Origin of the sequence: Desulforamulus putei DSM 12395, assembly GCF_900129195.1 — a bacterium.
Lineage (GTDB): Bacteria > Bacillota > Desulfotomaculia > Desulfotomaculales > Desulfotomaculaceae > Desulfotomaculum > Desulfotomaculum putei.
In genome coordinates, this window is the sequence record NZ_FQUY01000013.1 from 1 (window position 1) to 57,671 (window position 57,671).

At 42.7% G+C, this 57,671-nt stretch carries 54 protein-coding genes and 1 pseudogene (1 of these 55 running past the window's edge); 2 read left to right on the forward strand and 53 right to left on the reverse strand.

The window, feature by feature from the left end; all coding sequences use genetic code 11:
- The 16 genes from BUB67_RS09410 to BUB67_RS09480 form a co-directional block, all read right to left on the reverse strand.
- Positions 1–241, reverse strand: a 241-nt coding sequence (locus BUB67_RS09410; protein WP_073239256.1) for a MerR family DNA-binding transcriptional regulator, incomplete at its 3' end; no start/stop codon positions are given.
- A gap of 200 nt (positions 242–441) precedes the next feature.
- Complete coding sequence (locus BUB67_RS09415; RefSeq protein ID WP_073239161.1) at positions 442–1,257, reverse strand: hypothetical protein; 816 nt, start codon at positions 1,255–1,257, stop codon at positions 442–444.
- Between the two features lie 327 nt (positions 1,258–1,584).
- Positions 1,585–2,298 carry a hypothetical protein gene (locus BUB67_RS09420; RefSeq protein WP_073239163.1) on the reverse strand — a complete coding sequence of 238 codons (714 nt, stop codon included), beginning with the start codon at positions 2,296–2,298 and terminating at the stop codon, positions 1,585–1,587.
- Positions 2,285–2,821: a hypothetical protein gene (locus BUB67_RS09425; RefSeq protein WP_143157035.1), complete on the reverse strand. Its 537-nt coding sequence runs from the start codon at positions 2,819–2,821 to the stop codon at positions 2,285–2,287. The genes BUB67_RS09420 and BUB67_RS09425 overlap by 14 nt, the downstream gene beginning before the upstream one ends.
- A gap of 262 nt (positions 2,822–3,083) precedes the next feature.
- Positions 3,084–3,971, reverse strand: a complete 888-nt coding sequence (locus BUB67_RS09430) for a thermonuclease family protein (protein WP_073239167.1) — start codon at positions 3,969–3,971, stop codon at positions 3,084–3,086.
- Positions 3,972–4,004: 33 nt separating this feature from the next.
- Complete coding sequence (locus BUB67_RS09435) at positions 4,005–6,995, reverse strand: type I restriction endonuclease subunit R (protein ID WP_073239169.1); 2,991 nt, start codon at positions 6,993–6,995, stop codon at positions 4,005–4,007.
- A 1-nt stretch (position 6,996) separates the two neighbouring features.
- On the reverse strand, positions 6,997–8,349 hold the full coding sequence (locus tag BUB67_RS09440; RefSeq protein ID WP_200798159.1) for a restriction endonuclease subunit S: 1,353 nt from the start codon (positions 8,347–8,349) through the stop codon (positions 6,997–6,999).
- The gene (locus tag BUB67_RS09445; protein ID WP_073239171.1) at positions 8,339–10,363 is read right to left on the reverse strand and encodes a type I restriction-modification system subunit M; all 2,025 of its coding nucleotides are present in this window, start codon (positions 10,361–10,363) and stop codon (positions 8,339–8,341) included. Before BUB67_RS09445 ends, BUB67_RS09440 begins: the two co-directional genes overlap by 11 nt.
- Before the next feature lie 128 nt (positions 10,364–10,491).
- Positions 10,492–10,929: a topoisomerase DNA-binding C4 zinc finger domain-containing protein gene (locus BUB67_RS09450; protein ID WP_073239173.1), complete on the reverse strand. Its 438-nt coding sequence runs from the start codon at positions 10,927–10,929 to the stop codon at positions 10,492–10,494.
- Positions 10,930–10,962: 33 nt separating this feature from the next.
- Entirely contained in the window at positions 10,963–11,874 is a 912-nt protein-coding gene (locus tag BUB67_RS09455) for a 3'-5' exoribonuclease YhaM family protein (protein ID WP_073239175.1), read from the reverse strand.
- 40 nt (positions 11,875–11,914) lie between these two features.
- A complete protein-coding gene (locus BUB67_RS09460; protein ID WP_073239177.1) occupies positions 11,915–12,793 on the reverse strand; it encodes a tyrosine-type recombinase/integrase in 879 nt (292 codons plus the stop codon).
- A gap of 383 nt (positions 12,794–13,176) precedes the next feature.
- A complete protein-coding gene (gene recD2, locus BUB67_RS09465; RefSeq protein WP_238457009.1) occupies positions 13,177–15,318 on the reverse strand; it encodes an SF1B family DNA helicase RecD2 in 2,142 nt (713 codons plus the stop codon).
- A gap of 24 nt (positions 15,319–15,342) precedes the next feature.
- Positions 15,343–15,696, reverse strand: coding sequence for a DUF1016 domain-containing protein (locus BUB67_RS16635; RefSeq protein ID WP_143157036.1), 354 nt, complete (start codon positions 15,694–15,696; stop codon positions 15,343–15,345).
- A complete protein-coding gene (locus tag BUB67_RS09470) occupies positions 15,644–16,036 on the reverse strand; it encodes an RRXRR domain-containing protein (protein ID WP_073239179.1) in 393 nt (130 codons plus the stop codon). Before BUB67_RS09470 ends, BUB67_RS16635 begins: the two co-directional genes overlap by 53 nt.
- 195 nt (positions 16,037–16,231) lie before the next feature.
- Positions 16,232–16,483: a helix-turn-helix domain-containing protein gene (locus BUB67_RS09475; protein ID WP_073239181.1), complete on the reverse strand. Its 252-nt coding sequence runs from the start codon at positions 16,481–16,483 to the stop codon at positions 16,232–16,234.
- Between the two features lie 36 nt (positions 16,484–16,519).
- Positions 16,520–17,458, reverse strand: a complete 939-nt coding sequence (locus BUB67_RS09480; RefSeq protein WP_143157037.1) for a hypothetical protein — start codon at positions 17,456–17,458, stop codon at positions 16,520–16,522.
- Positions 17,459–17,836: 378 nt separating this feature from the next.
- Here BUB67_RS09480 and BUB67_RS09485 point away from each other — a divergent pair, with 378 nt between their 5' ends.
- Both BUB67_RS09485 and BUB67_RS09490 read left to right on the forward strand, forming a co-directional pair.
- Entirely contained in the window at positions 17,837–18,160 is a 324-nt protein-coding gene (locus tag BUB67_RS09485) for a helix-turn-helix domain-containing protein (RefSeq protein WP_073239186.1), read from the forward strand.
- 15 nt (positions 18,161–18,175) lie between these two features.
- Positions 18,176–18,718: an ImmA/IrrE family metallo-endopeptidase gene (locus tag BUB67_RS09490; protein ID WP_073239188.1), complete on the forward strand. Its 543-nt coding sequence runs from the start codon at positions 18,176–18,178 to the stop codon at positions 18,716–18,718.
- A 115-nt stretch (positions 18,719–18,833) separates the two neighbouring features.
- Here BUB67_RS09490 and BUB67_RS09495 read toward each other — a convergent pair whose 3' ends face one another.
- From BUB67_RS09495 to BUB67_RS09675, 37 genes and pseudogenes are all read right to left on the reverse strand, one after another.
- The gene (locus BUB67_RS09495; protein ID WP_238457010.1) at positions 18,834–19,238 is read right to left on the reverse strand and encodes an RNA-guided endonuclease InsQ/TnpB family protein; all 405 of its coding nucleotides are present in this window, start codon (positions 19,236–19,238) and stop codon (positions 18,834–18,836) included.
- A gap of 386 nt (positions 19,239–19,624) precedes the next feature.
- Positions 19,625–20,683, reverse strand: coding sequence for a DNA polymerase III subunit beta (gene dnaN / locus BUB67_RS09500; RefSeq protein ID WP_143157038.1), 1,059 nt, complete (start codon positions 20,681–20,683; stop codon positions 19,625–19,627).
- Between the two features lie 93 nt (positions 20,684–20,776).
- Positions 20,777–21,658 carry a hypothetical protein gene (locus BUB67_RS09505; RefSeq protein WP_073239192.1) on the reverse strand — a complete coding sequence of 294 codons (882 nt, stop codon included), beginning with the start codon at positions 21,656–21,658 and terminating at the stop codon, positions 20,777–20,779.
- Complete coding sequence (locus BUB67_RS09510) at positions 21,655–21,990, reverse strand: hypothetical protein (protein WP_073239194.1); 336 nt, start codon at positions 21,988–21,990, stop codon at positions 21,655–21,657. Before BUB67_RS09510 ends, BUB67_RS09505 begins: the two co-directional genes overlap by 4 nt.
- A gap of 135 nt (positions 21,991–22,125) precedes the next feature.
- The gene (locus BUB67_RS09515) at positions 22,126–22,437 is read right to left on the reverse strand and encodes a hypothetical protein (RefSeq protein WP_073239196.1); all 312 of its coding nucleotides are present in this window, start codon (positions 22,435–22,437) and stop codon (positions 22,126–22,128) included.
- 101 nt (positions 22,438–22,538) lie between these two features.
- On the reverse strand, positions 22,539–23,417 hold the full coding sequence (locus BUB67_RS09520; protein WP_073239198.1) for a hypothetical protein: 879 nt from the start codon (positions 23,415–23,417) through the stop codon (positions 22,539–22,541).
- Between the two features lie 88 nt (positions 23,418–23,505).
- Positions 23,506–23,793, reverse strand: a complete 288-nt coding sequence (locus BUB67_RS09525) for a hypothetical protein (RefSeq protein WP_073239201.1) — start codon at positions 23,791–23,793, stop codon at positions 23,506–23,508.
- A gap of 37 nt (positions 23,794–23,830) precedes the next feature.
- Positions 23,831–26,890, reverse strand: a complete 3,060-nt coding sequence (locus tag BUB67_RS09530) for a DEAD/DEAH box helicase (RefSeq protein ID WP_073239203.1) — start codon at positions 26,888–26,890, stop codon at positions 23,831–23,833.
- A 52-nt stretch (positions 26,891–26,942) separates the two neighbouring features.
- Positions 26,943–27,989 (reverse strand): DUF6094 domain-containing protein, encoded by a 1,047-nt coding sequence (locus tag BUB67_RS09535; protein WP_073239205.1) that lies wholly within the window; start codon positions 27,987–27,989, stop codon positions 26,943–26,945.
- On the reverse strand, positions 27,970–28,230 hold the full coding sequence (locus tag BUB67_RS09540) for a hypothetical protein (RefSeq protein WP_073239206.1): 261 nt from the start codon (positions 28,228–28,230) through the stop codon (positions 27,970–27,972). Before BUB67_RS09540 ends, BUB67_RS09535 begins: the two co-directional genes overlap by 20 nt.
- Before the next feature lie 438 nt (positions 28,231–28,668).
- Positions 28,669–29,745, reverse strand: coding sequence for a CHC2 zinc finger domain-containing protein (locus BUB67_RS09545; protein WP_073239207.1), 1,077 nt, complete (start codon positions 29,743–29,745; stop codon positions 28,669–28,671).
- 91 nt (positions 29,746–29,836) lie between these two features.
- Positions 29,837–30,922 carry a PD-(D/E)XK nuclease family protein gene (locus BUB67_RS15995; protein WP_159431827.1) on the reverse strand — a complete coding sequence of 362 codons (1,086 nt, stop codon included), beginning with the start codon at positions 30,920–30,922 and terminating at the stop codon, positions 29,837–29,839.
- A gap of 14 nt (positions 30,923–30,936) precedes the next feature.
- Entirely contained in the window at positions 30,937–33,306 is a 2,370-nt protein-coding gene (locus tag BUB67_RS09560) for a cobaltochelatase CobT-related protein (RefSeq protein WP_084127692.1), read from the reverse strand.
- A 61-nt stretch (positions 33,307–33,367) separates the two neighbouring features.
- The gene (locus BUB67_RS09565) at positions 33,368–34,255 is read right to left on the reverse strand and encodes a DHH family phosphoesterase (protein WP_073239209.1); all 888 of its coding nucleotides are present in this window, start codon (positions 34,253–34,255) and stop codon (positions 33,368–33,370) included.
- 16 nt (positions 34,256–34,271) lie between these two features.
- Complete coding sequence (locus BUB67_RS09570; RefSeq protein ID WP_073239210.1) at positions 34,272–34,472, reverse strand: hypothetical protein; 201 nt, start codon at positions 34,470–34,472, stop codon at positions 34,272–34,274.
- Positions 34,473–36,292: 1,820 nt separating this feature from the next.
- Positions 36,293–36,649: a hypothetical protein gene (locus BUB67_RS16185; RefSeq protein ID WP_143157039.1), complete on the reverse strand. Its 357-nt coding sequence runs from the start codon at positions 36,647–36,649 to the stop codon at positions 36,293–36,295.
- Positions 36,650–36,661: 12 nt separating this feature from the next.
- Positions 36,662–37,081, reverse strand: coding sequence for a hypothetical protein (locus tag BUB67_RS09580; protein WP_073239212.1), 420 nt, complete (start codon positions 37,079–37,081; stop codon positions 36,662–36,664).
- Between the two features lie 39 nt (positions 37,082–37,120).
- A complete protein-coding gene (locus BUB67_RS09585; protein WP_073239213.1) occupies positions 37,121–38,524 on the reverse strand; it encodes an AAA family ATPase in 1,404 nt (467 codons plus the stop codon).
- 63 nt (positions 38,525–38,587) lie between these two features.
- Positions 38,588–40,222 (reverse strand): AAA family ATPase, encoded by a 1,635-nt coding sequence (locus tag BUB67_RS09590; protein WP_073239214.1) that lies wholly within the window; start codon positions 40,220–40,222, stop codon positions 38,588–38,590.
- A 78-nt stretch (positions 40,223–40,300) separates the two neighbouring features.
- On the reverse strand, positions 40,301–41,173 hold the full coding sequence (locus BUB67_RS09595) for a single-stranded DNA-binding protein (RefSeq protein ID WP_073239215.1): 873 nt from the start codon (positions 41,171–41,173) through the stop codon (positions 40,301–40,303).
- Between the two features lie 374 nt (positions 41,174–41,547).
- Positions 41,548–42,153 (reverse strand): hypothetical protein, encoded by a 606-nt coding sequence (locus BUB67_RS09600; protein ID WP_073239216.1) that lies wholly within the window; start codon positions 42,151–42,153, stop codon positions 41,548–41,550.
- Between the two features lie 258 nt (positions 42,154–42,411).
- On the reverse strand, positions 42,412–43,269 hold the full coding sequence (locus tag BUB67_RS09605; RefSeq protein WP_073239217.1) for a S1 RNA-binding domain-containing protein: 858 nt from the start codon (positions 43,267–43,269) through the stop codon (positions 42,412–42,414).
- Positions 43,270–43,386: 117 nt separating this feature from the next.
- Positions 43,387–43,575, reverse strand: a complete 189-nt coding sequence (locus BUB67_RS16425) for a hypothetical protein (RefSeq protein ID WP_073239218.1) — start codon at positions 43,573–43,575, stop codon at positions 43,387–43,389.
- A complete protein-coding gene (locus tag BUB67_RS17410) occupies positions 43,572–43,736 on the reverse strand; it encodes a zinc ribbon domain-containing protein (protein ID WP_084127695.1) in 165 nt (54 codons plus the stop codon). The genes BUB67_RS16425 and BUB67_RS17410 overlap by 4 nt, the downstream gene beginning before the upstream one ends.
- Positions 43,737–43,927: 191 nt before the next feature.
- Positions 43,928–45,940 (reverse strand): VirD4-like conjugal transfer protein, CD1115 family, encoded by a 2,013-nt coding sequence (locus BUB67_RS09620; RefSeq protein ID WP_073239219.1) that lies wholly within the window; start codon positions 45,938–45,940, stop codon positions 43,928–43,930.
- A gap of 13 nt (positions 45,941–45,953) precedes the next feature.
- Positions 45,954–46,823, reverse strand: a complete 870-nt coding sequence (locus BUB67_RS09625) for a hypothetical protein (protein WP_073239220.1) — start codon at positions 46,821–46,823, stop codon at positions 45,954–45,956.
- Positions 46,824–47,182: 359 nt separating this feature from the next.
- A complete protein-coding gene (locus BUB67_RS09630; protein ID WP_073239221.1) occupies positions 47,183–47,779 on the reverse strand; it encodes a hypothetical protein in 597 nt (198 codons plus the stop codon).
- A 23-nt stretch (positions 47,780–47,802) separates the two neighbouring features.
- Positions 47,803–48,180, reverse strand: coding sequence for a hypothetical protein (locus tag BUB67_RS09635; protein ID WP_073239222.1), 378 nt, complete (start codon positions 48,178–48,180; stop codon positions 47,803–47,805).
- 139 nt (positions 48,181–48,319) lie between these two features.
- The gene (locus BUB67_RS09640) at positions 48,320–48,868 is read right to left on the reverse strand and encodes a replicative helicase loader/inhibitor (RefSeq protein WP_073239223.1); all 549 of its coding nucleotides are present in this window, start codon (positions 48,866–48,868) and stop codon (positions 48,320–48,322) included.
- Positions 48,846–49,628: a hypothetical protein gene (locus BUB67_RS16915; RefSeq protein ID WP_238457011.1), complete on the reverse strand. Its 783-nt coding sequence runs from the start codon at positions 49,626–49,628 to the stop codon at positions 48,846–48,848. The genes BUB67_RS09640 and BUB67_RS16915 overlap by 23 nt, the downstream gene beginning before the upstream one ends.
- Before the next feature lie 348 nt (positions 49,629–49,976).
- Positions 49,977–50,204: pseudogene (locus BUB67_RS17415) on the reverse strand (helix-turn-helix domain-containing protein); the annotation flags it as partial.
- Positions 50,205–50,218: 14 nt separating this feature from the next.
- Positions 50,219–50,629: a helix-turn-helix domain-containing protein gene (locus BUB67_RS09650; RefSeq protein WP_073239225.1), complete on the reverse strand. Its 411-nt coding sequence runs from the start codon at positions 50,627–50,629 to the stop codon at positions 50,219–50,221.
- Between the two features lie 71 nt (positions 50,630–50,700).
- Complete coding sequence (locus BUB67_RS09655; protein ID WP_003542018.1) at positions 50,701–50,973, reverse strand: hypothetical protein; 273 nt, start codon at positions 50,971–50,973, stop codon at positions 50,701–50,703.
- Between the two features lie 146 nt (positions 50,974–51,119).
- Positions 51,120–52,112, reverse strand: coding sequence for a ParM/StbA family protein (locus BUB67_RS09660; RefSeq protein ID WP_073239226.1), 993 nt, complete (start codon positions 52,110–52,112; stop codon positions 51,120–51,122).
- A complete protein-coding gene (locus tag BUB67_RS09665; RefSeq protein WP_238457012.1) occupies positions 52,103–52,684 on the reverse strand; it encodes an HD-GYP domain-containing protein in 582 nt (193 codons plus the stop codon). Before BUB67_RS09665 ends, BUB67_RS09660 begins: the two co-directional genes overlap by 10 nt.
- A gap of 73 nt (positions 52,685–52,757) precedes the next feature.
- Positions 52,758–54,047 (reverse strand): hypothetical protein, encoded by a 1,290-nt coding sequence (locus BUB67_RS09670; RefSeq protein ID WP_073239227.1) that lies wholly within the window; start codon positions 54,045–54,047, stop codon positions 52,758–52,760.
- 62 nt (positions 54,048–54,109) lie between these two features.
- On the reverse strand, positions 54,110–57,671 hold the 3' portion of the coding sequence (locus tag BUB67_RS09675; protein ID WP_073239228.1) for a PKD domain-containing protein. Its footprint extends 107 nt past the window's final position; the window shows 3,562 of its 3,669 coding nt (coding positions 108–3,669); its start codon lies beyond the right edge, outside the window; the stop codon is at positions 54,110–54,112.

The window sequence follows — 57,671 nt, forward strand, 5'->3', positions numbered from 1 at the left end:
TGTTTAAGTTGCCGGCATCCGCCTGCTTTTTGGTGGACACCCGGGCGTACAGGACGACGCCTTCCTGCCCGGCGTCCAGTTGGCCGGATTGCAAAAGCCTGTTTAGTTCGTCCATGGAATACCGACGCTGACCGCCAGGTAAACGGACAGGCTTGATCAAACCTTGCTTCTCCCAGTTGCGCAGGCTGTTCGGATGTACACCTAATTTCTTTGCCGCTTTGCTTATGGTTAATAGTTCCATAAGTTTATTGTATTATATTTGTTATGTTTTATCAAGTATTGTCGGAAATAAGGTAGCTGTTACGAACCTCCTCAATTCACTGCGTTGGCATCTGCCAACTGATAACGACGCCCAGGGCCTCGTTGTTTCATTTTCTAAAGGTTGTTATTTTATCAAAATTATAGAATTAACATCAACTGTTTATCTGTTTATAATAGATATCACCTTAATTCAAAAAGGGACTGTTCACTTCTGTTATAAAAATCAATTCCATTATTGGTCAATAAATGACAGTCTACAAAGTTTATTTCTGTTTCCAAACTATTTCTTAAAATAAATCTAATTACGTTTGTGGCATTACCGATTTTAATACCCAAGCCAGTAAAGGAATTATTTACGCTGATCATTGTATTAACTGGGGCCTGTCTATCTAAACTCTGACCGGTACCTTCATACTCATGTTGCTGCCTTTCCGTTGAGCAGTTGAATGCATCCAAATCATAAATTGTATAAATTTCAGTACCGAGTTGTACCTGCTGACCCTTCATACTCATTAACCAATAAAAAAATTCTTTAGACAGATTAATCCCATTGAAAATTGTGGGTCCCCATAATACTGTACGGTTATGTGTTCTTTTTAGTAGTTTTGATCTTATTTTGGGGAAAAAATTATCCGATGAAGCTACTAAAATCTTGACAGAGCCATTAAGTTCAACAAACAACACAGATGCTAAATGAACACCAACTGCTATGTCCCTCGATACATTTGGAGCTTGTTCCTTTTTAACATTCAAGAATTCTACTTTTGCATATGCCGGTAAGCAACGAACTAACTCACCATTAACATTAAACTCAACAATTGAAGATTGAGTAACCGTGGCATTCCCGTCTGAAGGGATCCATGCATGGTTAAAAGTAATACCTATGTCTTCTTTGGTTTCTCTATAGTCCCTATTTAATAGAGGTATCACAGTATCTAATGACGTATGATTTTCAAGTATCCATTGCTGAACCTTTTTCTTTTTACCGTCAAACATTAGTTACCTCCCTCTATAATCTTGCATTTTCTAAAGATATCTCGCTGGATCTTAGATTTTCACATTTTCAAGGACAAGATTTATGGTCAAGTTTTACATTAATGTATTATTATGGATGTGAATGTGTATACCAACAAAACTGCGTCCTTTTTAAGTTATTGCGGCCATTGGAATCCACATACTCTCCGGCGGCGTACCCTCCCATTTCTCACAGGGTCATGGCCCTAAATTTCTTCGTTCTGCCTGCCCATGAGGTGGTTGTCAGTCATGCTCCTATGCTGGGTCTGTGCCCTTAAGGATGTTATTCAATCTGACTAATCCTGGCTCCTACATGATTTCTTTCTTTAAACCATTATAGTCTCTATAAAACTTAATAAGATGTTTACTATCTCTATCATTAACATCATAAATCAACCTGTGTAGAAAAGAAATTGATTTTTTATCAATAGCATATTCTGGCATTATGCTAACATCACAATTACAATTTATATCAGCATCTCTGTTTTCTGCAATTATAAACTCAAAACACCTTGTGAGGGTTCCTTGCCCTTTCCCTAATAACTGCTTAACCATTTCGGATAAGTCAATAATAAAACCACTAGAATATCTTCTAATTAAATGATTTACTTCTGGTATTAAGGTAAAATAATCTTCTGGAACAGTGTTTACAATGATACCGCATGGCTTTCCTTTAAGCATCCTAAGCGCAATCCATGAAAATAAACTACTACTTTTCTTAATCTTTATTTCTACCCTGACAGTCCTTTCAGCTTCACTATTAAGAGTATAATAAAAGTAGTTTGTTCTATCTTCACCTGTTACTTTATTTTCTAGTGATATTGATATAATTAATGGTCGTGTAAAATATTTGAAATATGATACAACAAAATAAAGCGACATCGCCACCAAAGTAACAACTGAAACCCTAGCAACGTTAGCAAAAGCTGCTGTGCTAGGGTCCAATAAGTATGCACTAAAGGCAATCAAAAATTTTAAAATTTCTATAGGCAGTTGGGGAAAACTATTTTTAAGTATTTTCATTTAGGCCCTCTTGAAGATACCTGCTTTGACCAACAATAACCGGCCAAAGTAAATTATCACTTAACAATCGTTGAAAATCTTGTTCGGTTGAGTAAGTCTCCAGCACCCCGGTTGAAGTAATTTTGAATTCTACATTTCTATAAACAAATACTATTGACTTGATCTCTGTTCCATACTCCTGGTTAAGCTCAATAATGTAATCAAGCAATCCGGTATAATTTCTTGTTTCTATAAAATTGTTAATGTCACATATTTCTTCTGATTGATCATTAAGATTTGTAAGATTAACTTTTTTTATAAATATTCCTAGCTTAGGTGCATGTATGATTAGTTCTGCAAACCATCTCTGTAGAATGTGTACCTCTCGTAACCCAACAGATTTAACCAGAGATATACGTTCTTTTTTTTCTATCTTTAAGGTATCAATTCCTACAAGATTACAGCAGTTAAAATTATAAATACCTGGGGAAGCGTTATTAGATATTTTCCGCCAATCTTGTTCGTAAAGGAAAATACTCTTCATAACCGCACCCCCCTTAAGAAAAATTCCATGCAACATGGTACATGTATATATTGACATTTTACTGTTTATATCCTTATTTGTAAATTTCCATTTTATTCTTTGCATCTGATACAAATTACACTACCTCTTGTTTTATTGCGTTTACTGTCCTGCATTGAAAATTTACTTACTTTTAAGATATTGAACTACTCCCGCCTATAGAGGCGGGAGATTCCGCCGCTTGTAGAAGCGGCGGTCTTCTGCTGAAAAGATGATAAAAAGACTAAACCTTACTCCTGCGGTAACCGGCTGCCTGTGCCTCTTCCTCGGTGAAGAACCAGGCCTCGGGTATGGTTTTATCATAATACCGTCCACCGGGGACGTGGTAAATCTTCTCCCCTTTACTATTGATATTACCTTTAATGGTTTCTCCGTTGGGGCCGGGGCCTTTGGACAAAGACATTGGAGCAGACTGGGCGGTCTGCCCCTGGCCCTGGGAGTACTGGCCGCCGCTGCTCCAGAGGCCGCGGCCACCTTCTCTTGCTTCCCGCTGTAGTTTTACGAAAAGATCGGCATACTTGACGTTGGGCGGAATGGTCATAACCTGGGCGTAACCGTCCAGCAACAGCTTGGCGTTGTACATCTTAGCCCGCACCTCCGACTCACTATCGGAAGCCGGCTGCTCCAACCAGATATAAGCCAGCAATCGCCCGTATTTATCCCTTTCCTGAACATCCTTTTGCAACCAGATTTGTTTACCATCCAGTTGCGAGCGGGTAAATTTTTCTGCCTCGGGTCCATAATATTCCACTGGTTTACTGGGGTGGTGGGTTTCCGGGGTATTAACCCCAATCATGCGCACCGTTTCATCCCGGCCGTTGATACTGACGTGTACGGTATCACCGTCTATCACCCGGGTGACAGTGGCTTTAAGTAGTGGTAGGGTTTTATTTTCTCCCTGCACAGTGGTGGTAGTTTTAGTTTGGGTTTGAGCCGCCAGGGATACCTGCTGTGCTCCGGCAGCTAAACTCATCTGTTTTACCTCACTGGTAGAAGTACTTCCACAACCACTGAAGACTACAGTAAAAAGCATTAAAACAATGAAGGTTAGACTTATGCACCAGGTACCTTTTACCTTGTTATAGATAAAATTGAATCGTCTTAATTCCATAAAATTATCTCCTCTTTTTACGAAGTTTTCCGCTTATATTTCCACATTGTGCAGTTTCTCATAAACTTTAGGGAGTAAAAATTCCATTAAGGCATTGGCAAATTGTTCATCATCAAGTATTTTCATAAAGAATTTTTCATTCTGACTCATCCTATCAACTACCTTACCCATAAATGCCTTTTGAAAAGCATAGCGGAAATCTTCTATAGTATTATTTTTTGCTTTAGTAACCATTTCCGCATCACGGGTAAAATCTTCTTTAATCTGTTCCACCGATAACTGTTCTGCTGGAGTAAAATCAGTACCGAAACGTTTATTAAGCTGTTCAATAATGGTGGAAAGCTGTTCCTTTTGTTCTTCTGTTTTTCCATTACCAACAAACCTGACTGGCGTCAAAGGTATGGTATTATCCTTAGGACAAAGCGAAAGGCTTCCCTCGAAAGTTTTTTTGTTCGTATAGTATTCTAAAGCCACTTTATCCGTTAAATCTATGCGGGAAGTTTTGCTTTTGGGGAGTTTCTTCAAAAGATAAGTCAGGTACAGGTACAGCTTAAAAAGCTCCACATCTTCAAAGGGTGTGATTTGGAGCAGGAAGGAATACAATCTGGTGAATTTCACAGCTTGACTGTTAAAATCATTCCCCGTGTCTTCGGAAAGCTCTTTAAAACGTTTCACGCCAGCATCAATAATTGAATTCATTTTTGCCCTGTCACGGGAAGTTTTCTCCCCGTCAGGTTTATAGTAAAGCTTTGCAAATTTCGTTACTTCTTCTTTCAGATATACACTGTATGCATCCAGTTTTGTTTGCAGGTCATAGACTAGGTTGGGATCAGTGGTTTCTTCCACAATTGTTTTTTCATAGTAAGGCTTAAAGGCTTCCTGAATATCCTCTGCCTTGTTGACAAAATCTAATATAAACGTATCATTTTTGCCAGGGCATGTGCGGTTGAGCCTGGAGAGGGTCTGCACCGCCTTTACTCCTGAAAGTTTCTTGTCCACATACATGGTGTGGAGCAATGGCTGATCAAAACCTGTCTGGTATTTTTCTGCCACTAAAAGAACTTGGTATTCGTCTGTTTCAAATTTGGCAGGAAGCTCAGTTTCCCTGATATTGTTCATTTGGGATTCTGTATAATCAATTCCTCCGTCCTGCACTGTTCCCGAAAAAGCCACTAAGGTTTTCAAATCCTTATAACCTTTTTTTCTGATGTAATCATCAAAAGCCAATTTATACCTTACAGCATGCAGCCTTGAACTGGTTACTACCATTGCCTTAGCCCTGCCGCCGATCTTGTGCATGGTGATATTGCGGAAATGCTCCACCATGATTTCCGTTTTCTGGGCAATATTGTGGGGATGAAGGCTGACAAAACGAGTCAGGGCTTTGGTGGCTTTCGCTTTATCGAAAGCTGGATCGTCCTCTATTTTTTTGGCGATCTTGTAGTAAGTCTCATAGGTTACATAGTTCTGCAGGACATCGAGGATAAAGCCTTCTTCAATAGCCTGACGCATAGAATAAAGATGGAAGGGATGAGGCAGACCGTCAGGATCTTTGGTGCCGAACAACTCCAGGGTCTTTGCCTTGGGGGTAGCAGTAAAGGCAAAGAAACTGATATTGCTCTGAGGTCCCCGTTTTTTCAGTGTATTTAAGATTTTTTCATCAGCATCTTCGTATTTGTTTTCTGCTTCTTCGTCCAAACGTTGAGCTTCTTCCAAAGAGTTTGCCGACAGAACTTCCTTCAAAGCACCCATATTCTCTCCAGCGGAACTGGAATGTGCTTCGTCAATTATAACGGCATACCTGCGTTTTTCAAACTCTGCCACTTTATCGAGGATAAAAGGAAATTTCTGCAGGGTGGAAACAATGATCCTTGCCCCGCCCTTCAGTGCTTCGGCAAGCTGGCTGGAATCCTTATCAATTTTCTGAACAACCCCGTATTTGTGTTCCAATTGGTAGATGCTTTCCTGAAGCTGTTTGTCCAACACCCGCCTGTCGGTAATGACCACAACGGTATCAAATACCGAATTGTCTTGATTATCATGCAGGTTTGCCAGACGGTGGGCAAGCCAGGAAATGGTATTGGTTTTTCCTGACCCTGCACTGTGCTGGATGAGGTAATTCTGCCCTGCGCATTTTTCCTTTGCATCCTGCTCCAGTTTCCTTACGGCATCCAACTGGTGATAGCGTGGAAAAATCAATGTTTCCTTGATGTGTTTTTTGCCTTTATCGTCTTTGAGTTCTTCTTTTTTGAGGAAAACAAATTTCTGGACAATGTCCAGTAGGATGTCCTTCTGCAGCACTTCATTCCAGAGGTAGTCGGTTTTAAGACCATCAGGGTTTTCGGGGTTGCCCTTGCCACCGTTACAACCTTTGTTAAAAGGCAGGAAGACTGTCTTTTCGCCCGCAATTTTTGTGGTCATGTATGCTTCGTCGGTATCTACGGCAAAGCAGACCACCGCCCGCTTTTTAAATTGAAAAAGAATCTCGTTGGGGCTTCTGTCTTTTCTGTACTGGCGGATGGCGTCTTCATAAGACTGCCCCGTGAAAGCGTTTTTAAGCTCCAGCACTACAACAGGCAAGCCGTTGATAAAGATGACCATATCCACACTGTTTTCGTTTTTAGTGCTGTAGTGAACCTGTCTTGTTACCGAAATCCTGTTCTTGTTATATAGCTCAATCATTTCGGCGTTCAAACCGCTGGCAGGCTTAAAGTATGCCAGATCGAGGTTGGCGGTGTAATCCCTGATACCGTGCCGTAAGACATCCACCATACCCCGATTAGCAAGTTCCTGATTTAAGCGGTAGAGAATTTTCGCTTTATATTGGTCTTTATATGCTTCCTTAAACTTCTGGATCTTTTTTGGCTGGGTGTCCTCCAGGAAGTTAAACAGCATTTTGGTGTCAATGGCGTATTCCCTGTCGAAATCGGCGGGATCGCCTTTGATATATCCGCCTTTTAACAGGCACTCTTCTACATATTCTTCAAAACCTTTTTCGGAAAGCTCTACGGGTGTTTTAGGCATTTTATGCCACTCCTTCCGTATTTGGAGTAAAGTCCCTCACATCAATTTTACCTGTAACGGCTTCGGAAATAAGGGACTGGCGGTATTCTTTGAATTTGGCGATTTGGGTTTGGATGTTTTTTATTAATCCGTCAAAAAGTATATAGATTTTATTAATATTTTCTAATATTAACATTTGTTCTTGAACATTAGGCAAGGGTATAGCAATATTTTTCAAAGTATCCGAATAAATAACTTCAATTGTTGTAGCATTGCTTTGATAAAATAGCTGGTTACTCACGATATTTGTATTATTGAAAATAAGTTGAAGGTATTCAGAAATAATCTTTGAATTATCAACTTGTAGTCTTATTAAACAGGGATGTAGTATTCCTATTTCACAATCTTGAGGCAATATTCCTACCTTTCCGATAGTTCCCCTTGTAGTAACAAGAATATCGCCAGGATATACAGTGAAAGCCCGCAACTCTTTATATTTTTCATATGATGTATAGTTATCTCCATTTATAAAATCATTGTCTAAAACATTTCTCTGGTTATATACCTTAATTTCTCCTTCTTTCATTTCTTCAGATTTTAATTGGCTACCAAAAGGCCCTGGTTTAATTGCATCTTTTTTGCTAACAAGCAAATGTTTAATCCTTTTCACTTCCCAATGTTCTGGTATTTCCCCAATCCACTCTACGCCCGAATCCTTCATGGGCACATTCTTGTTAAGCCCTTGAGTAACAGCTTCACTGATAATCGCCTGCCGCTTTTTCTGCAGAAGCTGGATCAGTTTTTCCTTATCGGCAATAAGGCTGTCAATTTGCGCTGTTTTTTGGTCGAGGAAATCGGCAATGGCTCTTTGTTCGTTTTTATGAGGAAATGCCAATTTAAAATGTTCAAAATCATGCCTTGATAGATACTGCTGTATTGCACCTTCACCAAGATGCTGCAGTCTTTTTGAACTTGCATTAATGGCATAGTATAAAAAAATAGAATCTAAATCTTTAATAGGCACTATTCCTATAAAAGTTTGATTCGATATGAGTGGTCTTTTAACAATAACCGTTGTCCCCATATTACAACTACACGTACATAAAACAGTCCCAATAGGATATACCTTAAGATTCATTTTCTTAACTAATTCTTTTGAAACTCTTTGCTCTGATTTTGAATCCTCAATATATTTACCATCAACATCTTCTATTCTAATCCAAGGTATATCACCATTAAATTCTGTAGGCTTATCTCTCATTGGAACAATCATTCTTGCTCTATATCCTAATTTTGTAATATTCCAGTGTTCTGGTATCTCCCCAATCCACTCCACGCCCGAATCTTTATATTTCTCATACCTCTTATAAGCCATTGCCTATCACCTTCTCCAGCTTCTCCCTTATTCTCTCTTCCAGCTCCACAATTTCCTTCAATATTTCCTCCGACGGGCGCAGGGGCTGGTATTTGTAAAAATGCCTTGTAAACGGAATTTCGTAACCGATTTTGGTCTTACTTTCATCTATCCAGGCATCGGGCACATGGGGCTTGACTTCACGTTCAAAGTAGGCATAAATGTCCTCTTTTAGGGGCACATTTTCGGTATCCCGCAGGTCGGGATCAGGTTCAGGCTTGCCCTTGCTGTCAGTGCAGATGTCGGCGGTCTCATCTTTTTCCAAAAGCCCTGAAAGCAGGACTTTTAAAAGGCTATTGTCAAGAGGAAGTCCCCCTTCTTTAAATGCTTTCTTTAATGCTTTGATAAATTCGTCCCTGTTCCTATACAGCCTGGTCTGATCCATTGAGTGTAGTATCTCAATTATCCTCTTTTGCAGCGCATTACCTTCTTCTATTTCCTGCAGGGCAGCAGAACCCTTCTTTTTTGACTCAGCAAGTTTGATAAATTTTGGTTCATTTTTCAGGTTTTCAATCCGTTCATTGCTCACCATGAAGTTTAGGCGCAGGGGCCTTTCCACTGTAATTTTCCGATAGCCGAAGTCTTCATTATCAAATATCTTGCAGTATTCATTCTCTTTAAATTCCCCGTAAATGCGGGTGATTTCCCTAATCTGTTCTTCCGTTATTTTATTGCGTTTGTTGCCGAGGCTCTTGCGCATTTTCTGATAAAAACTTGTGGCGTCAACAAGCTGGATTTTGCCTTGCCGCACGGGGCCTTTTTTCGGGTCGGCGTTTTTGCGGTTGGTAAGAATCCAGATGTAGGTGGAGATGCCCGTGTTGTAAAAAAGCTGGTCGGGTAAGGCAATAACGCCTTCCAGCATATCGTTCTCAATAATCCAACGGCGGATTTCCGATTCTCCAGAGCCTGCATCCCCTGTAAAGAGGGGGGAGCCGTTGAAGATGATGGCAATGCGGCTGCCCTTTTCGTCATCCCGCATTTTGGAAATGAGGTGCTGCAGGAAAAGCAAAGAACCGTCCGATACCCTGGGAGTGCCTGCGCCAAACCTGCCGTTAAAGCCCTGGGTTTCGCATTCTTTTTTAATAAACTTCTCCTGTTTTTTCCAGTCCACACCGAAAGGCGGATTAGTCAGCATGTAGCGGAATTTCTTGTCCTTGTGTCCGTCATGGGTAAAGCTATCGCCTAAAATGATATTTTCAGCATTTTGTCCTTTGATGAGCATATCTGCTTTGCAGATGGCGTAGGACTGGGGGTTGATTTCCTGCCCGAAAAGTTCCACCTGGATATCAGGGTTCAGTTCCCGCATGTAATTTTCAGCTACCGAAAGCATTCCGCCTGTACCTGCACAGCAGTCGTAGACAGTCACAATCAGTCCTTTTTGAGTAAGTTCCTCGTTGTCTTCGTTTAGAAGAATATTGACCATCAGCTTAATAACTTCCCTTGGCGTATAGTGGTCGCCAGCTTCGCCGTGTTCGGAAAAACGGCGGATGAGTTCTTCAAAGATATAGCCCATTTCGGTATTGCTTACTGTTTCAGGGTGAAAATCTACTTTGGCAAATTCTGATACCACCAGGTAAAGGAGGTTGTTATCATTCAATTTGGTGATTTGCTTGTCAAAATCGAAGTATTCGATGATTTCTCTGGCTCCTTTGGAAAAGCCGTTGATGTAGTTGCGTAAATTAGCAGCGATATTGTCGGGATCGGCCAGGAGCTTTTCAAAATAATACTTACTTATATTGTGAAAGTTTTGCCCCGATATTTTATTGAGGATGGGGTCCATGTTGTGCAGCCCCATTTTTTTAAGCTCCTCGTATTTCTTGAGGACTTCATCTTTTGTAGGAGACAGCACGCAGTCAAAACGGCGCAACACTGCCATAGGAAGGATTATATCTCCGTACTGTTCCTTTTTATAAGGTCCTCTTAAGAGTTCCGCAATTGTCCAAATAAAATTTACTTTGTCTTGAAAGTTATCCACTATATATCACCATTCCTTTCTATCGCGTAGATACCCCTGCCCTTTAGGCATGGGGAGGAAACGCGGCGTGGGCGTCAGCCCGCCACTGCCGGGCTTAATTTTGGTCAATAAATTTATGGTAAACTTGTTCATATGTTTTTTGTATATCTACACTTTGGGTATCCAGTACAACCTAAGAAAAAACCATAGGGACCATTTCTTACTTTAAGTGTTTTGCCACATTGCGGACAAATCATTGGCTCATTATTTTTTCTCAATTCCTCTGTTTTTATTTTTACTTGGTCTTGAACAGCTTTTTTACCAGAAATAATATTAAATAACAGGTTTATTTCATCTGTAGTTCCACCGTGAAAAGGCTTATAATTTTTCTCCGCTTTAATTTTTACCCATGCGTGACCAACATCAAGAACTTCAAAGCCTTGTTCTTTTAAAAACTCTGCTATTTTGTACATATCACACGTACAGAAAATGCAGTCTGGGTTATTTATATGTTTTGCATAATGATGCCAATGTTTCAATTTGGTTGCTGTTAGATTAAAGGCTTTTTCTTTTTTTATGTAAGTCATATTCAATTCACCTACTTTTGGGTAATGTATAATTTATTTAAGTGTCTCTGTATAGACATACCCCAACCCATACACCTTCGCCCAGGAGCCCTCTGCCTTTTCCCGGACTTTTAACATCTTTTCAACGTTGGCGTCAATCATATCACAATGGTGAATGATGTACGCTTCCGGAATTTTAGGAACAACCGGCGAACCGTATTCCAGTTGACCGTGATGGCTGGCCACAATATGCAATAACTTAACTGTTAACTTCCATTCCACCCCTGCCTCTTTAGCCAGATCCCGCAGCAGGAACCCACCAATCATAATATGGTCGAGAAACTGGCCTTCATCGGACATGGCCAGAACGCCTTCAGACCAATCATAAGCAATCATCTTGCCAATATCGTGAAGCACCCCCCCTACAATTAACAAATCCCTGTTTAGCCCGGGCTGCCACATAGAATTAGCCATTTCCGCAACACTTACGCTATGCTGCAGGCATCCCCCTATGCAGGCATGATGGTGTGTGACAGCACCAGGTGCTTCCGCAAACCTTTCTCCGTGCTTCTCCTTAACCAAGGTGAGCAAATTAATTAACTGGCTGTTTTTAACCTGGGAAGCAAGAATATCCCAACGTTTCCATAATTCTTCTAAAGGAACAGGACAGACCGGCAGAAATTGTTTTGGGTCGTATTCTTCTGGTGTTGCCGGCCGGAACGAGGTTATGATAAGCTGGAACTCTCCTCTATACTCCCCTACCGTTGCCTTAATGTAGAGTACCTTTGCAGTAGGGGTCTCGCCTTCATAGTCCCAGTGTTTGGCTGCTATTTCATTGCACCCATCGGTCAGCTGCAGATTAAGGTACATTTTGTCCCCGGTTCTGGTCTTTAGTACCTGGGCGGATTTAACTGCCAAAAGGCCCTCTATATTGTTGTTTAGCTTCAGATTGGAAAGTAGGCTCAAATTTTTTCTCCTTTCTCTGCTATTTTAAACTTACCCTCATTTATACTTCTGCCTGTTCCAGGGCGGCCGCCATAGTCTTTTCATCAGGCAGAGTATAAACTTTTGTAGTAGACAGGTTTGAGTGCCCCAATATAGTAGCAACTGTCACCAGATCAATATTAGAACGAACCAAATTAGTGGCGCAAGTGTGCCTGAATATATGCGGGTGTAATTCCAGCCTGGCAAAGTGGCCCAGGTTATCTATGATATTTGAGACCTGGCTTTTAGAAATATGTCCACCAAGCCGGCCGGGGAAAAGATAGTTGCTGTTAATCCCCTTCTTCTCCCGTTCAGCCAGCCAATCAAATACTGCTTTCCTGGCTTCGGGCGGGACCGGAACCTTTCTTACCTTTCCCCCTTTACCAATAATGGTCATGAACCCGTGCCGTTCACCTAAGTCCAGCTGCGACAATTCAAGCGATATAAGTTCACTTAACCGTAAACCGCACGAAAGCAACAGCCGGATTATGGCGATATTACGAATATTGCCCGAACGTTCTACTTCCCTAATCACCCTGTTCTGTTCATTTCGCGTTAGCGCTTTGGGTTGAGTTTGCTGTATTTTAATATTTTTCGGAAAACTGGGCATACGGCCTATTAATTCTTTTTCCAACAACCATTCCAGGTACAGCCGGATTGTTTTCATATAAAGATTAATTGTGTTTGCCTTTAGTCCTTTGATGTTTTGTAAAAAATTCTGATATTCCCGAAGGTCTACTGATGTTATGTCATTGGGTTCCGGGTAACGTCCGTTCGTTTCAGAATACCATTTAAAGAATGAGTTAAGACACCGGCGGTAGGTTGCGATACTCTTTTCCGAGTTACCTTTTTGGTAACGGGTATGCTGTAAAAAATCGGTCAATAAGTTTATTCCACTCATTTCTTGCTCTTAGCACCCCCTTTTTACTAACAAATTAATTATACACCCACCCTGTGAGTGGAATAAATGCCAGTTTATTCTATATGTTTATTCTACTCACGACACATCACCAACCCTTTCTGCCGCGTGGATGCCCCTGGCTTCAGCCCTGGGATGGTTAAGTTCGTTTCAAACCCTTATAGGTACATCAAAAACTTTTTGCTGCCAACATTTGTTTAACCTGAAATTCAAAGTTTCAAACCCTTATAGGTACATCAAAAACGAGGGGGAATAAGCAAACACTAAAGGTAATCACAGACAGGTTTCAAACCCTTATAGGTACATCAAAAACCTTGTCTGAGATGATCATATTTGTTGCACCTTCCTCATAAACATACCATAAATTAATTATACAAATTCGTATCCCCCAGCAATTTCTTTAAAAGGGTGTTTCTTTCAATAGGTTTATTATTTTTAATGGCAATACCCAAAGCCTTATAATTACCAACTAAAATAACTTTTTTCTTGGCCCGGGTAATGGCAGTATAAATAAGATTTCGGGCTAACATAATCCAATGGGTTGTGTGTACCGGTATAATCACTGTAGGAAACTCGCTGCCCTGACTTTTGTGGATACTAATTGCATATGCCAGTTCTAAGTTTGCCAGGTCCCCATTTGAGTAAGAAGCCTTTTTATCGTAAAACTCAACTGTTACCTCGCCATCCTCTATGCTGGTGATAATGCCCATATCGCCGTTCATTACTTCCCGTTCGTAATCATTTTGGGTCTGGATCACCCTGTCCCCTACTTTATATTTTGTAGAACCATATACCAGTTCTTTGCCCGTTGGATTTAACCTTTCTTGCGCCAATCTATTAAGCTCATGTGTGCCGATAATCCCTTTTTTCATAGGGGTCAACACCTGGGCATCAGGGTACTTTTCAAGAAAGGTTAGAATGGCTTTCTGGACATCCTCCGGATTTTCCCGGTCTACCAGTACGAAGTCATCCCTGTAATGGTTGATACTAACCATTTGTCCTTTATTGACCCTATGGGCATTTGTAATAATCATTGATTCAGCCGCCTGGCGAAAAACTTTTTTTAACATAACTTTGGGAACATCGCTCTTTAAAATATCTGCCAGGAATCTACCGGGGCCTACACTTGGGAGTTGGTCTGCATCCCCTACAAAAAGAAGTCTGGTTCCTGTTCTTACGTTTTTCAGTAACCAATGAGCCATTAAAATATCAATCATGGATGATTCATCGACGATTATTAATCCATAGGGAAGGGGTTCTTCTAATGTAGGTTTCCCCTCCTTGCCGATACCTAAGAGTCTGTGAAGGGTTTGAGCCTCCATTCCCGTTACTTCTGCCATTCTCCTTGCGGCCCTACCGGTGGGAGCTGCCAGGGCAATAGCTTCCTTGGGGTAAATCTGACGATAAATTGAAACAATAGCCTTAACAGTTTGGGTTTTACCGGTACCGGGGCCACCTGTAAGCACCGAAAGACCGTTTCTCATCACCATTGCAACAGCTTCTCTCTGCTCATCAGATAAAGTAAATGTGGGGTTGTGGGTTTTTTGACGTTCTGCGGACTCATATAAAAGTGTTCGGCCCAATACAGGTATCTTTGGGAATTGAATTAGTAGTCTTTCAATTTCTTTAAAGATTTGGATTTCTTTTTGTCTGACCCAATCCAGGCTAACCCGATCCTCCTCAATGTGAAGCTGTTCTAATTCTTTTAAGGGAGCCTCAAGGTCGCCGGCTTCTACATAAATAAGGTCTTTTTTATTTAACAACTCCAGGCACCGGTCAATTAATTGTTCTTTAGTCAAGTAACAATGGCCGTTATTCCAAAGTGCTTCTTCCAGGACAAATAAAATACAGCCCTTAATACGGTCAGGTGAGTTCTTAGCAATACCCAAATTCTCAGCTATTGCATCAGCCCGGTCAAAACCTATTCCTTGAACTTGCGTCAAACAATAAGGATTTCGCTTAACGTACTCAACCACCATGCGCCCAAAGGTTTTATATGCCCTGATTGCTATTTTATTAGTTAATCCATAATCACGCAGGTATTTGACAATCTTTTGCAGTTCATAATTTTCCAATACCGAACGGGCAATGGCTTCTGCTTTTTTACCAAGTCCTTTAACTTCCATTAGGCAGTTAGGGTTTTCCAAAATGATGTTAACAGCGTTAGGCCCTAACTGGTCAACAATTTTTGTAGCGATTCGCTTCCCTACGCCTTTAATAAGCCCGGATGAAAGGTATTCAATAGCAGTAGCCCGGTCAGAGGGAATCATTTTTTCCCAGGATGTTATTTTTAATTGTTTACCATATTTCGCATGATTGACCCATTCGCCAGAGATTACCAGTTTATCGTTTTCCTTAACTGCTAAGTTCCCTAAAGCAACAAAAGAATTGTTTTTTTTATCTGCCTTGGGGAGAAATTTGAAAATAGTAAACTCATCAGAACTAAAAATAACCCTCTCAACCAGTCCGTGGTAAGTAATCTTATCAGGACTCTCATCAGGACACAACTTTTAACTCTCCCCTTTCTTCTTTTAAATCTCTCTTAATTGCAATCGCAGGAGTACCGCAATCTCTCCGCCTTCTGCAAGTATTTCTTTTGTTAGTCTTACGGCCTTTTCAGCTTTGGTTCTAAGCATATCTTTCTCAGCTTCTGCCGATATAGATCGTTTATATTCTTCCTGCATCTGGCGGGTACTCCAGCCTTCATCGGCTGCCCTACTAATCCATCCGATCGGATCGGTGGTCTTGGAAGCAAGTCTATGATGATAGAAGGTTAAAGTGGGTACGCGCGTACCTGGGTCAGAAAAGGCTATAAATGTCCGCACATATTCTCTAACATTTGCCGGAGACATTCCGGTTTCGACCGATATTTGCTTTGGCGTCATCTCCATATATCTCATTATGGTTAACGCCGCAGCCTGGTTCCATTTGCCTGCGGTACATTAGCCGTTCTCGGTTTCTTTCTACCTGGCCTTGCAGGAGTTGGCATTCCCCGGCCAGCAGTTCTTTCTTTTCAGTGATAGCTGAAAAACCTATGCTTTGGTAGCCGGCGTCTATACCTAGGGTTATTGGCTGCGTGTATTTTGTTGTTTCGTAGGTCAGCTGAATGGTGAATGGTTTGGCTTTAACCACCTTTGCCCTACCATCCCTCAGCATCCGGCGCGCCTTGCCATACCGTTCTGTGGGCATGAGAGGTTTGCCTTCTTTGGAGAGAACGTATACCATAGTATCCCTCTTTCAGAGATAAGTCAGCCTTGCGGCTGTTGGTCCACTTCGCCCTTGTTCAAAGGGGTTTTTGCCGGCAGCACTTCGCCTACCCATCAGCGATGTTTAACCACCGGCCGCAGTGTCCGGAACGTGTGGAGTATCCCGGAGTGCCTATGTCATTCCCTTTGAACGGCTCCTTGCTTTGCAAGGGGGCTAATCAACCAGGCTCCTACAAGCCCCCGCCTCTATAGGCGGTGGGTAGTTGACTGTCTCCTTTCGACCTAGCAATTCGTCAAGCGAAACATTAAAATAATCGCCTATCTTTAGCAAAACTTTTTGCGATGGCAGGCAAGAACCTTTTTCGTATTTGCAAATTGTGCTTTCGTCTAATTTTAAAATTTCAGCCAATTTTTTCTGTGTAAGTCCTTTTTCTGCCCTTAAGTTTTTTAAATTTTTTGGAAACATTTTTAAATCCCCCAAGAAGTTTTTCTAAGCCAGGCCTTATTTTACTAAGGTTAACCTGTTTCTTGCTTTTCGTTGATTAAAGGGAACAACGTCTGTAAAATTAAACTTATCGAGATTTTTAAAAATTTCTTTTAAAAAAGCATTTATTTTATCAGCATTGGAAAAAAGTAAAACTGAGCCATCTAAAAAAGTGTTTCCTAAAACAGAATTAACAAGATCACAAATAACTGGTGATAGGGTATTGAGTTCGTGTTCATAATACTCCAGCATAGTTTCAATATATTCTATTTCCGCATCTGCTCCAACAACAACGATTGGCAAAAATGCAAAACCTATTATCATATCTTCACGAGTTTTGGTTTCAAGATTCTTTGCGGTTGCTCTTAAATTCTTCGGAACTTGATAAATATCTTTGAGTCTATCATTTTGGAATAAATCTTCAATATTTTCTTCGATTTGCTGCAAACTATCAGGAGGTATCAATCTATCGGCAACACTATACTTTACACCACGACAACGTAATTTAGAGATAGTTTCGTAATTAGGCAGGTCAGAAAATTTGTTTTTTAAAACATCAATTATACGATAAAGTGTTTTTTCAGGAAGCCGAGCCCCTATGGTCTTAATATCCTGTTTATCTTGAAAGATTAAAGGGATAAATGCAAATATAATTTGAACAGTGCTGCATTCTTGCAGTGGTGGTAAGGGCAGGATAGGTACTAATTTATTGAGTTTTTCCATAGAATCGGTATCCTCTGCCATTTTTAACGCCCATCTTCTATGAGCATCGACAGTATCTATACCTTTGTTCCACTTACGGTATTCCTCGAAGACAAACGGCACATCAATAATCCTAACTGGTTCCTCTTCAAAATGCTCACGATGAAAATGCCGATTAACAAGGTAATCTTTATAATCTTCAATGTTTCCACCAAAATATTTTTTGTAGTCTTTAAAAGGATAAATAAGCATCACAACCAAGTTATCTTTTTGAATTATTCCTGGAATAATTTTAATACACCTGCCTTTCTGAATTTCTTGTTGACTGAGTAGGAAACTATGTATAATTAATTTATAAACATCCCGGCAAGCCCCGAACCCAACTAATCTCTTATTAGGGGATAGCCGGAGTTTATTTTAATTATAAAATTGATTATTACTCAAGTCAAACCTTTATAAAGAAAATATTTTACTGATTATATTCTTGTCAGTGACCCCACGCCTAAAGGCGGGGGCTTGCGGTGGTAACGCTGTGAACTTTTGTCTTTAGTGCAAAAGGGTGGGACGGCGGTACTCCTATCCCTGAAGGGCGGAAATTCTGCACTGTGTGATTTGTTGAAAGGAGTTTTTTTTATGAAAACATTAGGTGAAAGAATCAAAGAAATTAGGGAGTCATTAGGTTTAACCCAGGAGGACCTTGCTAAGAGGCTTAAAATCAAAACTGGAAGCACCATAGCGCAATACGAAGCAAACAGAAGTAAGCCATCTTTGGAAATGCTCACAAAAATAGCGGATATTTGTGGTACAACTACGGATTATCTTTTAGGGAGAACAGATGAAAATGAATCAAATGAAATTAAATTTATTGCCCGAGCTTACGAAGAACTGCCAGAGGAAAAAAGGCAAAAAGTTTTGAGGTATTTAAAATTCTTCATTGAGGAAGAAAAGAATAGTTAAAAAGAGGTATCCGCAATGCGGCAAACAGCAGTGGTCAATTATTCAGAGGCAATTGCCGGAAGAGCACTCAAAAAAGCTGGGATTTCCCGACCTCCGGTAAATCCAGTAACAGTCGCCATATCACTCGGCGTTATTGTTAAATTTGTTTTCGATGACATCCCCCCGGCACAAATTTTTCAGGTGAAAGATAAATATTATCTTATCATTAAAGTCCATAATGACCATGAAGCAATGAATTTTGTTATAGCCCAACAGTTGGGCCATTTATGCCTAAACCATTTCACAAAATACGAGATGGACACTCCCTCACAAAGCAAACTTTCCAAAGAGGTTACTGAATATCTAATTAAAGAAGCAAACGATTTTGCAAATAAACTATTAATGCCTGAGTCATGGTTAAAAAAATATTTCAAAAAATTATCCATTCAACAAATTATGGAAACTAAATACTTGTTTAATGTGACTTATAAAACATTAATTGACAGGTTAATCGAAACCGGTTTTGCAACTCCGCGGATTTATAGTTTTTTCCCGGAATGTGAACTACCCCCCACTTAGCCTGCCGGCTAGAAGTGGGGGCTTCCTGCTTCAATGACCACAGCCTACTGTCGCAGGTCTTACACAGTCTCCACAGGCGTCAATTCGGGTGGTCCCCACCCTACTGAAAAGGTATTTATGCAATCATAGCCAAACCACGGCGTTCGATTAGTTTTGCTGACACCAAGTCCCTGGGTTCTACTAAACCGCATATAGGGCACCGGTGGATACGAACGGACAAGTCCTTCGGCACACTGGCGCCACAAAGGCATTCCTGAGAAGTACCCTGCGGCGGCACCTTTAGAAATACTTTACCTTTCTGGACAGCTTTGTACTCCAGAAAATTCCCAAACATAGACCAGCCGGCATCATGAATAGACTTAGCAAGTTTCTTATTTTTAGCCATATTTTTAATCTTCAAATCTTCCACAAAGATATACTTATACCGTTTTACAACAAAATTGCGGCAGGTTTCCCCCGCCTCTATAGGCGGCGGGCGGAATGCCGTGTACTGATTAGACTGCTTTTTTCCATGTTTCAATCCACGCGCCCGCGTGGGGCGCGACAATAGAACCACCGGGGCCGCTGCTCTCCTTTCGGAGAACCGTCTAGTCAGCTAGTTTCCCCTGCCCCCGCCAGGGCAAGCCCCCACTTCTATAAGTGGGGGTAGTTGACGATGGTAAGTAAGAAGAAAGACTGAATGACTATTTGTGTCTAATTTCATAGCAATAATCAGCCCTTTATGCTATTGCTGCTGATTATATTATACTAGAAATATTTTATTAGAGTACCAAAAATCGGCAATTCATCCCACCACTTTAGAAGTGGGGGAATTTTTGCCGAATGATGTTAAAAAACTTTTCCCTAAAAATACAAACAAAGGGAACGTTTTGCCAACGTTCCCTCTGTTTATGCTCGTGAAAAAAGTTAACGAATGGGCAATACCACAGAGAAATAACTGTTATCGTTCCATAGAAATATGGGACTTAACTCGCCTGCCATCCCTAATGTGACTTTGCCTGTAAACCTTTTTAACGCTTCAATAAGATATGCTATATTGACCTTAATCTTTAGCCTATCCCCTTCCACTTCGGCCGGAATTTCTTCGTTCAATTTTCCCCTTTCAGTCTGCACGGAAAGAACCAGCCTATCAACAACATGAACATTAATGATATTGTTTTCAGTTAGGACTTCCGCCCTTTCCAAAGCAGCTAAAACTCGTTCCGTCTCAACAGTCACCTTGGTATTATGTTTCTCCCTGATAACTTGGCGGTAATTGATGTACTCGCCGGAGATTAACCGGGTCATCAAAACAGTATTTCCGTAATTAAATATAGCCTGGTTTTCTTCGATGGCGATATTTACGTTTCCATCACTCAGAAAACTGCTTAATTGCTTTAGTGATTTAGCAGGAATTATTACTCCCCCATCAGGAACACCGGCCCCGGAGATTGTTTTTAGTGCCAACCGGTGTGTATCCGTTCCAACGAAATTAATCTGCCCATCTTTTGCATCAAAATACAATCCCTCAAAAACGGGACGGTATTCGCATTTGCCAGCCGCAGCATACACCACAGCGTCAATAGCTTTTTTCAATTCCCCTGCGTCCATTGTGAACGTACTGGATACAGTTTCAGGAAACACCGGAAAATCCTTAGGATCGTAAGTGCTTAGGTGTGCGTTAGATTTTCCGTATTTTAGAACCAGTTTATTGTCTTTGACTTCCAGCACCAAGTCGGGTTCTGTTATCTTCCTGACGATGTCAAGCAGTTTAACAGGAACACCGATTTCGCCCGGTTCGATAATGTTTGCAATCGTTGAGCTTTTGATACCAATCTCTAAATCGGTTGCAAACGCTGTTATTTGTGAACCTTCGGCCTTTAAAAGAATTCCGTTTGCCAATGTGTCAATGGGTGTTCTGGAGACTGCTTTTCTAGCAGACGCCAAAATGTCTAATAAGTGATCTCTTTTGATTTGGATTTTCATTTTTCTCCTTTCCGGTCTGCCGGGGCCGGGTGGCCCAAACAAGCAGACCACCCGTTTTTTCTCGCCCCGGGGAAAGGCTTTAGTTAGAATATATTATTTTAAAAAATTTTCAAGCAAATCGCCCATATCGCCCATAGTGTAATAATCTTTCAAAAGAGAAGCTATTCGGTCGGCTTCTCTTTGAACCTCAATTTTACCTTCAGGAGTTTTTAAATAATCTCTGGCCTGCCAAAAAGGTTCGAGATTACGCCCGTTAGATGTACCAACTATTTTGTCGTCACTTATACGAGAGATAACTTTATCCAGTGTAATTTTATAAGCCCAGCAATTAACTCTCTCATTAAAAGATTCTTGATACATCTTAATGTTCTTGTTTTTTGTAATTATTCTCCGTAGTCTTAGTTTATGTTCGTTAACTAGTTGGAAAGACATCCCACATTCGGACGGGACACCCAAACCATCTCCACCAAGAGCTTCTTCCCAGTCCCTTTTTCGTTTTTCCCATTGTTCTTCTGTGCATTCCTCGTCAGGATCAGTATTGTTCCAGTAGCCATAATATTCCACCATTGGAAGTTTGCTAAAAACACTTTCGAATTCTGCCTGTTCGCTATAGAACAATAACAATATAGAATCCTGAATAGGAATGGCATAAACGGTGCACTCAAAATCATACTTAGGATTTCTTTCCTGAGTAATTTGGATTTGTCTCATTTGTTCGCGGATATAGCGTTCTGCAACAGATAGAGCAGAACTGTGTTTTGTTATTTCACTGTAATTCTTCTCAATACGTTCTTTATAGCTGTTAGGATAAAGAGTTTTGATATCCAGGATGTTAGTAGCTATATTAACTACCAACTCTGTATAAAGTTCTTGAGCTAATGGCTGAATAACCTTTCTGGCATCCTTCATCCAGTTATTGAGTTCCCTAAGTGTGAAATTAGGGAGTCTATATCCATTGTATATTTTAGTACTCATGACAATCTCTCCCTCGAAGTTAGTAGTATTTTTAGGTTGAGTTTTATAACGTTTTTGAAATGCTCCCAATTGCCTTGAACCGTTAAGTAAGTTGATGGTACAAAGGACAGTGTAAATTTAATTTTTCTGAGAGCAAGATATTCTACAAAATCTTCTGGATCAAACCCATTTTCTAGTTGACTTTGTATCTTCATCAGGATACTTGTGCAGTCAACTGACGTTAATTTATCAAATTTAAAATAATAGCATAGAATCTTAAAGGATTCTATGCTATCGAAACCTATTTCCAGAAGGTTATCGTATTTTCCGTTTTCACCAATCCATTTTCCCATTATACGTCTCCTTTCCCGGTGTACAGAAAAAACCCAACTTCAACTATAAGGGGACAGGGTTCTTTCCCGTACACATTTAATACCAGGGTGCCTCTGCCGGGGTAAACACTTCCCCCGGCAGGTTATCTCCCTATTCTATGAAACCCAACCCGGGTGGAGCTCCACCATGCCAGGTGTTTTTCCTCCCCCAGAGGGACCAATATTAGCCCATAACATTCCCATACCGACAATGATGTCTGATTCGTTCATATTGGTGATGACTGCCTTGGCATGAGTTACTTCAGCAATCATCAAATTTTGCCAATCCTCTTCGGTGAGCCTTACGTAAACTGGGTCAAGAATTGCTTCTCCATCCCATCCCAGTTTGCGGTAAAATTCTGTTAACCGTTCACCTGGGCTATCGGCTGAAAGGGTTGGTATAGGGAGTATTTTTACTTTATTTGACATTTTTCAAGGGCAGGCCCCCGACGGCCCGCCCTTTTCACCTCCTTAAAGAGATTTTAAGAAAGCGGGCCGGGCCGCCTAGAATATTTTTCAGGTATCTCCGGCTATGCTGCTTTTTCCAGCAGATAGCGGTATTCTGACGGGATGTGTTCGGATAGTCCGTTCTTCTCCCAGTCGGTTCCATAAAAACCCCAGCAGCTGTCAATCTCGTTTCCTTCAGCGTCCTTTAGGACAAACCCGTAGACATCGCCTTCCAGCCACTGGCTATAGGTTTCTACTTCCGACTGCAATAATTGAACGGCTCTATTTGCCATTACTTCTTCTACATCCGACAGCGGCACGCAGACGATATTTTCGTCTTTTCTGAAATTCGCCACCTTATTGTAATCAAAATCCACTGTAAGTGTACTATTTTCAATAGATATAATTTTTCCGAAACCTTTGTCGGCATATCCTTTTAACTTGACGAGCTCGCCGACTACAGGTGCCCTATGTTTGTCGTGGCTGAATAGTTCACTTTCCGTATAGCCGGTTTCTTTTCGGAATCGTTCTTTCGAGCAATATATCCATCCTACCTGACCGCTGTCCCACGGGCAGCTGAAACCAGTGGTGTTCATGGTAATACCGCTGTGGTCGTACAGGTACAGAGGTAAAATAATAAACTTCTGCTCTATTACCGCTAAAATCTCATCATCTATCGCTTTGTTGTATGCCCCATATGACCGATATACTTCTCGGTCTATGCTGTTTCTAATTTTTTCGTATATCTTCTCTGCTTTTTCGGTATCCCCGACAGTTTCTTCGAGGAGCCAGAACAAGAACTCATCCTTGTCGGCAAAACGGTGCTGGTCGCCCAGGTTATACCTACGGTGCCAGCATACCATTGTGCCCAGATTATCCCATTCGCGAGGATTTTCAGCATCCTCGTCATGGAAAATGGTTAATATGGCTTTTTCGTCTTTAAATTCCTCATATTTATACATCCTAAGAGGGCAGGCTCCCGGCGGCCCGCCCTTCTCACCTCCTTAAAATAGTGTGAGTTGAGGCGGGCCGGGCCGCCAACTAAACTGATTATTCTATTAATCCATATATTGTTAGCCCAATCAGGCTAAACAACAAAATAAATAAAAACCCTTCTGGACAGTACATCAAAATATTCCACCCGAAGTACACCGCAGCCAAGATTATGACGGGGTACTTAATCCGTTCCAGCACCAAATCAATTGACTCGGCCGGAAACCCTTCAAAGGTGGAATCTGTGGAATCTGTAGCAGAATTCACTTCCTCGTGTTTATAAATATCAATCTCAATCTCTTTTACTGTCATCGCAGTACCCGGAGGGATTGCCCCTGGGGGCAATTAAATCCCCCAGGGCAGTTCACCTCCTTTTTAAAAATTAAGTTAACATCATGTCGAACAGAGTAAGCTGTTCGACTGGTTCCACTTTTTTGCGTTTCTTTTTAATCGGCTTCTTGGTTGCCTCAACCGTTCCCCACAAGTCTGTCAGTACAGACATATCATCTTTTACAGGTTCAAAGGGCGAAACCTCGGTATGCCCGAACGGTGAAGTTTCACTTGCTTCGATGGCTTTTTCTTCTTTGGATTCTTCGATTACACCGCAAAGACGTTTGGTTTCTTCGGTTAATTCTTTCATGGCTTTTCTTAATGCCTCTTGGAATTTATCTTCAGAGACCATAACGATTTTTTCGTCGATGTCTTTAGCGGCGATCTTCTTCCATGTATCGGCCATATCGGAATCAGCGATACATTCAGCAATGCTTTTAGCCAGAGATGAATGAGCATCCTTGCTGTATTTGCTCAATTCACTCCGGTCAAGCCGTCCCTCAACGATAAGTGCATGCCCTCTTTTGAGCATTACATTCTCAAATTGAGGTACTTGTTGGGACTGGTTATAAACCATATAGTAAACTCGACATTCTCTTGTTTGACCAATACGCCACGCTCTGCGGGACGATTGGCGAACTATGTTAATGTCATAGTTCATTTGGTAAAAAATGATCGTCGGGTAATTGATGATGTTAAGGCCCACCTCAACAAGACGCATATTGGCAATTAATACCTTAATACCCTTAATCTTTTGGGCTTCCAGCCAGTCAACACGTTTTTCGGGACTAACTGAGCTTGAAAGAATTTTTGCCTCAATCCCGTGAGCAGCCAGGACTTCTTTGATTCTTGCATCTACACCGTAAGTATCAGTGTAGTTGCAATAGATCATAACCCCTCTGTCTTCGGCTAGTTCTTTTTTAACCAGTTCTACCAATGTCCTTTCCTTGGCGTGGTAGTAGTCTCTTGGCAGAGCCGGAGCGTTATAAATTTCTTTGCCGATTTTAACCGAGGCTCCCAGGTGGGGAACATCAGCATAGTTTATTGTTGCCGGGATAAATTTACTGAAAGCCCCTTTTGCTCCTTTCATGGCAGCCGTAGCACAAACGTCATGGAGCCTGCTGTGAAAACTCCTGTAGAGGCTTCCGTGTTCTTTATCAAAGTCAATAAATATCGGGATTTCTTTTAACTCTGGCAACGGTAGACCTAAGTCTGACAACTCCCGAAATACTGCCCGGTGTAATATAAATTGTGCCGTCATTCTCGGAGCAATACCCGGCTCCTCGGTAGGCTGTCGCTCGACTTTTTTCCTTCTGGTTACAATTCCTTCATCTTCGCCGGTGGTTTCTATAATTTTCTTGACTACCCCGAAGCGCTGTGCCCAGGTAACTGTCCCTGATTTATGGTTAAACCCTTCTTCAAGAAGTTCCTCCGGGGCAATACGCCAGAGGATTTCTTTAATAGATGACGATTTACCGTTTACCAGGGTACCGGTTAAACACAGTACCCGTTTACTGGCTTTCACCAGTTGGGCGAAAGCGTCTCCCCGGCCGGAATCGGCAGCCTTCATCTGTTGTATTTCATCAAAGATTGCCAGGTCAAACCATTTCTTTAAGTGGCGTTTAAACAACACTGAAATGAAATACCTTGGCTTGTTTTTAGTTTCACCCCTTGATTTCACCGCAGGCCGCCAGAGCTTAGCCTTGCAGTTGGGGCAGTTGTTCATTTTCTTGTTCCATTTTACCGCCATATCAACAGGCACCCCGTTGGGATGGCGTTTTCTGTAATGTTCCGTAGGCCCCAAATCTTCATCGTCAGCATGAACAAAGGTATTCCAGCCTGCCAATATGTCTGTTGTCATTCCCGACTCATCTTTGTCGGTATAAATAATGGGTTCTTGACACTCAGGGCAATGCCATGCCCAGGTGTCTTTTGAATTTTTTAATCTCTTCCAAACTGCCGTACACCACGGGTCAGGTCCCAATTTTGCCCGGTCTGTAGATACCAGGATAAAATTAAGGCCTTCCCGGTGTTTCCCTGCTTTCACTTCCTGTATATACCGCAGAGCATCTTCGGTACTTTTTATAATTCTTGTGGTGGCATATGGCAGTTGGACATTAATTTCCTCCACAACCCACTTTGGAATTGTTATTGACGGGGCCATTATCAGCACATTTTTCACTCCATCTTCGTGGTGCATCACATGAGCCACGGTCAGTGATGTGGCTGACTTACCCGTCCCCATGTCCCCGACATCAAAGCAGTTGCCTTGTTCCCGCAGGGTATTGATAATCCCCTGGGCGCTGTGAGCTTGTGCGGGGAATGGTATTCTTTTTTGTTTTGCAATCCAAGGGCTTAACGGGTCTTTGCCCGGGACGTGCCGGGGGCGGATGTTCTTTAATTTCTCAACGAATATATGTGCGTTTCGCATCATATATTCTGACCAGTTCCAGGAAGGGTCAAACAGCCCTTCCGGTTCAAAGGGGGAGATCTCTGGAATCTTTAATCGACCATCTTTAAGTCTTTGGTCGATTTGGTCCAGAATGAACTTTTCGTCGTAATAGTCTTTGGGGATATTAACAATTTTGCAGGACTCTGTTGGGAGAAGGTTCCCTACTGTTTTACGAACCATTTCCTGAATATGAGGGTTCTTCATTAATTCAGGATAAATGGGGTTCATAAAAATAGTGTAAACATCCTTATCGGGAAGCATATCGTAGTAGAGCATCACCCATTCCCGGGGCAAGGCAAACTGTGAGGAATAATGTTCCCCTACGGCCTTTCTAACATCCCCGTCAAGGGCCATAATTGCTTTCCCTTCGGTCTTTTCGATATAGACTGCCTTTTTAGAGATAATAACCCCATGTGTTATAACCTCGTTTAGCTTAACTTGGGTAAATGTGTACCCAGAGCCGCCCTTTAAGTCCACAGGGGGTTTATCTTTTTCAAGGAGATTTAAGTCCTTGCCTGTTGTGATAGACGAACAAACGGCGTCTACCGCTGTTGCTGTCCCCGCAAAGCTGGCGAATAGAATTTCACCTAACCCATCTGCGATTATACAGTGGGCATCAACAGTGAAACTTCTACCTGTGGAAACTACATATAGTTCCATTCTTATCCCTCCAAACAAAATAAGCCCTCGAATAAAATATATTCGAGGGCTTTTAGTCGTTTTGCAGTACGTGAACGCCGGTTGGGGCGAACACAAAACACTTTGTAACGTCCCGGATTATTTCTACCCGGGTTTCTTTTCGCTTGCCGTCCTCTTTGATTTCCTCGCTTACTTCAACCTCCTTATGCTTAACAGTGGTTGCAGTTAGTATATGGGAACCAAAGTTTTCCGGCAAGTCGCCGCTTACTGCCCTGACAGCAAAGTGCATAATCTTTTCGGGCAGTACGGCAGGTTTTTGGGTTACCCCTTTTCTAGCTGAAGGGGGAAGCAGTTTATTTGACAGCCACTCCCATGCGGGAGAGACCATTACATCCTTAGCAATTTCAACGGGGTCATGGACTGAGCCCCTGAACATTGTTACTGGTTTTGTGGCTTCGGGCAGATCGTAGGTTACGTTGTCTTCCATATCCAGTGACGGGAGCGCAGACGGCCCCATTTCTGCCAGTGCCTCCAGTGTCTTTTTAAGCAGGGGATTGCGTTCAATCCCCTTTTTTCTGGTACCGAACAAGACTACCTGGTTATAAACCGGGTAATTTTCGTCGGTAAACCTGTATACTGTTACGTTGTCTAATCGGGCCTCGGCCAAACGGGCAATATCCTTTAGGACGTATTGGGGAATGATTAATACCACCAATCCACCGTCTACAAGATATTTACCCGGAGCAGTCAGGTCCCGAAAGAATATTTCCTCTACCCTCTTACCGAAGCGCTCATCATAGGGTGGATTCAAAAAAAGCAAGGAAACACAGTCATTTGTCATTCTTAACCCTTCGTACCCACCCTTAATAACTCTTTCCCGACCAAAAAGCTCACGAGCTTTTTCTGCCCGCGAGCTTTCGAGTTCAACTGCATAGGGTTCTACATTGGAACCCTTGCCTTTCAGGTTTTCGACAATTTGGTTTAGCGCCAGTCCCTCACCCGCACAGGGGTCAAGAACTGTTACTGTACCGGCTGCATTAATTTTTTTGAGTATTAACTCCAACTCCTTTTCAGGAGTAGGATAATACCCACCTTTAGCCTTAGACTCTATCCTTGCCATTTATACTCCCGCCTTTAAGTTCCCGATAAAGTTCCAACAAGGGGGCAGCGATATGAAGCAGCTCTTTTTCTACTTCATCTGTCTTTTCTGACAAGATTGCCCCAAACAAATGTCCCATGTGTTCCTGGGCAATCATAGCCCAATCGCTCATGGGACGTCTTTTTTCGCCGTGCATCATGCGGTTGAGATCCACCTGGACTGCAACGGCTTTCAAAAAATCGTTTTTGGTTTGTTCTGTCATTGTGTATCATCCTTTCTTTTTTTAAAATAAAAAAAGCCCTACTGTTAAAAAAACAATAAGGCTTTTTAGACATAAATATAGTATTTTTTTAGATATAAGTACGCGCGTACCTGTTAAATTTTGTAATTTCTTTAACCGGTTCCCACTCGTGTGGCATCCGGTAAACAATCTCCCTATACAGTTCTCACTCGTGTGGCATCTGTATAGGACACCCTGCCTGGTTCCCACTCGTGTGGCATCCAGGAAATTAAAAACTAACTATAAAAAAATTATAGCACCTGGTAAAAAAATGGCAATAGAAAAAAAGAAAAAAACCGGCCAACAGCCGGATTCGGTAATTAGTTAGATTTTCTTGAAACGCATATTTTAAAGATATCATTTTTCTTAAACCGGTTCCTGCTCGTGCAGTATCCGGTAAACTTTAATGGATTAAATTTTTTACATTGCCAAAGTTGTGATTTTTGCCCGATTTACCAGGGCATCGTCAATACCTTTTCCTGCATGGACGCTCCAGTATGCTTTATAAACCTTAAACCCATGACCAGTTAACAGGTCAACGAGTTTACGGGTGGCTTTTTTAACACCAGGGTTATCCATACGGTCGATGTCGTAAGCTATCACAACTTTTTTGGCTCCGATTTCTTTTAACACTTCAGGAATTTCGTTAATAATCGCCACTCCACCGTTGGCGATCATTGTTCTTCCTGAAAAGAAATGAGCAATATCAAGTTTTAAAGGGCCCTCGGTTAAGTAAACCGTAGTCGGGTCATTCCCTATCCGGCAGTGAATAGGACTCCCGGAACCAGCACCTTTACTGGTAGAGAACCATTTGTACTTGCCCTTAGATTCGTCGTCAACACGAATCTGCATGGCAATAATTTGTTTTTTAGGGTTCAGCACCGGGATAAAATAGCCTTCAGGAGCATAAAAGTCCCAATAGAGACCTTTTCTGCCTTCCCGTTGAAAAAAGCCAGGTATCTGGGTCAAATCATATTTTGGGGAAAGAATCCTGGCAATCTTCCACCTTTCGGGGCCATTATTTGGTACCGACTTATAATGGTTTTTCTTAATAACCTCTTCAGGAAGTTTTCTCCTGATTAAGTCATTCCTGTGTTTGTCGTATAGGGGGAGCATAGATAAAAATTCTCTGTAGATAATATCCCGATATTCTGCTATACCCCCTTCGACTGTCCGCCTCACCCTGGGAGTTTCAACAGCCACTGATTCATAAAGTATGTTCCTCACTTCAGGGTTTTCCGATAACTGACGGTATGCTTCACTGTAAGTAATCCTCATTAAATCTCCATAAAGAGTAAGGGCATTGCCCTCTTTGCCACAGTTAAAACAGTGGAAGGTTTGTTTTCTGATATTGGCACTGAAACGGGCTTTGTTAGGGTCTTTTTTGCTGTCACCGCAGAAAGGGCAGCGGTAAAACCACTCGTCACCAGATTTCTTTTTGGGTTCCATATTTAAAAGTCTGGCAACTTCTGCTATTTCAAAGACTTTAAGTGCCATACCGCAACCTCCTCACGGAATATTTCATAGAAATCGGTGCCGACCTTGCGGCCGACACCTTTTCCTCCCTTCGGTGCCGGCCAGGGCCGGGTTATTTAATACTAACGAGTTTAAAGTTTTTAGTTGGTTTAATACTGGCTCCTAATTCCGCAATTTCCTTATCTGTCCAATTCAATTTTTTAAGTCCTGTGGCGGTTAAGGAGAATACGGTTAAGGGGTCAATATTTTGGTCCTTCATTTTTTCCTCGGCCTTTTTCATGGCTTCCTGTGGAAATTTCCAGTATTGGGAAATTACTAAATCCCACTGTTTTTTTCCAACGGGAACCGGACCGTTTTTCTCAACATATTGCTTTAACCGTTCTTTCATCAGGTCGGCGGCCCTTTCAAGCCGGCAGATTTCTCGACCGTATTTTTCTGCTTCTTTCATGCTTACAAACTCACCGGGATCATCTTCCAGTATATCGGCAAGCTTAGCGCATTCCTCGGCATACCCGCAGTATTCACAAACGTCCCCAGGGGTGGCCGGGAAAAGCTCGTCAAGATTACCGCCGCAGTTTAGGGCATATATTTTTTGCTGAATATCCAGCGCCGTATCATATGCCCACCTGCGGGCCTTTTCAATATCCTCCGGGGTATATAAGTGCTCCCGGGTTTCTCCTGTACGCAGGAACACCAGCCGACCGCAGACTGGTTTATTATACTTTTGCGTGAGGTACAGGGCATATAACCCTAATTGGTGAGTATCCAACGGGTTATATGGAAGCCTGTTGGTTTTCCAGTCCGTTACGACAATCTCTGTATCCGTAACTTCGTAGTAGTCAATATATCCCTGCAGTTCTGGGCCAAAGGGGTCTTCCGGTGACAAGGAAATTTTGAAATATTCTTCGGTAAACCCCTTACCGATACTTTCAGTAACCTTTCTCCTGGTAGCCAGAGTCAGGATTTCTTCGGCATTAACAGGGAGTGAAGCTACACCTGCAATAGATTCAGCTAGGAACTTTAATTCTTCTTCTCTTTCAACTTTTAACACCCGAGCCATCTCAATAAGTGTGTGAACCGATTTCCCGAGTACCAAAGCCTCGGTGACAGGCTCTTTCTTTTCAAGGATATAGCTCTGGGCAAAAGCCCAGGGGCAACGAGATTTTTTATCTAGTCTCGAATAAGAGAATACTTGCATTTTTATCATCCTTTCTAGCCAGCAATTACTTTTTTAAGCATCCTGCCGATGATAATTGGCAGGTTTTCTAATTGCTCTACATTAATGAGGTTGTTATAAATTTTTTGAACAGTAGGCAATGATGAATCCGGGCCAAAGTAGAACCCGATAACACCAATTCCCTGTTTTTCGGCTTCACGAACAGCAAGGGCGGTGTCTTTATATCCTTCTTCTCCTACATACTTGGTGTAACCATGCCACGGTTCTCCATCAGAGAGAACCATGATAATCTTTTTTAGCTCACTAACTGCTTGAAGTTCTTGAGTGGCGACCCTAATTGAGTAACCATCTCTGTTTTGAACTTCAGCCTTAATGTTTACTAATTTGGTTCCATCCTTTTCACCGAAATTTACATAGTTATGGTGGATCACAATATCGTGTCCTGTGAACGCTGTAAATCCGGTAATAGAATGGTTGATTTTAAGCTGGGTAAGGACTTCATGCAGCAACACAGCTGTTTTTCGGGCTGTTCTTACCCTGGTTCCACTCATGCTGCCGCTGCAGTCCACCAGCACCTTGATTGCCAGCGTCGGGTCGTCGGAGGGGTTATTCTTTTTACGGAACACCTTCGCATCAGCTACTCCCAATTTCCAAAGCGCCGATGGGTCAACCGCACCTTTCTTGAGGTTTCTGGCAATAAAGTGGTTTTTGTATTCCAACGCCTTCCTGATTTCATCCACTGTCCGAATTATGAGAGGGTTGATTTCTTTAACTAATTGGCTGTATCGGACAGTATCCCCGGGCAGGCTGTCAACACGTAGTCTAACATCCCTATTAATCCCCTTTGCCAAAACCGTTTCGATTTTAGAAAAGTCGATATCTATTACTGTCTCCGATTCTTTTTCGGTTTCGGCACGTTCGTAGAATTCGAGTTCTTCCTTTGAGGACTCCAAAAGCTCGCTAAAGTCAACATCTTCGTCGCGTTCTTCCGCAGTTTCAGGAAGGCTTGTTAACCTACCCCCTGGGCTTCCTCCTTCACCTTCGCTGGATTCCGGCGAGTCATCCGAAAACTCACCGCCAAAACCAGATGGCTCATCAAATGGCTTGTCGGGTTCACCAGGAAAGTCTACGTCATCAGGAAATTCCCCTGGAAAGTCATCTTCCGGCAATTCTTCGGTTTCACCAGGTTCGGGCATACTGTCTGAAACATCTTTCGGAATATCTTCCCATAAGTCATCATCCCATGATTCATCTTTGGGTTCTACAGAAGGTTCGGTTTCCTCTGATGCGCTTTCGGGAATTTTATCTGTGGTTTCTTCTGCGGTCTCTTTCAGAGTTTCATCTGTGGTCTCTTTTGGAGTTTCTTCGAGAGATTTTTCCGGGGCTTTCTCTGGGGTATCTTCAGAAGTATCTTCCGGGGTTTCTTCCATGACTTCTTCTGGGGCTTCTTCTGGGGCTTTTTCTGGAGTTTCCCTTGGTGCTTTTCCCGAAGTATCTCCCGGAGCATCTTCGAGAGTTTCTTCAGGGGCTTTTTCCAGGGTTTTCTTTGCAGTTTCTCCAAGAGATTCCTCCGGGGATTCCTTCGGGGATTTCTCTGGAATAACACTTTCTGAAGTATCCTCTTTAGCCGGAGTTTTAGAGGGTTTTTCCTTCAGCTTTTCGGTGGGTTCTTTTGACCTTTTTTTGGGTTCCCGTTCTGGAGGTCTGATTTTCGGTGTTTTTCGGGGGTCTTTCCCCATCATTTTGGGTTTCTTTTTAGCTTTGTCAGTACCTGTCATAGAAGGCTCCGGCAGTGATGGTGGTTCAGGAAAGTGTTTTTTAATAATTTCTGCCGCCTGGTCCGCAAGCTCTAAAACCTCCCAGGTATCATTAGCCTCCCTGCCAATATCAACTAAAGAAATTAGTTCATAGATTACTTCCATGACATTATCCTGATCTTGAATAGAATCAGGAATGTCACCACAAACGGCATAAGTACACATGCCGTTGAGTACAGCTTCTATTCCGGTACCCCAATTCTTGCGGTTTTTGAAAATATACTCATTTTGAAACCGCAGCTGCATGGCAGTACCAGGGAAAACCGCAGCCATACATTTTTCGATACGGGAGTCCTCAATAATGTTGACTATGTGCTGGATGAGAACGCCTTTTTCACATGCACTCTTCCAAGCATTTATATCTGTGAAACGTATGTGCCCAGATTCATGTATGTTTTGGGCTTTCATTGCCAGCCAGCACTCCTCGGGGAGAGCCGGAATGCCAGGTACAATACTGTCGGTTAACTTTTTAACGAAAATCTTTTTGAAGTCGGTGCTGGCTCTATTGCTAAGCACCACCGTCAAATCGTCCACTTTGGTGAACATTCGGGCGAGTGTTTGCAACCGCCACCTTTTAAGTTCGGACATAATCTCAGCCCCTTTTTTTAAAAATAAATCCCCGCAAACAATTGTTAACGGGGTTTTTGGACTATAATTTTTGTAGTAGAGACTTAATAAAGTCTTCTACTTTTCCTTCTGGCAGAGAACATCCGGCAGACTGGGGATGACCACCGCCACCGGCCAGTTTTGCAAGTTGAGCGACGTTAAATTCTTTTGAGCGAAATGATAATTTCCTGTCCCGGACATTGACAATTACCAAGAAGTCTATATCCATTTCTTGGTTTTTGTAGTATCCGAGTTCGGAAGTGTATTGTTCTGCATAACATACTCCGAATTTAACAGGCCCTTCAAAAATATCTACATTTGTTTTGCGGATGTATTCCATCCGCTTTACTTGAACCGCATCAACTACTGTTTTTTCATAGTCCGTCAGCTGTGGCACTGGGTTGTGCATAAATTTGTTTACCCAGTATTCCCGGCTGGTTGCAGAAAGTAAATCGTTTAGTGCAACCGCCATTTTAGATTCCGGTGATTCCGGGTTTTGCGTCCATAACCACATGTCGTATGTGTTTACTATATGAACTAACCTTGATAGTTCAAAATTTAAAAATTCAAAAAGCAAGTTTGCATTATTATCCCATTCAAGTTCTTTAAACATAATACAGGCTCCACATAACGAAGTGTCGATAACACACCAGGGATATTTCTGCATCCATAAAGCTGTCGCATGGTGGTCAAACAGACGCACCTTCATCCCTGCAGAATTGGCTTTGTCGAGTTCCCGAGCTACTTCTTTATTAACAGAAATATCGGCTAAATATAGAAGTTCCGGTTCACTTACTAACAAATCCATAACTTTTTGGTTTACAGTCTTATAGTCCTCGTAAAAAATAACACTGTCTGGAAAGGCTGTTTTAAACACTACGGCACATGCACACCCGTCCATGTCGTTATGGGTCACAAGAATTTTTTTCATTTTTATATATCCCCCTTTAGCCAACTAATTCTTTGATTTCCTGCATCCATTGGGCGTTTTCTTTTGCCCGATGGTATTTCTTTGAGCCATTATCAATAGAAAAATCAAAACTGGCCTTAGACAGCCAGTTACCTTCTTCTTCTCCCAGGGCTATTGCCCTTTTTTTAATTATCCTTGTCCTGTGAAGTAATACCTTTGACCTTTCGTGTCTTTGCATTCGCATCTCTCCTTAAGCCATATTTTTTTAACCGAGGGCTCCCTGGTACCACCAGGAGAGCCAATAAAGTGATACCAGCAAACACCCCCTTTATTTTTTTTGAAAATAAAAAGGCCCTGATTAAAGATAATCAGAGCCTTTTAGTCAAGACTTATAATATATTTTTGAAATAACAAAGGAAACAAGCATACGAGTCCGATCCGCTAAGGGATCTCAATACTCGAAGCATTGTTTCCCGTTCTAGCTGTCTTTAATTCTATTAATTATTCTTTAGAAACACACGTACGCGCGTACGCGCGTACCTGTTAAATAATGTAAATCACTAAGACAGTACCTACTCGTGTAGCATCTGTCACACACTCATAACCATCCTGGCTAGTTCCTGCTCGTACAGCATCTAGCTAATTAGAAACTAAAATATAGTAAATTATAACACCCCTAATTAAGATAATCAAGACAGTGAACTACCCACCACTTCACTATTCGAGTTATCACAAAGGGGAACACATCAATATACAGCGGAAGATATGGCCTGTTTTCTTGATCAGGTACACCGGTGTTAGTGGGGCATTGGTTTTCTTGGTAAATCTACAGATTATTCCAGCAAGATATTATTCCATATCCAATCGCTGACGGAGGGTAGGACTGGATGAGGATTCCTTTATGTTAGTGCGATGGAGAAAAAGTTATCTTCCCGGAAGGGTTTAATCACGGTCAAAATCACTCTTACCCTAGCACAACAACTTATAGGGTGATACAGAAAATTTATTTTATGGATTTGGATAAATTTTGGGCAAATTTTTTTCTATAAGAGAGGATATTTTACCAATAAAAGGTATTATTAACTATAAATGGTTTGTGCATAAAATATAAGGTGGTGTAAGATGTGGGCAAGAGTAGGAAATTTAGGAAGGTGAGAAAGATGTTAGCACCCAAAGCACTTTCCACGCAACAAAGATTGCTTAGAGCTGCAGAGTTGGCTAAAAGAGTTTATGCTAAAGTTGAGGCTCGTGGGCTTACTGAGGAACAATTAAGAGCAGACATTAAGAAGGCTCGTGAGGATGTCAGAAGTCGTCGTCCCTATCGTACTTGATTTATACTACTATTGAGTAAATAAGTCAATAGAAAGGGGGATAAGCCGCTTTCCTCCCCTGAATAAATTCAGGGGTATCCAGCGGCGAGATTTCATGAAGAAAATGCGGACTACAATGCAGCAAGAAACATAAGCATGTCAACTAAATACATAGACAGCAATTAAGTAATTTATTGTAAATTTTAGGCTGACTCCGCAGCCTGAAGGTGAGAAGTGTTGCTAGAGCCCTTTGTGGACGTGCAATAACGCTCACCAAGCTCCGGGTGAACATCCGGAGGCACCCCCTGAAGTCAGGGGAGCGCCATATAGCTGGAAAACATTTTTCAGGAACAGTATAACTTATGCCTTTAGCACAATTTGTCGTCGATCCTACGTGGTTTTTGCGCTATTACCAGTCGACAACAAAATTACCTTTTTCAAGCTCCAACAAACCAGGCAAACCAATGCTTTCACAACGAGTTCTGGTACCAGCTATATGGGGCTGGAGCGCCCCGCTATAACATCCTTTTGGGCCCGGCAGTGGTGGTTCTGGTACCAGCTATATGGGGCTGGAGCATCCATCAATAGTGCAGACATAGTCACCAGTGTAGGGTTCTGGTACCAGCTATATGGGGCTGGAGCCTTCTATACTCATATTCACACCTTTCCTTCTTTCGCATTATTTAGCGAAAGTGCATCAGAAGAATTTCACCTCTGATGCACTTTTTGAATGTTATACGCATTAGCATTAACTACAAGGATTATCTTTACGACATTTATATTCGCAAGTATTTTTTATTCTGCACATAAAACAACAGTCGGTGAAACCATGCGGGCATTCCTGGCATTCATTTGTCGATTGCTCTAATACCTCTGAAACAACATCCGTTCCTACTTGCTTTTGAATCATTCCGGTTCCTCTGCAAGATCCACAGAAGATAGCTTCACAGATGAAGCCTTCTTCAAAAATACATTTACTGTAACCACTTCCCCCGCAAACAGGGCATGGCATTTTGACGTTTTCAGGAACCGAAATTTGGGATACCGGTATTTTGTGTATACAACCTTTAACCTTCATTTCTCCAATATTGCAGTAATGATTCATTTTTGAACCCCCTTAATTAATATTTTCGCGGTAAATTTTGAACATGGCAAAGTGGTATCGGCCCCACTTATTTACTGCCTCCAAAAAGGCATCCATGTTTTCACGATAACTGTTTTCTACTTCCGCAAGCACTTGATCTATATGCTTTTTAATATCGGGACGATGTTTTTCTACCCATTCATAACACCCAGCAGGGTAGGCAGCCCGGACTTCATTATACACTTCCATCCAAGCCGAATCTGCCTTAGCCTCATCCCATGATATTACCTTCAGCAACTCATCGTGTTTGGCAGATCTAAGTTTTTGTAATAAAGCCATTGCATCCCCCGGTATTTCCTTTGGGGATTTCCAAGGCAACTTAATGTTGGGCTTTCCGCCCTGAATACTGAATTGCACCCCGTATGTTCTTAATTTATCGACCAGGGTTTTCACGTTTGCACTCCCTTTTTAGATAGCAAAGCCAGGGGTGGCTTATGCTAATAGGCTTTGGCAAATATCAGTTACCTGCTCGATTTCGTACTTATCGCCTAGGCCCTCGGTCAAAACGCTGATGGCAGCACTCTTTAAATTGCTCCCATCCATATACTCCTCCGCAATAGTGAACAGCGCCCGGACGGAAAGAGTTCTGTCTGAGATGTCACCGTTTTTTACTCTCTCTGAAAGTAGTTGGAACAATTCAGAGAGCTTTCGGGCGATCTCTCGTTTTACCCCGGTTTTGTCCTGAATGAGTGACGTTAAATTCTCTCTAGTCAGATGAGGCACATAAATAGACCGAAAGCGGTCTTGGAATGCCTCATTTAAGGGCTTCGTTCCTGCGTATCCGTAGTTCATGCAGGCAACCAGCCTAAAGGACTCGGGGGCTTTTACCTCGCCATAACCGGGAACCGAAAGGGTTTTCTGCCAGTCAAGCAACCCATGCAGTAGGGAGGTTACCTCGGGGATGAGCATATTGACTTCATCCACCACCACTAACTCCCCATTTAACACAGCAGATAAAAGAATGCCCGGCTCGAAACCAATTTTAAGCTGTGCGCCCCTTAGTTTTTGGACTAACGGCTCAGCATCTATTCCTGCGGCCTTACATGCAGCCCTTAATTTGGTTTCCGTAATCAAGTCAACGCCCTCCTGGGGTTCCAACGTCTTGGACCCTAACAGGGCTTCGGCAGACAAGTCGATTCCTCCGAATATTTTCCGAATCGGGAGCATCAGTATTGCCGCCAGGGTTTCGGCCATGGTAGACTTACCGGACCCCTTCGGACCAATCAATAGCGGTGCTACCCATGAGGAACGAGTCATATTACCGACCGCCCGGATAACTTCCTCACCGGACGGAATATAATTCGCTTCGGGAATTCTGGATAATTGTTCCGGGGTTAACTTTTCTTTTTGTTTAGCCCGGAACTCTAAAACTCTTTTCAATATCCGCGGAGGGAAGTTAAACCTTGCCAACCAGCGGTCCTCATCAGGGAGATCAACGGTTTCAGGTATAATTTCTTCCCCTTCGGTTTCATAGACCGGTTTTAAAAGTTCAAACCGGCCTTTGCGACCTAATTTTTCTTCGGTTAGGTCTTTTACGATTCTCACCGTATTGGGGTCAGGGATGACACCTGATACGGTAACCTCTTCCCGGCGGTTGAAGCCTCTAGCAAAATCTATCAGGGCCGCCAGATGCCAGCATGGCATCCCCTTTTCAATCGCCATGCAATGATGGTCCACAATAAGAGTACCAGGATTAATCCGGCACAAAAAAGGATTGGTTGAGGCCATCATTTCGGCGTATATTAAGCCGTCAGCACCCAGACCAACGGTTAATATGTTATCTTTTTGCTCAATGTATTTATTGTAATTTTTTTCGAATACACTGATTTTTTTCATAAGAACCATCCTTTCTAAAAATGAAAGAGGACAGCCTTAAAAAAGACCGTCCTCTTGTTTAGCCTATACAGCAGACTTATTATGGGATTTAATACCCGTAATGAATAAGACATTACTGCCTTTAAACTGCTGAACGTTGCCGGTGACAACCAGAATGTCATTTTCTTTAACAGGGGGCAGTTTAAGCCCGGACTCCTGATCTACCGCAACAACGCCTTTATTTTCGCCCACGAAGGCCCAGAACCAGTGGACCTTCAGTAATTTACCATTTTCTTCCGCAGAACCTTCCGCCGGAAGTGAGGCCACTTTCAAAGTATAAGTGGGTTCCTCATCGGCTTTAGGAGGTTCCTCAGCAGGGCTTCCAAAGGACTTGTAGGACTCAACAGTTACTATACCGTCCTTGATTTTCCCGGTAATCTCTACGCCTTCGCCGGGTTTTAAACCTTCGATGTTGCCAACAATGGTCAGAAGGTTGTCTGTTGCAACATCGAATCCTTTGAAGCCGCCTTCAACGGGATCGGTTATAGCAACCATTCCGGTATAAGGTTCACCTTCGTCCTCTCCCGCAAAAGTGATGGTAATGCCGGCATACGTTCCGGCTTCCTTGCCATCATTTAACCATTCTGCAGGAGGGGTTAAGGTTTCATCGGGAGTACCTGGAAGTTGGGGCTCAACCTCGATCTTTTCAAATTGAGCAACCTTAACCTTACCCTCTTTGAATTGACCTTTGATTTTATATTTTTCGCCTTCAGCAAAGGAACTGAGTTTTTCGTCGCCTACCAAGCCGTCCACCTTACCGTCCTCTGAGGTTACAGTAACGGTGTAGTAAACACGCTTTTCGCCATGCTTTTCAGGGGCGGCAGCGATGGTTACAACACCTTCGTAAACCTCAACCTGTGGCTTCGGATCAGTTTTTGGAGGTTCAGGTTTGGATTCGAGTTTAGCTTCAGGTTTAGGTTCGGGTTCCGGGGGATCAATCGGCACACCGCCTGCATTCAGCCAATCCAGCAGGATTTGACCGGTTTGAACCGACGGCTTGAAATACCGACCATCCAGCGTGTTGGTGCGGTCTTTTGAGGCCCTGGCCATATGGTCATGGTCGATGTCCAAAAAGACCGTGAATTCGTATTCCATGCCGTCCCTTTGGATAGGTGCCATGCCCACTTTTCTAATAACGGTTTTCCCTCTATCATCAACCGTTTGGACGTACTCAGTTTTCGCCCTAATTGTTGCCAAAATGTGCAGCTTGGACTGCAGCATGGCATCGACCAGTGCATTATGCTGCGGCGTGACTTTGCGCCACGCTGCCCAAGAATTGTTTACCTCCCCACGGTCAACAATACCACCGTGGATGTCTAACAAACCTCCCTGACCTGCCCAGGCGTGGGTTAACGAATCAATAATCAGCGCTTTTAACCCACTTCTTTCGGCCATTTCAATTGCTTGAATGTATTTTTCCGGGGTAAAGGGAGGAGTAATCTCGCAAGTTAAGTATTGGCCGATGCGGACACCGTTGATTTCAGCTCCGACATAGAGTTCGCCGGAGCGATTTTCAGTATCGGCAATACCAATGAGCCCCCAATCTTTTACCAGCCCATAAGCCATTAATAGTGAACTGGCAGTCTTACCGGAACCTGAAGGGCCACTGATACCTAATTTTATAAAAGCATTAGACCTTTTGGCAGGACGAAATTCCATAGTTGAATCCTCCTTAATTAATAATTTTTAGATGTGAAAGGGCAGGTTTATTTCCTGCCCTTTAGCCTTAGTTAGTTATTAAAACGGTATGTCGTCCAAATCTCCGAACGGATTGTCACCGAATGGATTGGATTCCTTTTTCTTCGAGCTGAATGGGTTTTCTAAAGGTGGAGTTTCCTCAGCTTTAGAACCACCGCCATTACTACCGCCGCCGCAAAGACGAACGGTGTTTACTATAATTTCCCATGCGGTACGTTCTTCACCCTCTTTTGAGGTATATCTCCGGCTCCGAAGGCTGCCTTCAACCAGGAGTGGAGTACCTTTTTTGATGTACTGGCAGGTCTTTGCTGCTTCCCAATATTGGCAGTTAAAAAAGTCTGTCCCATCGTCTTTGTTGAAACCGCGATTAACCGCAATCGCAAAGTTGCCAACGTCTTTGCCATTTGTCGTTGTCCTATTTTCACAATCTTTTGTGGATCGCCCAAGCAGGACAACTTCGTTTAAAAACGGGACTTCTTCCTCGGTTACAGGGAAGGGAATAATTCTCGTAAGAACAAGCTCAACTACTTTTTTCTTAGCGCCGCCGTCAAGCTCTATGGTCCGGTCAATAAGGCGACCTTCAACCATATAAAACTTGTTGGCTTCCACGTTTTTAACAACGGCAACCTGTCCGTTATAGGCGTGGATATTAAGTGACATCGAAACATACTGCCGACCTTCCTCGTTCGTGCGGACTATCTCCAGCACAAAACGAGCATAAGGTTGATCTCCCTCCGTTACATCCGGGAATCCAGCAGCTCTTCCAATAAATCTTGCTTTGTTGTAAAAAGACATTAAAATCATCCTTTCTCGAAATAAAATATTTTTAAGACCTGTGGTCTGTCGCTTCGTTAGTCCCCTTATGGGACTAACGAAGCAGTCCCATAAGGGGAAAATAATGATGGCGGTCAACCACCTCCTTTAGAGAGTAAAAAATTTAAGGCTTATAAACGCAAAAAAGCCCTTAATGCGAACATTAAGAGCTTTTAGAACTAAATATTTATGAATTTTTAGACACAGGTACGCGTATACCTGTTAAATAATGTAAATCATCCAAGCAGTCCCCACTCGGGTGGCATCTGTCAATACTCAAAATCACCCTGCTCGGTTCCTGTTCGTACAGCCTCCGAGTAATTAAAAACTAAACTATGGAAAAATTATAGCACCTGGTAAAAAACTTGGCAACATGGTAATAAGAAATAATGTTGTTGTTCTGTGATATTGTCACTATATAACTGTTCTGTGAAAATGTCACTATGGAACAGGAAAGGTGACATTTTCACAGACTATTGACAGCCAAAATTAACCCGGTCAATCTTGCCATCAGGAGTTAAAAACATTTCGGAAACATCGTTTCGGAAAAGCATCTCGTCAGTTGTTATCCTTACAGGAATAGGGTACTTTTCCGGTTTGAATTTTTCTGTAATAATAATAGCTCTTGGTAACCCTTTTAAGAGAGGAGTAAGAATTTTTTCGTTATGTCTAAGCACGAATACCGGAAATAAAGCCTTGCCAATGCTTAATAACGTCAGGTCCCCACGGAAAATTGAACAGGATTGATATCTTCTTATTTTAGTATAAAGCTGTGCCAAAACAATATCTTTAATTACTTTTTCAGGCTTAGGGAAGAAGGAAGGAAGAGTGTATATATTAATCTTCTTCCCATTGGAAATAAGCACATGATTATTTAAAAGACCGTTCACAGCCATAGTTTTTAACTTGTTCTTCGATTTAGCCCCCCATAGAAATTCTAACTGCGTGGCAATAACAGCGTGACATTCTTTAATGATGTTCATGGTCACCAATTCTGCAGGAAAAAGATTAACCGGCTTTTTTTTCGGTAGTTCATCGTATATGATTTGTAAATTGTTAGCTGATGAGTAAAGGTTCATGATCAAAACTCCTTTGAATGGTAAATTCAAAACGGGGATCAGGTCAGGCCTGGCACCGCCTGGTGTATCCGTCGCCCACTACGCTCTCAATGTGGTAGCGGCCATGCCGCAAATACTACGAGCAGCGACTACGCACGGGTGCCCGAAGAAGCCGCTGGGCTTAAGCCCACGGCGGAGTGTCACATATTACCATCATCCAAGGAAATAGTTCAAAAAAAGCCAGGGCTGCGCGCCCTGGCGGTAAAAATTAATTAGCTCTTAACTAGCTCTATTGATGATACTGCGAATAATCCCCTTAATCTTTTGCTCTTGAATATCTATATTCTCAACCTCGAAACGCACCATATCTCCAACCTCGGGATAGATGCCGTTCCGATTGTGCCGGCAAAGTATATCTACACCAGGTTCAAAATTAACAAATACACCGTACCGCGCAATACCAGTGACTTTGCCTGCATAGACACCTTTTTTCTGAATCCTGCGCGCTACATCCGGCCAGGGGTTCGGCAGGAGTGCCTTCATGGAAACCTGGCAACGTTTCTTGTCCTTATTAACGCGGATTACTTTAACAACTACTTCAGTACCCGGCTGGAGAGTGTCGCGAATTTCTTCAACCCAACCATGGCTGATTTCGTAAATTGGCAGTACCGCTTCAATACCATCAAATTCCACATAGGCACCGTCAGGAGTCTTTTTGCCATCCTCACGAACTACACCCCGGTAAGTGCGGCGAATAGTAGCTTTTTTAACCTGACCCACTTCTAAAGTATCCCAAACGTGACGGGATAACTCTTCCATGGCGGCCTTACGGGACGCAATAAAAATATCATCTTCCTCAACAATGCCAGTTACGATAATAGAAATATCCTGCCCGATTAATGTGTTTAAACGGCTTTTGTTAGCTTTTTTATTCTCACCTTCGGATACGCCGCTTTCGTGCATGGGGATAATCCCCTTAACAGTGCCCTTTTGGACTACCAGGCAGGGAACTTTCAGAATTTCGCCATCCTTGAGTCTTACCTGGTGTTCCTCTACACCTACAACAGGCCATTTAATGATTCCTCTGTTTTGGCGACTTGCAAAAACCTCAGTCCATATTTGTTCGTGTGTTAACATCCCAAATTCCTCCTTATATTTTTTTGACATCCTCCCCCGAATGAATTCGGAGGATTCCCGAAGAGAAACCCTCCGGACCCACCCGGAGTTCCCCGGGAATTGCGTGCCCTTGCGGGTTCACGCCCGGTTTCGGTCGGGATCCGCTTCGGCAGGCACATTTCTGCCCCGCCTCATCAGCTCACCCGCTGGGCCGTGCCAACCGGCCCGCCCCGGAAGGTTCAAGGGACCACCTGCCCTCCACCCTCCCGGGCAGCGGCACTTTCCAGCCCGAAGGCCGTACTCCATACCGCCAGGGTCAATTCTCACGCGGCAAGCCCGCTGACTGCCTGGGCGATGTTGTCCGCCGCGTTCGCGTCGATGTGTTTCACCCTCCTGCACCGCGGGCATTTGAACCACCGGCCTTTGGGACGGCTCCGCCGTACTTCCCCGCACCTCGAACAGGTCAGGGTGGTCAGGTCAGGGTTCACACAGCTTCAGCTTGACCGTGATCGCCTGCTCCATCCGCTCCCCACCCCCCTTTCCCCCACCCCCTTTCCTCTGTAAAAACGCTCCAAAAATAGAAAAGCGTCCGTCTTTCAACAGCCGCTGAATATCAACTGCCTCTCATCCCCCAATTGAAATTGGGGGAATTCCCGGCAGTGATCTTAAAAAAAGCCGGCTACCGCCGACTCCAAAAATCGCTTTCTTCCAGGTATTCGTGATTGATTCGTTCCATGAGTTCTTCTTCTGTTATACCTTCTCCGTCTTCGATTACTTCCTCAACAAAAGTATCGGTGTGACGTATAATTTTTGACCCTGTTTCTTCTACCAAATCTGCTTCTTCTGTTGTATCTACTTTCTTTGTTAATTCTACTTTCTCTATTGACCCTGCCTTTATTGACTTTGTTTCTTTAATTACACTGGATTCAAATTCAAACTCGTCCCATTCTTCAAATCTCGGGTCAGGTGGCAATAAATCTAACGCCCAATGAGGTCGGTAATTTAATATGTGGCTCGGTGTTATTTTGGAATTCTCAGGGTGTTGAGAATAATCCAGCTTATCAACCATTAAGGGATACTGGCCACGTACCAGAACAATAGCTTTGTTATTATCCAACCGCATAATTTCGTCCACTGTTAAAAGCTCTCGTGATTTATAGCTGTATGTCACACGACCCAATTCCAGAGCGCCCTTAATGCCTTCTGTCCTAGTAAAAGAAACGTTTTCTACAGGCCCTTTACCAAGGAGTTCAGCTAGATATTTAGCTGTCATGGTGTCATTAACACCTAAAAATAAACGAGTATCACAGCATGATATAATCTCCTGCCAGCCGTTCTGCTGGTAACGGTTTGACAACTGCGGTAGCGACTGCACAATCATGGTAACGTTAATCCCCCGGCTTCGCATGGTTGCAAGGCGCTTCGTAAAGTCTAATCCCAGACTGCCAACGTTACAAAATTCATCCAGCAGAAAATTAACCGGCACCGGCATCCGACCGCCGCTTCTGTCACCGAGTTTTGTTAGTTTAATCATCAAGAAAGACAAAAACAGCGAAGCGATAAACTCAAATGTTGAATCGGTATCCGGTATAATCAGGAAATACGCGCATTTTCTTTTTCCCGGTGCCTCCAGATCAATGTCGCTTTCTTCTGTTAGTCTCTTAACGATGGTATTTTGGAAAAGCTGCAGCCTGGTGCCTAAACCCATTACCATACCTGTCCTAACAGAATCTTTGGCCTGGCAGAAGATATTGTACGGCGCCTTAGCCGGGTGGTCGGCGTCCAGAGACTTAAAAATAAAGTCCAGTTGGTCCATATCACCGCCGGAAATTAATTCATAAAAGGCTTCCATAGTAGGGTTATCCGGTGCCTCGTTGACTACATAGAGTGCAATGGCTTTTATAAGATTTTTCTCGCCGCGGTCAAAAAACTGATCGCCGCCGACTTTTGTTCCTGCATTGGTGTTCGCTATCACAATTTCCGCAAACATTTGGGCATCCAGGTCTTCTTTAATCTCTTTTAAAGGGTTCCAACGGTCCGAGTGAAGCATATTAACCAGGTTAAAAACTTTGGTTTCATAACCGGCATCCTTATGGTACTGCAGCATAGTCTGTGCTATTTCACCTTTAGGGTCAACATATATTACAGACTCACCGGAAGCCACCGCTTGCATTCCTGCGGGGATAATCTGGCTTCTGGTTTTCTTTGTGCCCGGAGCCCCGAATACGATTATATTTCTGTTTATCAATGGGTTCGTTAAACGTATTGGAGTGCCCTTATATATCCCGAGCATTACACCTGCACCATATCCCTGCTCGAAGTTTGCTTTTACTTCTTTATCATTCATCCATCGGGATGTGCCATGAACAGGGTTCTTTATGAATTTTAAATCCTCCGGTACATTCTGCCGGTTCATTTTATAAATAAAATAACCAAGTCCAATAATCCCCAAAATAATGGCATTAAAAAAGAGCCAGTAATTTCTTGCTTCAGAGAATGGCAAGAATACGGCCGCTTTTAATGGGTTTTCCCATATTGATTTTGCAAAGGTTGTGTCGCCCAGGGCGAGGCCCTTTAGAAAGGCGGCTGGCGTACCAATGACCCAAGCATCAATAATATAAAAGACTAAACCAACAGAAACATAAAGGATTACTTTCTTTTTATCAATCTGAGGGAGTTTTATATTAATCACCAGTCAATCCCCCCTACAACATAAAATATTTCAGCTCAGGATAATTTTTAAAAATCTTCCTGAAGTGTGATTGCTGATCTTTCAAGATAACTGCAGTTATGGATTTGCTTTTCTCGTATTGAATCACCTGGTCGTAGAAAAGTTTAATTCGGTTTATCTTAACAATGTCGTTTGTAACCAGATAACTGAAGTAAGTATTGTTACCAGCAATATAATCTGCAAAAGTCCGGTCGGCTGGCTTTAACGGTTCTTTAATTATCTCACAAAGATTATCCTTCCGTACAAACCAGTCTATTCCTAGGGGATAAGGCAATAAGAGCAGTTCATCTATTCCTTCACAGGGATTGTCGGGGTCAAAGGCATCATACGATTCTTTAGACGGACAGAACACAATAGCTTTTTTAATGTTATAATGCCTTAATTTATTAATCTCGTTTTTTATGTCTTTAACTAATTTTTGTGTTGTTTTTTTGGGCAGTGCATATACAGCATAAATACCGTCCTTTTCTACCCCGCCACCAATACGGAATGTAGTCGGAATCAAACAAAGTTCTTTAATTTCCTTTGAGGAATATACATTCAGATGTTCAGAAAGTGAAATAAGTGCTTCATTGACAGCTATTTTTTTATGAACGTTATATTCTTTAACTACAGGAACACTATCCAGCCCTATTTCCCTAGCCCCTTTAATGGTTAACGTAAGATTATATCCATCACGTTTTATATAGCCCCGTTCAATCAATTGGTACGTTCTTTTTTTTACGTAATTCTTACTTACATCCGTAATAATTTCGCTCAGCGCATTAGTTGATAACACAGAATACTTCCCAAATAGCCGCAATATTCTCAGGTCATTTTCCGTAACCATTTTTGGTCTCGGCATTTTAAATCCCTCCTGCATTTTTTTTAAAAAAAACCAAAGGGGGCTTATCCCAAAACTGACCAGTCTCTAACTACACAGTCGTTCAGCAACCCGTATTCTTCAAAACCGCCTAAGCCTTGAAATTAAAGACTTTTTTAAAAAAATACAGGTTGCGTGCAACCCGTATATACGAGTTTTTTCGCTACCAAGCCTATAAAGGTTACACGTAACCCGTATATTCAGGTTTTTTTTCCGTACCAGCGACCCGTATAACGCCCACTAATAACCCGTATAATGACCCCCCAGTAACCCGTATAATTTTCTAACAACCCATATAATAATACTCAGAATAACCTGTATTTTAAAAGATTTTACTATTTTTACCAAATAAATACAGGTTGTTCTTTTCTACCTATCGTGATTTTATTATCAAATTTTTCCAAATCATAAACCCAAATTTCAGTCCTGGGGTTCTCTTTATCAGTTCCACCAATTACCATATAAGACATTTTATCCCATGAGTCGTCTTTAATTAGTCTACCAAGTTTGACCCCGTTTATGACATAATTTATAGCTCGGTTGTCTGGATCCCACGCAACCGATAAGGGTAAAAAAAACCGAATGATTATCAATGCACTACTAATGGTTTTAATATCATGTTTCCTTAGGGCACTTGAAATACTGTACTGCCAAATATTGCGGTATTTATCAGATTTTTTTACGGCTCTTGCAGGATAATCATAAACGGTTATTTGTGTTACCCCATCGTAAGGGAAAGAAACTACCGGCCCTTTAAGATTGTCGCACAAACAAGCCATTTCTTTGTATTCATCCTGAATGTCCTGAACTTCTAGGGTTTGCTGCATCAATTCAAATAACTCCAGCCTAATTCTTTCAATTTTTTCATAGGTAGAATTAGTTACCTTTATGAACTTGTCCAATCTGTCAATAAATTTTTCAATGGCTATTTCCTTCATTTTCACCAACCCTTTCTATTGTTTTATCCCAGAGCGATAGTGCCGGCGATTCTGTTTTCGTAAGGTACGATTCTCATAGCCAGGTGGTCATCGGCACCTACGCCCAGGGCATCCAACACTTCACGGTTCACATAAATATAACCTATTTCGCCCATTTCGTTTAGATTTTCACTGTATCGGATACATGCTTCGTATTCTTTGTTGGGCTTCAGGGAAGTAATATACCCGCCCGGGGGAAGATATTTTTTGTCGGTATCCAGTTGGACAAGAATTTCATCCACAATTCCAAGTCTGTTTTTAAGCTGGTGCGGGATATAAATTTTGCCGATTCGGTTCATACCCTCGGTGAATACCGTTTTATTTGGTGTTTTTTTGTAATATCTCATGTAGAAGTTATACATAGATTTGTCTCTCCTCTCTTGCTTTGTTACATTTTTACAGATTTTACATTTTTACCGTTCGTTTTAAGACCCCAAAAATACTTTTAGGGCCAATTCCTGTTACCTGAACCTTTTTCTCCGTTTCCAGGGGTATTTCTGCTCATCTGGGACGGTTTTGGATGTCCTGCACTATCCTGCCTGCATCTAACATCAGCTGTTCCGCCACGCCGCTAATCAACTGGCGTACATCAGCAGGCATGATAGCCATTTCTCGTTCCCGGGCGGCGTATTGCTCATAGGCCATGCGGAATTGACCCCGAAGCACCTCTGGTTCCTCACAGGCACACATTTCGCGCCAGCCAAAACGTTTTACTACGGCGGCAGTGGCCGGGGACATCGAGGCCAAGGCCTCATCCGGCCGGTAGTAGCCATATAACCTCATGGCTCTGGTTACTTCGCCCCAAGCTTCGGACGCACTGGGCAGTCTTGGAGTAGTCAATTCTACAGCTGCTGCCCTGATTTTTCCCACCGCCGGCAGGCATGAAATTTCTTGTTCAGCCAATACTTTTTTGACGGCTGCTTTGGCGTTTTCGTAGGGTATGTCACATAAGAGGTCGTGCCAGGCTTCAATGGTCCCCTGCCGAATGTCGATATTGGGATATACCGCCGTGATGTAGCTTAACAGTTTAGCTGTTTCTGTTTTTGTCAATGGAGCAGCCCTCCTCTTCTTGCAGGTATTTTCTCAATACATGCCAGGCTTTCGGCACATTATCCCCAGCAGTTTTAAGTGCTTTTTCCAACCAGTCATCACTGTGGCTTTGCTCGCAGGACTCTTCCTCAAGGTATCTTTTGATTGTGTGCCATGCTTTAGGTACATTCAGTTGTGTTTCCACAGCAGGGTTTATCCAGTCCTCATAAGGTTTATTGGGGCCCAGGAAAGTTGCCGGGTGTTTGATGTATTTGGGTTCGGTACCGTGTGTCAAGCAGTACTCCCGGTAGTTTTGGGCAGCCAGTATCAGATCCCCGGGGTTAACGCCTTCTTTTAATCTGGCTTGAAAAGCTTTAAATGCTTTTCGTTTTTCGATTTTACGGGGATATTCGGCATAGAATTCTTCAAATTCTTGGGTATATGTGTTGTTAACCGGGTTATTATCTTTTCTGATCTCTTCGGGTTTATTAATATAGGCAGGAATGTCTTGCGGCATATCTGTTTTTTCTGGCGTCAGTTTGGCAATAACAGCCTCTTCCTGCATCACGGTGTTGATAACCGCCTTTAAAAGACCGAAATAACTGTGTTTGATATTGCCCTGTTTTTGTTGCTGATTGGTCCTGCGGATTGCTTCAAAAACTTGTTCCGGTGTGGCTCCGGTTTCTGCGCATAACTGGTCAATGATAACTTGTTCCGGGTCATTTTTATCTGCCTCCGGGTTTTTGTCTTGAGCAATCTCTGCGCAATTTTGGTGCGACATATTATATCTATCTATCCATCTATCTTTATTACTGTTAATATTATTAAGATTATCTTTGTTAATATTAGATAATATGTTAATATTAGTGTCCGCTTTTTTGGGACACGGTAAATTAGGACACGGTTCCGTGTCCTGTTTTTTGGGACACGGAAATTTGGTACACGGGTCCGTGTCCGTATTTTTAGGACGCGGGTTTTCTACCGTGTCCTGTTTTTTAGTACACGGCTTTTGATATTTGCTATCATCGTTTTGACCATGCAAAAGCACGGGATTTTGCACAATCCAAAATATATTACCAAGGAATTTCCCTTGTTCATTTTTGCGTTGCTCGATTCTGATGTAATCCCGTTTTTTTAGCTCGGCCAGGTATTTTGTTAAGGTATTTTTGTTAATGCCAAGGTCTTCACAGATGCGTTCCCTGCCCGGCCAGGCGGTGTTACCAGCTCCGGCATAGCTGCATATATATGCGTATAGACCCTTTGCCCCTATAGACAATGAGTGGTCTTTCATGATAGACTTGGCTACCATTCCATAACCTTGGCTGTATATACCGTTTATCTTCAGTTGGTCTATCATCGTCTATACCCCCTTTACTTCCAACAATCCCTTTTCCACCAGTCCCCTTCTTCCTCTGGTTCAGTCTTTACCGGTGGTAAATTACTACCCTCATCTGTTTTGGGAGGGTCCAATAGGGCATAGACAGTGCTTTCATGTTCCTGGTTGGGTCTGATGCGGATTGTTTTTTGTATCCAGCCTTTTTCTTCCAGTTCATGAATTGCTTTTATTACGGTTGGTTTGCTTATTCCGCAGCATTTGGCAATGTAGTTTAGTGACGGCCATGATTGACAATCTCCGTTGGCACAACGAGCTAAAAATAACCTCACAAGTTTTGCTTTGTCTGAAAGGTCAGAGGAAAACACATCGTTATAGTCCCAAAACCAATTTTTACGGCGGTTGTCATTTAAGTAGATTTTGGGTTCTGTAATTTGAATATCGGGCATTTTTATCCCCCTTTTGGCTCAGATGTTTCTCTTAAAAAATAAAAGCCTACGGGATATACCGTGGGCATGTTTTAGAAGTCGATAAAACCTTCCAAAAGAGTTGATAAACCGCTGTTTTCTTCTTGCTTTTCTTCCTTTTGGACGGTAATTACCTTGATATTTTTAATTTCGTTCTGTATTTGTTCAAACCCCAGTTTTATTTCTTCCTGCAAGGACAAAAAGAGAGCTTCAAAGCGTAAACCAAGTTCAATTAGTTCCCTGGCCCTGTCTCCCCGTTTGCCTTTAGGCAGGGTAAATAAAACGTGATCTTCAGGGAGCTTAATATGGAAATTTTTTAAGGCCATGTATCACCGCCTCCGGCCAGTCATTTCAAGGCATTAAGACCGTTTTTTTATTATTTTGTAACATCCCATCTTTGGTAATTTATGGGATGTTACAATTTATCATTTTTTAACCTCTCAGCCCTTGATTCTTCTGGGTTAAAGCGGTATCACGCTGTTTTTGTTTTATTCATGGCAATTTGTGCCATTTTGTAAAAACCAACAGCATTGGCAAACTGGGGATCATTAATTTGTTGAACCTGGGGCAGCATATTTTTAATAGCATCACCCAGTTCTATTGCCCCGCCGCCGGCCATTAGTATCTGGTCAATCATTCCGATATGTTCTGTCCATATTTCTCTAATTGATGATGTTATAGTCCTTGCGGCATAGTTTTTGGCGTCCCTGACCATATCTTCGATATTAATTTCTTGGCCGTTATACCTTACTTCTTTTCGTTTCCATACGTTCATGGCATTGATCAGGGTAAGCGATGCCCCTGTTTGTCTTGTAAAGTTATCGAGAAACAACTGCAGTGCCCGTGATACTCCCTGATTAACTGACCGGAAATAAGTAGGCAGGGGAGTAATCACCCCATCATTGCATTCAAACAGCACCATATCGGTAGTAAAGAATCCTATATCAATCAGGCCGATTAGTCCGTTCTTGGGTATGTTGTCAAGGGCATAAACAGCACCAACGCCCTGGGCAAAGCAAAATACATTGGAAAAGGTAATGTATCTCTCCGGCCCGCCGTCAATACTGACGTATGCATTGATAGATTTTAGTGTTTTAATCACGTCTTCCCTGTACTGTTTATTTTTATATGTGTTGATCGGTAGGCCTACAGCCAGATCCACGCTGTCCTTTGCACCTATCAGGCCGGCAGCAGCCAGGGCTAGCACCGCGCTGGCCTCTTTGGTGAATTTTTGATTGTCCAGACTGAGTTCTACCGCCCGTCCTTCCTTGATCGCTCTTTCCCCGAATGAAAGGGTTCTCTTTTTGATTTCCCCAGGTTTTTTGAGTTCGATAATATGCCCGATGGTGTTAAATCCTTCGATGGTGTTTGCATCAGACGGCGCTACTGCAGATGGAAATATGACTCTGTTATCGGATGATACGGCCTTTGTGTAGCCAAAACCAAGATCGATAGCTATTTGCATAAAATTTTCACTCCTTTTAACTTTTCTCCCTCTGGTTTGCTGATCTGCGCCACCCTCGCCAACGCATCCACCACCTGTTCCGGCGCAAACCTGGCTATTTCCGCCAGGGCAACCTCCGGGGTGAAGGCTTTCGCAGTGCGGTAGTCCCTTTTTGCCACCATTGCGGTGTACACATCGCAGGCTGCCAGTACCAGCACATCCAGGGGCGGGTCATATATGCCGTGTGGATAACCCCGGCCGCCGGGCCTTTCGTGGTGCTGACATACCAGGCGCAGGATATCCCGGGGCACGTCCGGCCAATTTTCAAGAATAATTTTCTCACTCTGTAGGGGATGGGTCTTGATAATATTCCATTCATGCGGCAGGATGGGTGTTCTCCAGAAAAGTTCTTCCGGCCAGGTGGTTTTACCCAAATCGTGCAAAAATGCCGCTGTACCAATGCTTGTTACCGTTTTTCTGTCAAAGGACATGGCAACAGCTGTTTTTACTGCCAGCTCCATCATTTGAAATGAGTGCTGGAGTAGTACAGGTATTGGCTTCATTTTTTCCTCGGCCCAATATAAATCTTTCAAAGGTAACACCGCCTTTGCTTTTAATTTTGGTGCCTATAAAAAAACCCCACCGTATTGGTGGGGCTTCAGAAGTTCACTGCATTTTTTTAGTTACGTTAATCAATCGGTCTAAGATATTTCCTTTTATTGTAAAGGGAACATTACAACTTTTAACCGTTACGGCTTTTCTGCCTGTTACAATTACTTCATAGGTGCCGTTATCAGGCCATTTACCTTTTTGGGTAATGTGGCTTGGAATGAGATAATCTCCATACCAATCTTTTCTCGCTGCGTCATATTTTAAGTTGATAGTGGTCGGAACAAACCCGGCCGGGGCTTTGCCTGTACTGGTATCTATGATTGTTGCTGTTGCACTGTCGATGTCTACCCGTGTAGATAAATCGCTCGGCCTTACAGCCCGAGCAAAAATTCTTATTTTACGGCCCCGTTCTGCTGGCGCCGGGATAATATCCCCTCTCATAACAAAGCCTTCCAGTACAGTAAAGGTACGCTTAAACCAGGTATTCGGATCGGCAGATGGGTGTGACCATTTTGCTGACTGCTGCGGGTATTTTGGAATGTCGATGGCTCTTAACGCCAATGTAAATGTACCGGCGCCGTATGCTTCGTAGTTACTCGGCGGGTTGCTGAGGTAAATCCATGAACCGCCGTTCTTTCGCAGGGCCCACTGATAACCGCCGCAAGGATCGCCGTCCGGGTCGCTGTAGCTTACGTTATAGGTTACTGGTTCGAAGTCGTAGAAGTTTGTTGCCGGGGTCATGGTAAAGCTGACTGTCGGTGGGTTGTTGTCCGGGATAACTTCTACATCTTGATAGTACGGTTCTGATGACATAATTCCATCGCTTACTATCAGCTCAATTTTATATTTGCCCACTGTACTAAAGGACGCCGGCGGTGTTGACGACACTGCACTCCAAGTACCGGCAGGGTTTTGGTAACGCCAAGAACGGGACGTAATAGGTTTGCCGGTAGGACTATAGGAAGCATCGTTATATGTTAATGCCTTTCCAGCCACTACCGGATTTGGCGTCACTGTGAAAAGTGCCACAGGAGGCAAGTTGATGTTTCGAGTGGATATCAGTTTTATATCCGGCAACGACCAAGCGCCTTCTTTATCCTGCACTTCATACTTAATTAGATAATCTTTATTATCCTCTAATATTGAAGGATACCCGTTTATCCATGTTGGGCTTGTGGCCTCACGCCAGGACCACTTTTCCTGAATAATACCTTTATTTGGTTGGCTAAAATGATCCAGGTCATAAGCTGTTTTGTTAAAAGTAATTGACCAGGCAGCCAGGGCCGTTGAGGTACACAGGAAAGTCATGATTAATGCTAGGAATATAATTCTTAATTTGTTCATTTACATTTACCTCCTCTTTTTAAAACTTAGAGGGTAAGTGCATCTCTGCACTTACCCCCGTTTTACCGTTTAGTCATTTGAAAGGTAAATGTTCCGATAGGTCTGCGGTGAACAAAGAGCGACAGTTTATCCGCCGGAGAGAAAGACCACAACCGGTACTCGTCAAAACGGTCATCTGGTGTGGGATTATCTCTCTTTTGGAAGTCAACCAGGTATTTACCAACTTTGTCAAAGCGGTATACCGGGCTGCCAATCCACTGACCGTCAAAGGAGGCTTTCCCAAAGCTGTTTTCAAAGAAGTTGGGGTCGTGTTCATATATCCATCTTTGAGCTATTTCAGGGTCGTTTTCGTAGTCGTTGTAGTAGGTTTTATACTCAACTTCTTCGTTAAGAAGTATATACTGGTTATTCCCAGCCGGTTTGTTTAAGATTTTCTGCAATATATATTCTCCAGCTGTGTTTAACGCATTATCTATATCATTATTATTTATAAACACTCCTTTATCAATTTTACTTATTAAGTTTTCGTAGATTGCAGTATTATTACCTAAACCAATAAAATCAATATTATTTTTTAAAATACACTCTACTGCAGTAAATAAATCATCTTTTTTAGCACCTCCAGAAACAATACCTTCACCTATAACAAGCTCGGTTCCATAAGGATCAAATTTTTCAAAAATTACGTTACCTCCTTTAACAGCAGCAAAAGCAAGTCCACGTCTCCAATGTAAATTATTTACTATGTTGCTAGACATTTTTAGATTAAGCAGTTGATTTTTAAGGGACGGTGTTAGTCCTCCTATAGCATCAAGAATTGATAATGTAATAATACAACCATTAGGAATCGATGCAATATCATTAGCTAAGTTATCACCTAAATATGGATGAGCGTATGAATCATACTGAACTGCTTTAATAACCTGCAAATTATTAGGATCTAAAGCTACCATCGCCCATCCTCGAAAAGGACTAGCATATACCAAAACCCCATTCTTATAAGTATTAGCTCTGAGATAATTGTTAGGATAAAGATAAGAGTATTTAAAGTAATAATCAAATCCTGTCGATTCTACTCTTAATATACAAGAAGGTTTGTCGCGCAAATCAATAACAAAACGATCTGCCCCCTCATTCCAATTTATCTGATTTATTGAATTGCTTATGTTTTTTAATTCTTGAACGTTGACCTTGGTGATATTGGAGTATATCCCGTTCTGCTGTAGCTTTGACTTGATGTAAATATCAATTTTATTATCTATACCCCATACTTTCCCAGCATCAACATCCCCCACCGTAAACACAATATCCACCTTTTTCTTCCTTTGGGCTTCAAAGGCCACGACAGGCTGGACATTTATTACCTCAGTTTTCTTCTCCTGCAGAGGTTTATTATCCGTGTTAGCCTTCAAATAGTCTTCCGGCGAGATAAACTCATCCAGCGTTCCCGTAGGTTCACCGAATCCCTCGGTAACTTCCAGCTCTACCAGGTACTTGCCCACATGACTGGTGCGAATTACCGGCGATGGGTTGTTAGCCGCATCAAAAACAATAAAGGTTTCATCGTCAAAACTGCCGTCGTTGTCGCTGTCAAACTTGTACTTCCATACCCGTTTATTAATGACGTCACCGTCCGGGGAGTAAGACAGGTCTCTGATGAGTAATTCAGATACATTTCTGTCTTCCGGGTTCCTGAGATAGGCACTCTGGACATTAAAGTCAGCCACCGGGGGGGCATCGGGCTGTATGTCATAAAGCTTTTCGTACCATTCCGAGGTATGCCCTGCGGTGTTGGTGACTTTCAATTTTACCCTGTACTGCCCGGGTTTTTTAAATAATAAAACCCTTTCCCCTTTATTATCAGGGTTTTCCAGCCTGATTTTAATATCATCTGCCGTAAGGCCGGAAGTTACTGGTTCAATAACCCACTGATTCAGGTTGGTTATGATGGGATACCGTGAAGGTGATGAACCACCTGCCACAAACTGCAGTTTACGGTTTTGCTTGTAAGGGCCAACCGGTTCAAAATATGCGTTGGGGATGGCCGGTTTTACTACAATGGTCTCTGTGGTACTGGCCTTTTTACCCCAGTCGTCAGTCACTTCAATCGTAACCTTATAGGTTCCCTCCTTGTCAAAATATACTCTGTTTTCATCCTCGGTGAATTGCGTTACCACGCTGCTGTCGGAGGATTTTTTGATCACCCCGCCGGCAGGTATTTCCAGTGTCCATTTAACCTCTTTGATTTCACCGTCCGGGTCATAGGAACGGTTTTTGATAACCACATCGTCCCCCTGCATCACATCAGTGGGGCAAGATATAAGGGCCCTTGGTGCACTGTTTTTAACATCAATGGTACCGCTGACGGAAGCTGTTTCGCCGCCGTCATCCTTAACAGTCAGGGTGATTTTATATTCCCCCTCTTCCTTAAAGATAACGGTACCGCCGTTATCATCCAGACCGCTGTCGTCAATACTGCTGCTACTCTGCCCTTCCTGGGGGTCAATGTCCCAGTCTACGTCAACAATAGTGCCGTCAGTATCATAAGAAAGGTTTTCAATTTGGGCGGGCTTGCCGATACCAACGGTTTTCGGGTACTTCATCTTAGCTACCGGCGGACCGTTGGGCGGGTCCGGCGGAGTCGGGGGAATGAAGTCGCCTTGCACTATAATTGATTTCTCGCAGGGGTCAGAAGTGTTGCCCTTGGAATCCTTAACAACCAGCTTGACTGTGTAAGTACCTTCCGAAGGGAAGGACACCGAATAACTGGTGCCTGCCGGGGTGCCGCTGTAGCCGCTGGGCGTAATGGTCCAGGTGCGGGTGGTAATGGTTGCCCCGCCATAAGCCTGGGATCTGTCCGTCACGGTTACGCTGGTATTGGGCGTGGTCATGTTGGGCATATCAAAGTCCGCCAGTGGTTTACCGCCCGAAGGTGGTACAGGCGGCGGCCCGGTACCGCCCGCCTCAACAACTACTTCTTTGGTAATGGGCGGTGCGGCACGCTTAAAGGCATCGGTCAGTTCCAGGGTCAGGGTGTATTTACCCGGTGACGGGAAGGTGTAGTTTACCTGCTTAGACAGGCTCTTACTGGCCGTCCCCGAATCAACCTGGCTGCCGTTAACCTTGAATTTGTAGTCTAGTCTATACTTGTCATACTTTACATCTATACCACTCAAGGTTAGGCTGGCAGCTGTCAGGCTGATATTAACCGGCTGGCCCGCCTTAATGGTGGGCGGTGTTGAGATATTGCCCGTGGGCAGGGGAGACGGGGTTATGTTTACAACCTTCCCCGAGTAAGCTACGTCTGCGCCGCTGTGGTAGCCTACCTCCCGTATCCAGTAGCGTTTGTTGTTGTTTGGGTTAATGGTGTATAGGTTAACGTTGCCGCTGACATGGCTGTAATTGCCCTTAAATGCTGAAACGGCTTCACTTAAGGCCGAGGAAGGTATAAAGGCATAGCCACCGTAGCTGGGGATTTGGTTGATTAACACCGCACTGCCCACTTGTGAGCCGTTTACCTTTACATCGTAAAGGGTGTTGTATTTGTAGGTGCCTGGCTTAATATCACTTCCACCAGTTATTGTAACCTGCGTACCCTGTACCACACCGGGCCCTAATCCCGGG

Coding starts and splice junctions, on each gene's coding strand:
- BUB67_RS09670 (WP_073239227.1), bottom strand. CDS start 54,047: ATGAACAAATTAAGAATTATATTCCTAGCATTAATCATGACTTTCCTG.
- BUB67_RS16635 (WP_143157036.1), bottom strand. CDS start 15,696: ATGACGCCAAAGCAAATATCGGTCGAAACCGGAATGTCTCCGGCAAAT.
- BUB67_RS09475 (WP_073239181.1), bottom strand. CDS start 16,483: ATGTTTCCAAAAAATTTAAAAAACTTAAGGGCAGAAAAAGGACTTACA.
- BUB67_RS09485 (WP_073239186.1), top strand. CDS start 17,837: ATGAAAACATTAGGTGAAAGAATCAAAGAAATTAGGGAGTCATTAGGT.
- BUB67_RS09565 (WP_073239209.1), bottom strand. CDS start 34,255: ATGAAAAAAATTCTTGTGACCCATAACGACATGGACGGGTGTGCATGT.
- BUB67_RS09545 (WP_073239207.1), bottom strand. CDS start 29,745: ATGGCACTTAAAGTCTTTGAAATAGCAGAAGTTGCCAGACTTTTAAAT.
- BUB67_RS09660 (WP_073239226.1), bottom strand. CDS start 52,112: ATGCAAATAGCTATCGATCTTGGTTTTGGCTACACAAAGGCCGTATCA.
- BUB67_RS15995 (WP_159431827.1), bottom strand. CDS start 30,922: ATGCAAGTATTCTCTTATTCGAGACTAGATAAAAAATCTCGTTGCCCC.
- BUB67_RS09570 (WP_073239210.1), bottom strand. CDS start 34,472: ATGCAAAGACACGAAAGGTCAAAGGTATTACTTCACAGGACAAGGATA.
- BUB67_RS09435 (WP_073239169.1), bottom strand. CDS start 6,995: ATGCCTAAAACACCCGTAGAGCTTTCCGAAAAAGGTTTTGAAGAATAT.
- BUB67_RS09470 (WP_073239179.1), bottom strand. CDS start 16,036: ATGGTATACGTTCTCTCCAAAGAAGGCAAACCTCTCATGCCCACAGAA.
- BUB67_RS09510 (WP_073239194.1), bottom strand. CDS start 21,990: ATGGGAAAATGGATTGGTGAAAACGGAAAATACGATAACCTTCTGGAA.
- BUB67_RS09625 (WP_073239220.1), bottom strand. CDS start 46,823: ATGCCGAGACCAAAAATGGTTACGGAAAATGACCTGAGAATATTGCGG.
- BUB67_RS09635 (WP_073239222.1), bottom strand. CDS start 48,180: ATGTATAACTTCTACATGAGATATTACAAAAAAACACCAAATAAAACG.
- BUB67_RS09430 (WP_073239167.1), bottom strand. CDS start 3,971: ATGGAATTAAGACGATTCAATTTTATCTATAACAAGGTAAAAGGTACC.
- BUB67_RS09450 (WP_073239173.1), bottom strand. CDS start 10,929: ATGACTTACATAAAAAAAGAAAAAGCCTTTAATCTAACAGCAACCAAA.
- BUB67_RS09560 (WP_084127692.1), bottom strand. CDS start 33,306: ATGTCCGAACTTAAAAGGTGGCGGTTGCAAACACTCGCCCGAATGTTC.
- BUB67_RS16915 (WP_238457011.1), bottom strand. CDS start 49,628: ATGTCGCACCAAAATTGCGCAGAGATTGCTCAAGACAAAAACCCGGAG.
- BUB67_RS09505 (WP_073239192.1), bottom strand. CDS start 21,658: ATGAGTACTAAAATATACAATGGATATAGACTCCCTAATTTCACACTT.
- BUB67_RS09590 (WP_073239214.1), bottom strand. CDS start 40,222: ATGGAATTTCGTCCTGCCAAAAGGTCTAATGCTTTTATAAAATTAGGT.
- BUB67_RS09420 (WP_073239163.1), bottom strand. CDS start 2,298: ATGAAAATACTTAAAAATAGTTTTCCCCAACTGCCTATAGAAATTTTA.
- BUB67_RS09440 (WP_200798159.1), bottom strand. CDS start 8,349: ATGGCTTATAAGAGGTATGAGAAATATAAAGATTCGGGCGTGGAGTGG.
- BUB67_RS09460 (WP_073239177.1), bottom strand. CDS start 12,793: ATGAGTGGAATAAACTTATTGACCGATTTTTTACAGCATACCCGTTAC.
- dnaN (WP_143157038.1), bottom strand. CDS start 20,683: ATGAAAATCCAAATCAAAAGAGATCACTTATTAGACATTTTGGCGTCT.
- BUB67_RS09650 (WP_073239225.1), bottom strand. CDS start 50,629: ATGCCCGATATTCAAATTACAGAACCCAAAATCTACTTAAATGACAAC.
- BUB67_RS09655 (WP_003542018.1), bottom strand. CDS start 50,973: ATGGCCTTAAAAAATTTCCATATTAAGCTCCCTGAAGATCACGTTTTA.
- BUB67_RS09425 (WP_143157035.1), bottom strand. CDS start 2,821: ATGAAGAGTATTTTCCTTTACGAACAAGATTGGCGGAAAATATCTAAT.
- BUB67_RS09520 (WP_073239198.1), bottom strand. CDS start 23,417: ATGTATAAATATGAGGAATTTAAAGACGAAAAAGCCATATTAACCATT.
- BUB67_RS09490 (WP_073239188.1), top strand. CDS start 18,176: ATGCGGCAAACAGCAGTGGTCAATTATTCAGAGGCAATTGCCGGAAGA.
- BUB67_RS09535 (WP_073239205.1), bottom strand. CDS start 27,989: ATGGCAAGGATAGAGTCTAAGGCTAAAGGTGGGTATTATCCTACTCCT.
- BUB67_RS09540 (WP_073239206.1), bottom strand. CDS start 28,230: ATGACAGAACAAACCAAAAACGATTTTTTGAAAGCCGTTGCAGTCCAG.
- BUB67_RS09585 (WP_073239213.1), bottom strand. CDS start 38,524: ATGAAAAAAATCAGTGTATTCGAAAAAAATTACAATAAATACATTGAG.
- BUB67_RS09600 (WP_073239216.1), bottom strand. CDS start 42,153: ATGAACCTTTACTCATCAGCTAACAATTTACAAATCATATACGATGAA.
- BUB67_RS09630 (WP_073239221.1), bottom strand. CDS start 47,779: ATGAAGGAAATAGCCATTGAAAAATTTATTGACAGATTGGACAAGTTC.
- BUB67_RS09605 (WP_073239217.1), bottom strand. CDS start 43,269: ATGTTAACACACGAACAAATATGGACTGAGGTTTTTGCAAGTCGCCAA.
- BUB67_RS16185 (WP_143157039.1), bottom strand. CDS start 36,649: ATGAATCATTACTGCAATATTGGAGAAATGAAGGTTAAAGGTTGTATA.
- BUB67_RS09415 (WP_073239161.1), bottom strand. CDS start 1,257: ATGTTTGACGGTAAAAAGAAAAAGGTTCAGCAATGGATACTTGAAAAT.
- BUB67_RS09530 (WP_073239203.1), bottom strand. CDS start 26,890: ATGGAACTATATGTAGTTTCCACAGGTAGAAGTTTCACTGTTGATGCC.
- BUB67_RS09515 (WP_073239196.1), bottom strand. CDS start 22,437: ATGTCAAATAAAGTAAAAATACTCCCTATACCAACCCTTTCAGCCGAT.